Source organism: Flavobacterium reichenbachii (assembly GCF_002217435.1).
In the GTDB taxonomy this organism is placed as follows: Bacteria; Bacteroidota; Bacteroidia; order Flavobacteriales; family Flavobacteriaceae; genus Flavobacterium; species Flavobacterium reichenbachii.
Window position 1 is genome coordinate 57,672 of record NZ_MUHF01000024.1, and the last position, 57,671, is coordinate 115,342.

Annotated in this window: 50 protein-coding genes and 2 riboswitches (2 of these 52 cut by a window edge); of the genes, 36 read left to right on the top strand and 14 right to left on the bottom strand. The window is 33.4% G+C overall.

All coding sequences use genetic code 11. The annotated features are described in order from the left end of the window. Nucleotides 1–2,360: the 5' portion of a translocation and assembly module lipoprotein TamL gene (gene tamL, locus B0A68_RS20030; RefSeq protein ID WP_051892685.1), read on the bottom strand. Its footprint begins 199 nt before the window's first position; 2,360 of the gene's 2,559 nt are visible here — the first part of the coding sequence; it begins with the start codon at nt 2,358–2,360; the stop codon falls past the left edge of the window. 38 nt (nt 2,361–2,398) lie between these two features. On the opposite strand from tamL, the gene B0A68_RS20035 reads away from it, so the two are divergent. Continuing rightward, nucleotides 2,399–3,127, top strand: coding sequence for a TrmH family RNA methyltransferase (locus B0A68_RS20035; RefSeq protein ID WP_035688284.1), 729 nt, complete (start codon nt 2,399–2,401; stop codon nt 3,125–3,127). A 9-nt stretch (nt 3,128–3,136) separates the two neighbouring features. Here B0A68_RS20035 and porT read toward each other — a convergent pair whose 3' ends face one another. From porT to B0A68_RS20055, 4 genes are all read right to left on the bottom strand, one after another. Further along, complete coding sequence (gene porT / locus B0A68_RS20040; RefSeq protein WP_035686142.1) at nt 3,137–3,850, bottom strand: type IX secretion/gliding motility protein PorT/SprT; 714 nt, start codon at nt 3,848–3,850, stop codon at nt 3,137–3,139. Nucleotide 3,851: 1 nt separating this feature from the next. Further along, nucleotides 3,852–4,583: a bifunctional demethylmenaquinone methyltransferase/2-methoxy-6-polyprenyl-1,4-benzoquinol methylase UbiE gene (ubiE, locus tag B0A68_RS20045; RefSeq protein WP_035686139.1), complete on the bottom strand. Its 732-nt coding sequence runs from the start codon at nt 4,581–4,583 to the stop codon at nt 3,852–3,854. Nucleotides 4,584–5,168: 585 nt separating this feature from the next. Then, nucleotides 5,169–5,651 carry a dihydrofolate reductase gene (locus tag B0A68_RS20050; protein WP_035686136.1) on the bottom strand — a complete coding sequence of 161 codons (483 nt, stop codon included), beginning with the start codon at nt 5,649–5,651 and terminating at the stop codon, nt 5,169–5,171. A 12-nt stretch (nt 5,652–5,663) separates the two neighbouring features. Further along, nucleotides 5,664–6,008 (bottom strand): 2TM domain-containing protein, encoded by a 345-nt coding sequence (locus B0A68_RS20055; protein WP_035686134.1) that lies wholly within the window; start codon nt 6,006–6,008, stop codon nt 5,664–5,666. A gap of 236 nt (nt 6,009–6,244) precedes the next feature. Here B0A68_RS20055 and B0A68_RS20060 point away from each other — a divergent pair, with 236 nt between their 5' ends. After that, nucleotides 6,245–6,541, top strand: a complete 297-nt coding sequence (locus B0A68_RS20060; protein WP_035686131.1) for an isoamylase early set domain-containing protein — start codon at nt 6,245–6,247, stop codon at nt 6,539–6,541. A 35-nt stretch (nt 6,542–6,576) separates the two neighbouring features. Here B0A68_RS20060 and B0A68_RS20065 read toward each other — a convergent pair whose 3' ends face one another. The 4 genes from B0A68_RS20065 to B0A68_RS20080 all read right to left on the bottom strand — a co-directional run bounded on the left by B0A68_RS20065 (nt 6,577) and on the right by B0A68_RS20080 (nt 10,082). Continuing rightward, on the bottom strand, nt 6,577–7,428 hold the full coding sequence (locus B0A68_RS20065; protein ID WP_035686129.1) for a thymidylate synthase: 852 nt from the start codon (nt 7,426–7,428) through the stop codon (nt 6,577–6,579). Nucleotides 7,429–7,504: 76 nt separating this feature from the next. Then, nucleotides 7,505–8,128: a bifunctional nuclease family protein gene (locus tag B0A68_RS20070; protein ID WP_035686127.1), complete on the bottom strand. Its 624-nt coding sequence runs from the start codon at nt 8,126–8,128 to the stop codon at nt 7,505–7,507. Nucleotides 8,129–8,291: 163 nt separating this feature from the next. Then, nucleotides 8,292–9,260, bottom strand: coding sequence for an electron transfer flavoprotein subunit alpha/FixB family protein (locus B0A68_RS20075; RefSeq protein WP_035686124.1), 969 nt, complete (start codon nt 9,258–9,260; stop codon nt 8,292–8,294). Nucleotides 9,261–9,335: 75 nt separating this feature from the next. Then, nucleotides 9,336–10,082, bottom strand: coding sequence for an electron transfer flavoprotein subunit beta/FixA family protein (locus B0A68_RS20080; protein WP_035686122.1), 747 nt, complete (start codon nt 10,080–10,082; stop codon nt 9,336–9,338). A 491-nt stretch (nt 10,083–10,573) separates the two neighbouring features. On the opposite strand from B0A68_RS20080, the gene B0A68_RS20085 reads away from it, so the two are divergent. The 5 genes from B0A68_RS20085 (at nt 10,574) to B0A68_RS20105 (ending at nt 18,126) form a co-directional block, all read left to right on the top strand. Continuing rightward, nucleotides 10,574–11,551: a pyruvate dehydrogenase complex E1 component subunit beta gene (locus tag B0A68_RS20085; RefSeq protein ID WP_035686119.1), complete on the top strand. Its 978-nt coding sequence runs from the start codon at nt 10,574–10,576 to the stop codon at nt 11,549–11,551. A 66-nt stretch (nt 11,552–11,617) separates the two neighbouring features. Continuing rightward, complete coding sequence (locus B0A68_RS20090; RefSeq protein ID WP_035686116.1) at nt 11,618–14,119, top strand: DUF5686 and carboxypeptidase-like regulatory domain-containing protein; 2,502 nt, start codon at nt 11,618–11,620, stop codon at nt 14,117–14,119. Nucleotides 14,120–14,339: 220 nt separating this feature from the next. Then, on the top strand, nt 14,340–14,939 hold the full coding sequence (locus B0A68_RS20095; protein WP_035686112.1) for a DNA-3-methyladenine glycosylase family protein: 600 nt from the start codon (nt 14,340–14,342) through the stop codon (nt 14,937–14,939). 110 nt (nt 14,940–15,049) lie between these two features. Continuing rightward, nucleotides 15,050–15,580 (top strand): inorganic diphosphatase, encoded by a 531-nt coding sequence (locus B0A68_RS20100; protein WP_035686110.1) that lies wholly within the window; start codon nt 15,050–15,052, stop codon nt 15,578–15,580. A 113-nt stretch (nt 15,581–15,693) separates the two neighbouring features. Further along, complete coding sequence (locus tag B0A68_RS20105; RefSeq protein ID WP_035686107.1) at nt 15,694–18,126, top strand: sodium-translocating pyrophosphatase; 2,433 nt, start codon at nt 15,694–15,696, stop codon at nt 18,124–18,126. A 274-nt stretch (nt 18,127–18,400) separates the two neighbouring features. Here B0A68_RS20105 and B0A68_RS20110 read toward each other — a convergent pair whose 3' ends face one another. Then, on the bottom strand, nt 18,401–19,015 hold the full coding sequence (locus tag B0A68_RS20110; RefSeq protein ID WP_035686105.1) for a deoxynucleoside kinase: 615 nt from the start codon (nt 19,013–19,015) through the stop codon (nt 18,401–18,403). Continuing rightward, on the bottom strand, nt 19,015–19,830 hold the full coding sequence (locus B0A68_RS20115; RefSeq protein ID WP_035686103.1) for a hypothetical protein: 816 nt from the start codon (nt 19,828–19,830) through the stop codon (nt 19,015–19,017). Before B0A68_RS20115 ends, B0A68_RS20110 begins: the two co-directional genes overlap by 1 nt. A 235-nt stretch (nt 19,831–20,065) precedes the next feature. On the opposite strand from B0A68_RS20115, the gene B0A68_RS20120 reads away from it, so the two are divergent. The 3 genes from B0A68_RS20120 to B0A68_RS20130 all read left to right on the top strand — a co-directional run bounded on the left by B0A68_RS20120 (nt 20,066) and on the right by B0A68_RS20130 (nt 26,033). Next, nucleotides 20,066–20,977, top strand: coding sequence for a GLPGLI family protein (locus B0A68_RS20120; RefSeq protein WP_035686101.1), 912 nt, complete (start codon nt 20,066–20,068; stop codon nt 20,975–20,977). A gap of 25 nt (nt 20,978–21,002) precedes the next feature. Further along, nucleotides 21,003–23,690, top strand: coding sequence for a carboxypeptidase-like regulatory domain-containing protein (locus B0A68_RS20125; protein ID WP_035686099.1), 2,688 nt, complete (start codon nt 21,003–21,005; stop codon nt 23,688–23,690). 93 nt (nt 23,691–23,783) lie between these two features. Then, nucleotides 23,784–26,033: a hypothetical protein gene (locus tag B0A68_RS20130; RefSeq protein WP_035686096.1), complete on the top strand. Its 2,250-nt coding sequence runs from the start codon at nt 23,784–23,786 to the stop codon at nt 26,031–26,033. 60 nt (nt 26,034–26,093) lie between these two features. Here the strand turns inward: B0A68_RS20130 and B0A68_RS20135 are convergent, their stop codons facing one another. Further along, nucleotides 26,094–27,863: a DUF4153 domain-containing protein gene (locus B0A68_RS20135; RefSeq protein ID WP_035686094.1), complete on the bottom strand. Its 1,770-nt coding sequence runs from the start codon at nt 27,861–27,863 to the stop codon at nt 26,094–26,096. Between the two features lie 170 nt (nt 27,864–28,033). Between B0A68_RS20135 and B0A68_RS20140 the strand changes: the two genes are divergently transcribed. Next, nucleotides 28,034–29,500: a M28 family metallopeptidase gene (locus B0A68_RS20140; RefSeq protein WP_035686091.1), complete on the top strand. Its 1,467-nt coding sequence runs from the start codon at nt 28,034–28,036 to the stop codon at nt 29,498–29,500. A 332-nt stretch (nt 29,501–29,832) separates the two neighbouring features. Here B0A68_RS20140 and metK read toward each other — a convergent pair whose 3' ends face one another. Next, on the bottom strand, nt 29,833–31,083 hold the full coding sequence (gene metK, locus B0A68_RS20145; RefSeq protein ID WP_035686088.1) for a methionine adenosyltransferase: 1,251 nt from the start codon (nt 31,081–31,083) through the stop codon (nt 29,833–29,835). 897 nt (nt 31,084–31,980) lie between these two features. Between metK and B0A68_RS20150 the strand changes: the two genes are divergently transcribed. The 13 genes from B0A68_RS20150 (at nt 31,981) to B0A68_RS20210 (ending at nt 44,323) form a co-directional block, all read left to right on the top strand. Then, nucleotides 31,981–32,169 carry a hypothetical protein gene (locus B0A68_RS20150; RefSeq protein WP_035686085.1) on the top strand — a complete coding sequence of 63 codons (189 nt, stop codon included), beginning with the start codon at nt 31,981–31,983 and terminating at the stop codon, nt 32,167–32,169. An 80-nt stretch (nt 32,170–32,249) separates the two neighbouring features. Next, the gene (locus B0A68_RS20155; RefSeq protein ID WP_035688281.1) at nt 32,250–33,554 is read left to right on the top strand and encodes an O-acetylhomoserine aminocarboxypropyltransferase/cysteine synthase family protein; all 1,305 of its coding nucleotides are present in this window, start codon (nt 32,250–32,252) and stop codon (nt 33,552–33,554) included. A 217-nt stretch (nt 33,555–33,771) separates the two neighbouring features. Further along, nucleotides 33,772–34,860 (top strand): homoserine dehydrogenase family protein, encoded by a 1,089-nt coding sequence (locus B0A68_RS20160; protein WP_035686082.1) that lies wholly within the window; start codon nt 33,772–33,774, stop codon nt 34,858–34,860. Between the two features lie 604 nt (nt 34,861–35,464). After that, entirely contained in the window at nt 35,465–35,668 is a 204-nt protein-coding gene (locus B0A68_RS20165) for a hypothetical protein (protein WP_035686079.1), read from the top strand. A gap of 190 nt (nt 35,669–35,858) precedes the next feature. Further along, nucleotides 35,859–35,966, top strand: a riboswitch (SAM riboswitch). 80 nt (nt 35,967–36,046) lie between these two features. Beyond that, the gene (locus B0A68_RS20170) at nt 36,047–37,030 is read left to right on the top strand and encodes an alpha/beta fold hydrolase (RefSeq protein ID WP_035686076.1); all 984 of its coding nucleotides are present in this window, start codon (nt 36,047–36,049) and stop codon (nt 37,028–37,030) included. A 1-nt stretch (nt 37,031) separates the two neighbouring features. Further along, a complete protein-coding gene (thrA, locus tag B0A68_RS20175; RefSeq protein WP_035686072.1) occupies nt 37,032–39,446 on the top strand; it encodes a bifunctional aspartate kinase/homoserine dehydrogenase I in 2,415 nt (804 codons plus the stop codon). A 71-nt stretch (nt 39,447–39,517) separates the two neighbouring features. After that, nucleotides 39,518–40,075, top strand: coding sequence for a hypothetical protein (locus B0A68_RS20180; protein ID WP_035686069.1), 558 nt, complete (start codon nt 39,518–39,520; stop codon nt 40,073–40,075). Between the two features lie 127 nt (nt 40,076–40,202). Beyond that, complete coding sequence (locus B0A68_RS20185) at nt 40,203–40,718, top strand: DUF3592 domain-containing protein (protein WP_035686067.1); 516 nt, start codon at nt 40,203–40,205, stop codon at nt 40,716–40,718. 45 nt (nt 40,719–40,763) lie between these two features. After that, nucleotides 40,764–41,189 (top strand): OsmC family protein, encoded by a 426-nt coding sequence (locus B0A68_RS20190; protein WP_035686064.1) that lies wholly within the window; start codon nt 40,764–40,766, stop codon nt 41,187–41,189. 154 nt (nt 41,190–41,343) lie between these two features. Then, nucleotides 41,344–42,516, top strand: a complete 1,173-nt coding sequence (locus tag B0A68_RS20195) for a trans-sulfuration enzyme family protein (RefSeq protein WP_035686062.1) — start codon at nt 41,344–41,346, stop codon at nt 42,514–42,516. Nucleotides 42,517–42,584: 68 nt separating this feature from the next. Beyond that, on the top strand, nt 42,585–43,100 hold the full coding sequence (locus tag B0A68_RS20200) for an alpha/beta hydrolase (RefSeq protein ID WP_035686059.1): 516 nt from the start codon (nt 42,585–42,587) through the stop codon (nt 43,098–43,100). A gap of 92 nt (nt 43,101–43,192) precedes the next feature. Continuing rightward, the gene (locus B0A68_RS20205) at nt 43,193–43,699 is read left to right on the top strand and encodes an RDD family protein (protein ID WP_035686057.1); all 507 of its coding nucleotides are present in this window, start codon (nt 43,193–43,195) and stop codon (nt 43,697–43,699) included. Nucleotides 43,700–43,912: 213 nt separating this feature from the next. Further along, entirely contained in the window at nt 43,913–44,323 is a 411-nt protein-coding gene (locus tag B0A68_RS20210; protein WP_035686054.1) for an RrF2 family transcriptional regulator, read from the top strand. Nucleotides 44,324–44,401: 78 nt separating this feature from the next. Here the strand turns inward: B0A68_RS20210 and B0A68_RS20215 are convergent, their stop codons facing one another. After that, nucleotides 44,402–45,184, bottom strand: coding sequence for a sulfite exporter TauE/SafE family protein (locus tag B0A68_RS20215; protein ID WP_035686051.1), 783 nt, complete (start codon nt 45,182–45,184; stop codon nt 44,402–44,404). 314 nt (nt 45,185–45,498) lie between these two features. Between B0A68_RS20215 and B0A68_RS20220 the strand changes: the two genes are divergently transcribed. From B0A68_RS20220 to metH, 12 genes are all read left to right on the top strand, one after another. Next, complete coding sequence (locus B0A68_RS20220) at nt 45,499–46,386, top strand: sulfite exporter TauE/SafE family protein (protein ID WP_051892798.1); 888 nt, start codon at nt 45,499–45,501, stop codon at nt 46,384–46,386. A gap of 25 nt (nt 46,387–46,411) precedes the next feature. Then, nucleotides 46,412–47,122: a phosphoadenylyl-sulfate reductase gene (locus tag B0A68_RS20225; protein ID WP_035686049.1), complete on the top strand. Its 711-nt coding sequence runs from the start codon at nt 46,412–46,414 to the stop codon at nt 47,120–47,122. Between the two features lie 152 nt (nt 47,123–47,274). Then, nucleotides 47,275–48,174 (top strand): sulfate adenylyltransferase subunit CysD, encoded by a 900-nt coding sequence (cysD, locus tag B0A68_RS20230; protein WP_035686047.1) that lies wholly within the window; start codon nt 47,275–47,277, stop codon nt 48,172–48,174. Nucleotides 48,175–48,290: 116 nt separating this feature from the next. Next, nucleotides 48,291–49,535 carry a sulfate adenylyltransferase subunit 1 gene (locus B0A68_RS20235; RefSeq protein ID WP_035686045.1) on the top strand — a complete coding sequence of 415 codons (1,245 nt, stop codon included), beginning with the start codon at nt 48,291–48,293 and terminating at the stop codon, nt 49,533–49,535. Between the two features lie 164 nt (nt 49,536–49,699). Next, nucleotides 49,700–51,790, top strand: a complete 2,091-nt coding sequence (locus tag B0A68_RS20240; RefSeq protein ID WP_035686042.1) for a HEPN domain-containing protein — start codon at nt 49,700–49,702, stop codon at nt 51,788–51,790. Beyond that, the gene (gene cobA / locus B0A68_RS20245; RefSeq protein ID WP_035686040.1) at nt 51,783–52,556 is read left to right on the top strand and encodes a uroporphyrinogen-III C-methyltransferase; all 774 of its coding nucleotides are present in this window, start codon (nt 51,783–51,785) and stop codon (nt 52,554–52,556) included. Before B0A68_RS20240 ends, cobA begins: the two co-directional genes overlap by 8 nt. A 41-nt stretch (nt 52,557–52,597) precedes the next feature. Continuing rightward, nucleotides 52,598–53,182, top strand: coding sequence for a precorrin-2 dehydrogenase/sirohydrochlorin ferrochelatase family protein (locus B0A68_RS20250; RefSeq protein WP_035686038.1), 585 nt, complete (start codon nt 52,598–52,600; stop codon nt 53,180–53,182). 205 nt (nt 53,183–53,387) lie between these two features. Next, nucleotides 53,388–54,440, top strand: a complete 1,053-nt coding sequence (locus B0A68_RS20255) for an NAD(P)/FAD-dependent oxidoreductase (RefSeq protein ID WP_035686036.1) — start codon at nt 53,388–53,390, stop codon at nt 54,438–54,440. Between the two features lie 160 nt (nt 54,441–54,600). Continuing rightward, nucleotides 54,601–54,738, top strand: coding sequence for a hypothetical protein (locus B0A68_RS24550; protein WP_165571343.1), 138 nt, complete (start codon nt 54,601–54,603; stop codon nt 54,736–54,738). 146 nt (nt 54,739–54,884) lie between these two features. Next, nucleotides 54,885–54,999, top strand: a riboswitch (SAM riboswitch). Between the two features lie 334 nt (nt 55,000–55,333). Continuing rightward, the gene (locus tag B0A68_RS20260) at nt 55,334–56,338 is read left to right on the top strand and encodes a homocysteine S-methyltransferase family protein (RefSeq protein WP_035686035.1); all 1,005 of its coding nucleotides are present in this window, start codon (nt 55,334–55,336) and stop codon (nt 56,336–56,338) included. A gap of 15 nt (nt 56,339–56,353) precedes the next feature. After that, a complete protein-coding gene (locus B0A68_RS20265; protein WP_035686034.1) occupies nt 56,354–56,863 on the top strand; it encodes a hypothetical protein in 510 nt (169 codons plus the stop codon). Nucleotides 56,864–57,191: 328 nt separating this feature from the next. Then, nucleotides 57,192–57,671, top strand: partial view of a methionine synthase gene (gene metH / locus B0A68_RS20270; protein ID WP_084679080.1) — the 5' portion only. It continues 2,196 nt past the right edge of the window; only the first 480 of its 2,676 coding nucleotides appear in the window; the start codon lies at nt 57,192–57,194; its stop codon lies beyond the right edge, outside the window.

Sequence of the window (57,671 nt, forward strand, 5' to 3'; positions counted from 1 at the left end):
TTTGCTTTCGGATCAACAACATTATCGAGTACATTCCAGATATTTCCGGCGTCTGCGAAGATCGCTCCTTTAACATCGCCAAAGATTTTAAAACGAAATTCGGCACTTGCTGCAATTTTCATATTGGCCTCATTAAAGTCATTTACTGCATTGGTGCTTCCCGGTCCCAAAGCATACGGCTGCCAGGCGCGGTTGTCATTTGAACCTCCTGCATAGTAACTTCTTGAAAACGGAATATAGTCTGAATTGCCGAACGGAATTGCGATTCCGAAAAAGCTCCTTACGGCCAATACTTTTTCTTTTCCAAAATCCCAGTGCTTAATGTAATCAAATTCAGTCTTTATATATTCTGAATATTCTAAGTTGAATATTTCATAATTTCCTCTCGAGTTTTTAGATAAATTTCCGATAGCAGAAATACCGGATAATAAACTACCTGCAGATTCTATTTTTGTTCTAAATTGATAAAAAGTATTGTCTGCTAAATCCTTTTTTGTGGTCTTAGTAAAAGTATAACTTGTAGCTAGAATAAAATCGTTTTCAGTAAGACGAATTCTTCTTTCTTCAATGCTTTCTACATCTTTATATGCCGCATCGGCTGGTGTTAAAGCAGTTTTTCCGGTTAAAACATCATTGGTAAAACCCGTTGTTCCCGTTGGAACAATTAATTTGCCTGTTGCTTCGTCAATATTAGTATCAGTTGTATTGTAAGTTTGGGCAATATCATTCAAATCATCATAAGACGAAGTATAAACATTAAAGTAATTACCTGGATTTAGATTACGAACAAACTGTGCGTTTAATAAATCTAATTTGGCTGTATTGTGTCTTTTTGGAGACCAGTTATAAGAAATACCTCCTGTAAAGTTTTCTTTATCCAAACCTATGTTACGCTGCTTAGAAAAACCAGATGTTATCTGGGTAGAAGGAATCATACTTTTTGGAATGATTTTTTCCGTTCCAAAAGGCAGTAATATTCTCGGGAAATTCAATTTTAAATCGACTCCGTATTCTGATACATTAAAGAAATTATTATTGGGATTAGCCATGTCTCTTGATGAACCAATATTCAATCGGGTAGAAATTTCTAAAGTTTCGGCACGGTTAAACACATTTCGAATCGTTTCAGATAAGCTGGCACCAATACCAAAATCCTGAATATTGGAGTGTGTAAAATCTAAAGTTGCTCCAAAACTGTATTTCTTTCTCGGCGTCAGATAAACATTTGCAATTAAGGATTGAGCCGTAGAATCTCTTTTATCAACTTCATATTGAATCGACGGATAATTAAAAATTTTCAAATTGTTTAAATATCGAGAAGATAATGTTGTTCTAAAATCTGCAAAAGTGCTTCCTTTACTAATAAAAATTGCATCTGTTATGGCACGAGGCTTATATTTTAGTTTTTTGTAGCTGTATAAATTAAAATTGTTATAAGTCGTGCTGTCAGCAATTTTGTTCTTAGAGTTGGCGGGAGAATAATCAGTGTAGATATTTACATCGCTGATTTTGTATAGTTTAAAAGGTTCAGTTCTGCTGGAGTCTCTTTCCTGAATATTGTTATTGCCGATAATTAAAGTTACATTGGCTTTGTTTTTTTTTCCGATAGTATCAATATCAAAAGTAACATATGTAGGCTGGAAATAATAAGCACCGTGATTTCTAAAATAAGTTGTGATGCGGTTTTTTTCTTCTTCAAAGTCAGAAGTTTTATATTGGTTCCCAGATTTTAATAAAGAAGGCTCGTTGTTTGTTTTGTATAGCGAATCTAGTGCAGGCGTCATTATATTAGTTCTAATACTGTCTAAAGTATATGCCGGACCAGTTGTAATATTGTAATTAACCTGCGCTTTTTTTCTCGCAATACTATCAATTGTATAATCTGTAATTACATTAAAGTAACCGTTATTAAAATAATAATATTTTAGGCGAAGTAAAGATTTCTTAGTTTTTGCAGTATCAATAATTACGGGCGGTTCTCCAGTGTTTTTTAAAAATTCATGAATACCTTTATACAAAAAAGACTGTCCAAGACGATCTACTTGTTTTGCAGATAATATTTTTGACTGGCGCTCATATAAACCTGGATTGTTTTTAAATTTTGCCTGATAAGTAGAATCAGGATTTAGATTAGCCAGATTATACAAATTCAAGCGTAAACGATATCCAAGCAAAGTTCCGTTTGGTTTCTGGTACATTTGGTTAGAAGCAGTTTCATCATTTGTAGATTTGCCATTTACAAGAATATTGTTTTTTACGAGAAGATTTTTTCCATCAGGAACTCTTTTTACGGCATTACAAGCACAAATTAATGTTGCTATTAGAATAAATGCTGTTATTTTTGTGGAATTATTTTTCAAGTGTTTTTAAATATTTTAATTCAAAAGTACATTATTTTATGGTTAGTAAAAACCAAATCAAGCTTATATCAAGTTTACATCAAAAAAAGCAGCGTTCTGCCAATCAATTATTTTTTGCCGAAGGAGTAAAGGTAATTCAAGAATTACTGCAATCCAATTTTGAATTAGAGCATTTATATACCACATCGAATGATTTTGAATCAGTTCAGGCTTCAAAACGAACTGTTATTAACGAACAAGAACTTAAAAAAATAAGCGCTTTATCTACTCCAAATTCTTGTTTGGCAGTATTCAAAATTCCAGCCGATAACCCCGTAATTGAATCAGGTTTAATTCTGGCATTAGACGACATACGCGACCCTGGAAATTTAGGAACCATTATGCGTCTCTGCGATTGGTTTGGCATCAAGCAGATCATTTGTTCAAAAGAAACTGTTGATATTTATAATCCAAAAGTAGTTCAGGCAACAATGGGTTCAATTACCAGGGTAAATGTAAATTACATTGATCTGAAAGCTTTTTTGAATAAAACAAAACTGCCTGTTTTTGGAACTTTCATGGACGGCGAAAACATTTATAAATCCAATCTGCCTCAAGATGCAGTCATTATTATGGGTAATGAAGGCAGTGGAATTTCGGCAGAAATTGAAAAAATGATAACCGCTCGTTTGACAATTCCGAGATTTGGAGACTTACAAAAAACCGAAAGTTTAAATGTAGCTTCTGCAACAGCAATCGTTCTCAGTGAATTTAAACGAAATAGTTAAGTATTTGTTTTAATGAAAAGTAAAATTTATTAAAATCGCTCTTGATTTCATAGAATCGATATTATCTGTCCAAGGGCTGGAACCATTTGCAGGATTATCTCGTATTAATTCATCAGAAATTCCGAACATACCTCGTACAGAAGGAGAGAAAATAAAGTATTCTGTAAAAATATCGATTCCCAAACCTAATTCATAAGCCGAAGTCCATTGTTTTACCCTGAATTTCTGTTGAAAATTGTCATCCAGTGATTTTGCGTTGCTCGATAAATTTAAGGTTGTAGATAATCCTCCCACCAAATAAGGTCGAATGTTTCCAGTTCGTAAAGCCGAGAATTTTAATAATAATGGAAAATGAATGTAAGTACTGTTTACTTCTCTCACAGCATCATTAGTGTTGTCAAATTCTGGGAAATACAAATCTCTTTTGCTGTAATATAATCCAGGTTCAAAGCGAAGATTGATATATTCCTGTAATCTTAAATCACCCACAACACCCACATTAAAACCAGTTGTTTTTTTTACCTGAATGTCATTTTTTACAGGAGTTTTGTAATCAAATTTAAAGTCAAAACTATTAAAACCTAAATAATATCCAAAATAGACACGTTGTTTCTGCCAGTTTTCGAGATTAATAATAGGATCTTTGCTAAACATGTTTTTAGCAAACTGAGAATATCCATTTGTCGTTAAGACTAATAAAAATAAGATTACAGCTTTTTTCATACTATTTTTTAGATGCAGAATAAATGGTTGCTACGCCAAAAGTCTGAGGCATGGCGACAACATCTATAAACCCAGTTTTTCTTAAAATATTGTTTAAAGCTTCTCCATGAGGAAAAGCAGCAGCAGATTCTGATAAATAACCATAAGCCTCGTTGTCTTTAGAAAACAATTTTCCTATAATAGGAAGTATGTTTTTGGTATAAAAACGATAGCCTTGTTTATAAGGAGTTTTTTCTGGAACCGAAGTTTCTAAAATTACAAAAATACCGTTTGGCTTTAATACTCTTAAGATTTCAGTAAAACCTTTCTCTAAATTCTCAAAATTTCTAACTCCAAAACCAACAGTAATAGCGTCAAAAGAATTATCGTCAAAAGGCATTTGTTCAGAATCTCCCAATACCAATTCGATGATATGAGATAATTTTTTTTCTTCAACTTTCTTTTTCCCAACTTCAAGCATTCCTGCAGAGATATCCAATCCAGTAATTTTTTGCGCTTTAGTCTGAGCTAGTAAAATAGCCAGATCACCTGTTCCTGTGGCAATGTCAAGAATATAATTTGGTTTTTTGTCTGAAACGATTTTTAATACTTTTTTTCGCCATTTAATGTCAATTCCAAATGAAATTACACGATTTAAATTATCGTAATTCCCAGAAATTGTATCAAACATTTGGGTTACCTGCTCTTTTTTACCTAGAGAAGAATCTTTATACGGAGTTATTTTTTCAGACATTTTTTTTATTTAGGCAAATATAAACAATCTAGCTTAACTGTAATTAGTTTTTTAATTAGTCGATTAAATGTTTTAAAAAGCGGTTTTTAGTACTAAGGTCAAAATGGTTTTTTTGCATCACCAAAATTGGTGATTTTTTAAAAATCACTAAAAGTAGGTATTGTGTCGCCTCTTTTTTATGAGCAACTTTGCTAAAGTAAAAATGATAAGATTTTAATGATTGGTAGTTTATTAATGACTTAAATCAGATGGTTACTTTTTTTGCACTGGTAATTTCATTTGTTCTTGAAGTAGTTTTGAAAGTATTGTTCTTTGGGGGAATATACTATTTATAAAGTGCGAAATACGTTCTTAGGATTAAATTTGTTTTTGGAAATTTTAATTTTCTGTCTTTAATATCTTAGTGGTATTTGTTATTAAAGACGCGTTTGAGATTTAGGTCTCAATCTACATTAAATGTTATTCAGTTATTTCAAGTGTACTTAACATTTGTGATTTTTGCCAAAACTAATTCTAGAGTAAAGTCAGATTTAAAAGATCAATTGTTTAATAAAAAACATCCTCCAAAAGGGGATGTTTTTTTATTTATTTTCTAATGTAAGTTTCGTAAGTGTAATCATAAAGATGTTTTTCGTCTTTAAAATTTTCTTCAGATTCTACCAGCACCCATTCATTCTTGCTGAATTTCGGAAAAAAAGTATCCGCCTCAAAAGTGTGATGTACTTTTGTAAGTTCTATAATGTCTGTATACGGAAGTCCGAGCTCGTAAATTTCACCACCGCCAATAATATACGAATCTTCATTTTCCGGACATACTGCAATTGCTTTTTGTATGCTGTCCACTACGATGCATCCTTCTGGATTGTAATTAGTTTGGCGTGTTATTACAATATGAATTCTGTTTGGTAATGGTTTAGGAAAGCTTTCAAAAGTCTTTCTGCCCATGATAATATAATGGTCAGTTGTTAACGATTTAAATCTTTTAAAATCATTTGGCAAATGCCAGACTAATTCATTGTTTTTTCCAAGAGCATTGTTTTCGGCGACAGCCGCTATCATTATAATCATGGTATTATAAAACTAAATTTTATTTTCGGTATCCTCATTTATTCTGGATTCTAATTGACTAATTCTTTTTTGCTGTAATGCAACAAGTCTTTCAATTTGTTCTCTTTCCCATTTTTTATTCATAAAGCGGTCTGTTATATAAACCTTTATAAAGTGAAGAATAAATAAAAAAAGCCAAATCGTAATGCCCCAAATACACCAATTTTGATCGGTACCCGCACCAAATCCAAAAAATCTATTTGCGATAAATAGAAACAAGCTTCCTATAAGGAATAACACAAAATGAAAATATAAGACTTTTTTTTGTCTTAATCTTCTTCTTGCATACTCGTATTGTTCGTGTGCTTCTTTTTCCATAAGATAAAAATGAGATTATAAAGTTAGAGTTTATTTTCAAAACTCAGCAATTTGACTTTGTAATATTTGGAGAAAAATGTTGCAACAATTGGGAATTCAGGATTTAAGGGCATTAATTTTTCGATACAATGAAAAAAACATCCTGTTTTTGACATTATCATAAATCGATAACGGCAATATGTAAATTTGATTGAATTTGCTTAATTTTAGGCTATAAATCTAAAAACTAAATAGTTATGTCTTTAAAAAAACAATTTATAAAAACTAAACCAATATGTAAGGTTACTTTTTCGATTAGCGCTAAAGAAGCTGATAAAGTTGCAGTTGTAGGCGATTTTAACAATTGGAATGCTGCAGAAGGAGGGTTGAGCAAATTAAAAAACGGAACTTTTAAAGCAACTTACGACTTGCTTAAGGATACAATTTATGAGTTTAAATACATTATTGACGGGAAATATGTAAATGATCCAGAGGCAGATTCTTATCAATGGAATGATTATGCAGGCAGTGAAAATAGTATTTTGGTTGTATAAAAAATCCGCTTAATTTTAAGCGGATTTTTTTATAATTATACAGCGACAGTTCCTTTTATTGCAGGATGCGGGTTGTAATCTACAAGTGTAAAATCGTTAAAATCAAAATCAAAAATATCTTTAATCTCAGGATTTAAAATCATTTTTGGCAATGGTTTTGGTTCGCGGGTTAATTGCAATTCTAATTGTTCAAAATGATTGTTGTAAATGTGTGCGTCACCAAAAGTATGAATAAATTCACCCGGTTCTAAGTCACAAACCTGAGCAATCATCATTGTGAATAATGCGTAAGAAGCAATGTTAAAAGGAACTCCTAAAAAGATATCCGCACTTCTTTGGTATAATTGACAAGACAATTTTCCTTTAGTTTCTCCTTTTTCTAAATCTGGAGATGCAACATAAAACTGAAAAAATGCATGACAAGGAGGTAATGCAGCTTTGTTATTGGCTACATTTTCTTCAAAAGATTTTTTCGTATCAGGCAATACAGAAGGATTCCATGCAGAAACAAGCATTCTTCTGCTGTTTGGATTTGTTTTTAGCTCAGTAATTAATTCAGTAATCTGATCTATTTCTTCACTATTCCAATTTCTCCATTGGTGTCCGTAAACAGGCCCTAAGTCACCATTAGAATCGGCCCATTCGTCCCAGATTTTAACTCCGTTTTCTTGAAGGTATTTTATGTTAGTATCGCCTTTTAAAAACCAAAGCAATTCGTAAATAATTGATTTTAAATGTAATTTTTTGGTTGTTACCATTGGAAAACCTTCACTTAAATCAAAACGCATCTGATAACCAAAAACACTTTTTGTTCCGGTTCCTGTTCGGTCTCCTTTTTGACAGCCGTTTTCTAAAACGTGTTTTACCAGGTCTAAATATTGTTTCATTTTTTGTTTGTTCGGTTATTCGTTTAGTTGTTTAATCGATTTAACGAATGAACAAATTAACGATTAAACAATAGTTTTATCTTTTCGAGATTTCGTCTCTAATTTTTGCTGCTTTTTCATAATCTTCCTGAGAAACAGCTTGATCCAAAAGTTCGTTTAGTTCTTGTAATGTATGTTTTGCATAAACATCACCAGACTGATTGCTTTCTTCTTCGTGGCCAAAAGTTTCTGGGTTAGAAAGAACATCATCAATTTCCTGAGAACCCTGATCAGAATCTGCAGCGTTTGATTTTAAATAAATTCCGGCTTTATCCAGAATATTTTTATAAGTAAAAATCGGGGCGTTGAAACGTAAAGCTAAAGCGATTGCATCAGAAGTTCTGGCATCGATAATTTCTTCAATTTTGTCTCTCTCGCAAATTAAACTTGAATAGAAAACACCATCTACTAATTTGTGGATGATAACTTGTTTTACCACTATGTCAAATCTTTCTGCGAAATTTTTGAATAAATCGTGTGTTAATGGGCGAGGAGGTTTGATTTCTTTTTCTAAGGCAATAGCAATAGATTGAGCTTCAAAAGCTCCAATAACGATTGGTAATTTTCTTTCGCCGTCGACTTCATTCAAAATTAAGGCATAAGCCCCATTTTGAGTTTGACTGTATGATATTCCTTTTATGGATAGTTTTACTAGACTCATATATGTTGTTAAAAAGGGCAATTAATGCCTCATTTTTATGCTTTTTTTGATTGTAGAATAAAGGTGCAATTTTAATCAAAAAATATGAAACAAAAAAGCTGCCTAAAGCAAAGATACGATTATCTTGTTTTTAGGCAGCTATAAATTTATAGAGATTTTTAATTTATGAATGCTGTGCTTTAAAAGCCTTTAATTTCTCCGTTAATTGAGGTACAATTGTAAATGCGTCTCCAACAATACCATAATCAGCAACCTTGAAGAAAGGAGCTTCAGGATCACTGTTGATCACCACTTTTACTTTTGAAGAGTTGATACCAGCAATATGCTGAATCGCGCCAGAAATACCTACTGCAATATAAAGATTTGTTGCCACTGGCTTCCCAGTTTGTCCAACGTGTTCGCTGTGAGGTCTCCATCCTAAATCAGAAACGGGTTTAGAACAAGCAGTTGCAGCGCCTAAAACTGCTGCAAGATCTTCGATTAATCCCCAGTTTTCAGGACCTTTTAATCCGCGTCCGCCAGAAACTACAACATCTGCATCAGCGATAGAAACTTTTCCGGAAACTTTTTCTACAGATTCTACTTTTACACCAAAATCATTGTCTCCAATTGTCGGTGCAAAATCTTCTTCTGCTGCACTTCCAGCACTTTCAAAAATTCCATAAGAGTTTTTAGCTAAACCAAGTACTTTTACATCCGTATTGATTTCTGTAATATTGAAGGCTTTGTTTGAGAAAGCATTTCTTTTTACCTGAAAAGGAGAAGTGCTCACCGGAAGTCCAACAACATTTGAAGCAAAACCTGCTTCTAGCGCTACTGCAACTAATGATGAAAGATAAATACTATCTGTTGTAGAAGAAAGTAAAATTACTTTTGCTCCTTCTTTTTGAGCAGCTTGTTTGATTACATCGGCGTAAGCCTTAGCTGTAAAACCTGCTAATTTATCGTTGTTTACTTTTAGGACTTTGTCAACTCCGTATTTTGCTAACTCGCTTACATCGGCGATGTTTACTGTAACGGCTGTAACAGTTGTTCCTAAAGTTTCTGCTACTTTCTTTGCGTATGAAGCTAATTCAAAAGCAACTTTTTTAAATTTTCCTTCTGCAGATTCTGCGTATATTAATAATGACATAATTTTTTTGTTTAAAAGTTTAAAGTTTCAGGTTTCAGGTTTTGTAAACTGAAAACTACGACTGAAAACTGATTACTAGATTACTTTCGCTTCGTTGTGTAATAAATTTATTAACTCATCTAAATTGTCAGGAGAGATTAATTTTACTGCAGATTTAGGAGCTGGTTTTTCAAATTTTACTGCTTTTGTATTTACAGGAGCATCAACTGGCTCAAGAATAGTTAAAGCTTTTGTTCTTGCTGTCATGATTCCTCTCATGTTTGGAATACGAAGGTCTTTTTCTTCAACAAGACCTTTTTGACCACCAATAATTAATGGTAATGTAGTGCTTACAGTTTCTTTTCCACCATCAATTTCACGAACTGCTTTTACATTGTTTCCTTCAACAGTTACACTTGTGCAAGAGTTTAAGAAGTTAGAACCTAAAATTCCGGCAATCATTCCAGGAACCATTCCGCCATTATAATCCAAAGACTCTTTTCCTGCAATCACTAAATCGTATCCGCCGTTTTTAATTACTTCAGCAAGTTGTTTTGCAACAAAAAAACCATCAGTTGGGTTAGCGTTTACACGAATAGCTTCGTTTGCACCGATTGCCAAAGCTTTACGTAAAGTAGGCTCTGTATCAGGACCTCCAACATTAACAACAGTTACAGTTGCTCCTTGTTGTTCCTGAAACCATATAGCACGAGTAAGACCAAACTCATCATTAGGATTAATTACATATTGTACACCGTTGGTATCAAATTCTGAGTCGCCATTGGAGAAGTTAATTTTTGAAGTAGTATCAGGCACATGGCTGATGCAAACTAGTATTTTCATAAGTATATATTTTGAATTTATAATATGCTTTTACAAATTTAGAATTTAATTTGGAATAATTATACTATGCATGCATAATATTTTTTTAAAACTATTACGATTTCGCAAATTGTTTAGTATTTACTTCTTTTTATCATGAAACAGAATGGGATTTTTACTCATTTCTATTGATTTCTAACAATTTTGCATTTCCTACTCAAATAAACAACTGTTAAAGTTGGTAAGATTTGTACTATTTTTTAGATTGTGTTGCTGCTTTGGGTTAATTTCGCAGAATTAGAATAAAAACAAATAAGGTTGAATTGGTTAAAAAATTGATATTTAGAAATTAACGGCTTTAAAAAAGCGATTTCTAAATATCACAATAATCTCTAAAAAGTTAAAAGCAGTAAAGAGAACGAAGTTGATGTGATTTTAAATTCAATTTATGCCTCTAAGTTATTTAAAATATTTATTTTTGCTCTTCAGAAAATTCAACATACAATATAAATATGAGAACAATACAATTTAGAGAGGCCATTTGCGAAGCGATGAGCGAAGAAATGCGTCACGATGAATCCATATATTTAATGGGCGAAGAAGTTGCAGAATACAATGGAGCATACAAAGCTTCAAAAGGAATGCTTGCTGAGTTTGGAGAAAAAAGAGTAATCGATACTCCAATCGCTGAGCTTGGTTTTACAGGAATTGCAGTAGGTTCTGCTATGAACGGTAACCGACCAATTGTTGAGTATATGACTTTCAACTTCTGTTTAGTAGGTATTGATCAAATTATAAATAATGCTGCTAAAATGCGTCAAATGACTGGTGGGCAATTTAATGTGCCTATCGTTTTTCGCGGACCAACTGCTTCTGCAGGTCAATTAGGAGCAACTCACTCTCAAGCTTTAGAAAACTGGTTTGCAAATACTCCAGGTCTTAAAGTTGTTGTGCCTTCAACTCCTTACGATGCAAAAGGGCTTTTGAAATCTGCAATTCGCGATAACGATCCTGTAATTTTTATGGAATCTGAGCAAATGTATGGTGACAAAGGAGAAGTGCCAGACGGAGAATACACAATTCCATTGGGAGTTGCAGATATTAAACGTGAAGGAAAAGATGTAACTATCGTTTCTTTCGGAAAAATTATCAAAGAAGCTTTTATCGCTGCTGATGAATTGGCTAAAGAAGGAATCTCTTGTGAGATCATCGACTTAAGAACAGTTCGTCCTATGGATAAAGACGCAATTCTTACTTCGGTTAAAAAAACAAATCGTTTAGTAATTCTTGAAGAAGCCTGGCCGTTTGCAAGTATATCTTCAGAGATTACTTATATCGTTCAGGAACAAGCTTTCGATTTTCTTGATGCGCCAATTCAGCGTATCACTACGGCAGATACTCCTGCACCTTACTCTCCTGTTTTACTAAAAGATTGGCTGCCAAATGCAGCTGATGTGGTAAAAGCAGTAAAAAAAGTAATGTACAAATAGTAATAAAAACATACTTATAAAACTTCATCAGTCAGAATAATTGGTGAAGTTTTTTTTTGTCAGAATATGAAAAAAGTAATTTTACTCAGTCTATTTTTTGTCTTCGCATTCGCGAATATTAGTATCGCACAAACTAAGGTGAGTGGAATTGTTTTAGACAAATCTAATCAGCCGATACCTTTTGCTAATGTAGTTTTTAAAGGGTCAAATACAGGAATTGTTTCTAATGAAGATGGTCGTTTTTATCTGGAATCACCAAATACATATACCGCTTTATTAGTTACTTCAGCTGGTTTTTCGGATAAGGAAGTTCCCTTGGAAAAAGCGGTTAGTTACGATTTTAAAATTATTTTAGGCGAAGCCGAAGCACTTAATGAAGTAGTAATTTTTACTGGGAAAACGTCAAAGAAAAACAATCCCGCTTTAGATATTTTGAGGAAAATTTGGGAAAGAAAACGTAAAAACGGACTCTATCAATTCAATCAATATCAAATGCAGAAGTACGAAAAAGTCGAGTTTGATATGAACACGATCGATAGTGCTTTTATGAAAAATAAACTCTTTAAAGGTATGGAGTTTGTTTTTGATCATGTTGATACTTCAGATGTTACAGGAAAAACGTACCTTCCTATCTTTATAAATGAATCAGTTTACGATGTTTACGGAGATAATAAACTAAAGAAAACTAAAGAAAATATTACAGGAAATAAAATGTCTGGTTTTAACGGAAATCAGCAGATTTTATCTTTTGTAAAAGATCTTTATTCCGATTATAATATTTATGACAATCACCTGAAATTTTTTGATAAAAGTTTTACAAGTCCGCTTTCGCGAACAGGAATTGATGTTTATAATTATGTCTTAAAAGACAGTGCTTATATAGACAAAAAATGGTGTTATAATATTGTTTTCTATCCAAGACGTAAAAACGAATTAACCTTTAAAGGAGATTTTTGGGTTAACGATACTACTTTTGCGATCAAGAAAATTAATATGGGTGTTACTAAAAGCGCCAACATTAACTGGGTAAAAGATATTTATATTGAGCAGGAATTTGAGGTAGAAAATGATTCTGTTTTTCTATTAACACGCGATTATATGATGTCTGATTTTGCTTTAAACAAAAAAGAAAAATCAAAAGGAGTTTATGGAAAACGTACAACATTATACAGAAATCATAAATTTAATATTCAGAAACCAGAGAAGTTTTATAAAGAAGAAGTCAACTTTATAGACAATGCTGTTTATGAACGACCGCCTGAGTTTTGGGATGAAAATCGTTTCGAGAAATTGAACAAAGACGAAGCAGGAATTTATAAAATGCTCGATACGCTTCAAACGGTCAAACGATTTAAACAATTATATAGTCTTGTCTCGATTTTAGGAAGTGGTTATGTGGAGTTTAAAAACTTTGATTTTGGACCTATTTTCTCTACTTTCGGATACAATGAAGTGGAAGGTTTGAGGCTGAGAGTAGGAGGCAGAACTTATTTTGGGCCAAATGATCCTTGGCGTGTACAAGCTTATACAGCGTATGGTTTTGATGATAATAAATTCAAATACGGAGTTTCTGGAAAATGGATGGTTGATAAGAAAAACCGAATCATTATTTCTGGAGGAAACAGGCGCGATATTGAACAGATTGGTGCCAGTTTAACCACAACAAACGATATTTTAGGACGAAGTTTTGCGTCTTCTGCTTTATTTACAACAGGAAGCAATGGAAAATTAACAAATATTAATTTGACTAATGTTTCTGTAGAAATGGAGCCTAAAAAGAATTTTGTTGTTCAGGCAGGATTTTCGTACAGGACATTAGAATCTGCATCTAATATATTTAGTTTAGATTATTACACAACCTTACCATCAGTTGCAAATCCGTCTGGTGTTGTTGAAGGTTTGGTAAAACAAACAGAAGCTAATATTCAGTTTGAATACATGCCAAACCGTAAAACTATTGGTTACGGAGTTGAACGCGATCTGGTTGACAGTCCATTTAGTCATTTCTTTGTAAACTTTAGTTATGGTCTTAAAGGAGTTTTAGACAGTGATTTTGCTTACGAAAAAATACAAATTTTTTATAAACAGCCAATTATTATAGGTCCATTAGGAAGATCTAATATTATTTTGGAAACAGGGAAAACATTCGGAACAATTCCACTAGGATTAATGAGTGTTATACCTGGAAACCAGACTTATTTTACTATCGAAAATACATTTAGTAATTTGAACTTCTACGAATTTGTGACAGATCAATATACTACTTTGCAATGGAATCATGACTTTGGGGGAAGATTGTTTGCGAGAATTCCTTTTATGCGAAAATTGAATTGGAGAGAGTTTATTGGAGTTAGAGCAGTTCATGGTACTATTTCTGATGCCAATCGTGCAATCAATGCATCAGGTTTGCCGTATAATGCACCAGAAAAAGTATATTGGGAATACAACGCAGGAATTGGAAATATCTTTAAAGTTTTCCGTCTTGATTTTTCATGGAGAGGAAATTATTTAGACATGCCAGATGCTCATAAATTTGCTATAAAAGGATCTTTCGGATTCTATTTCTAATTATAAAGGTGCAAAGCATCAAAATACAAAGTCGCAAAGGTTTTAGATCTTTGCGACTTTTTTATGCTTAAATATTTTTACGCAGATTTTGAAGATCGCAGAGATTTAAATTTTATCAGCTTTATCAGCAAAATCTGCGGGAGAAAAATTTGCGGCTTTGTGAGTTTGCGAGAATTGGCTTCATTTTTTTTACTTTTGAATTAAAATCAAACCATAAACTATGCAGGAAGCCATTGATTTTCTAGCCAATAAAAATCCGATATTTCAGGAAATAATAGAAAAGTACGGATTGCCTCCAATTCCAAAACGTCCGCAGGGTTTTGAAACATTGGTATTGTTAATTCTCGAACAACAGGTTTCTATAGATTCGGCGAAAGCCACATTCTTAAAAATCAAATCTTACACTACTTGTAATCCTGAAACTATGGCGATTTTGTCAGACGAAGAATTTAGAAGTCTTGGTGTAAGTCGTCAGAAAACAAAATATATCAAAATATTAGCAGAAGCAGTTTTAAACAAAGAATTGGACATCGAAAGTTTAGCTTCAAAATCAGCAAAGCAAGTACGTGAAGAACTTATTAAAATGAAAGGAATAGGAAACTGGACTATTGATATCTATCTGATGTTTTGTCTCGGAGAACCAGATTTAATTCCGCTCGGTGACATTGCAGTCATAAATACAATAAAAGAATTGTTGGATATTCATGGCAAAGAAGAAATGGAAATTTACGTTGAGCAATGGAGTCCATACAGATCTTATGCGACATATTTGCTGTGGCATTATTACCTGACAAAGCGAAATCGGAAAATTACGTATTAATTGCTTGTTTTTTAAAGGTAATACAGATAATTTAACCTGTTTTTTTATTGTAAAAATAGATTCTTTGGTTACTTTTGCAACCGAAATTATAGATATAATAAAAAACGAAAATGACCGCAGACAAACTAACAACTTTCGATGTATTAATCGAAATACCAAGAGGAAGCAGAAATAAATATGAGTACGATTTTGAAATCAAAAGAATGCGTTTCGACAGAATGTTATTCTCTTCAATGATGTACCCTGCTGATTATGGATTTATTCCAGAAACTTTAGCTCTTGACGGTGATCCTCTAGATGTATTGGTTTTAGTAAACGAACCAACTTTTCCTGGATGTGTGATGGAAGTAAAACCAATTGGTGTTTTCCATATGGCAGATGATAAAGGACCAGACGAAAAAATTATTTGTGTACCAGTTTCAGATCCAATCTGGAATTCATTATCTGATTTATCAGACATGAACCCGCACTTAGTAAAAGAAATAGAGCACTTTTTTCAAGTTTACAAAGATCTTGAAAACAAAAAAGTTGATGTTGAAGGATGGGGAGACGTAAACGAAGCATTCGCAATTATTGCTGAGTGTACTAAGCGTTTTAATGACATTGAAAATAAACCGGAAGGATTATTTAGCATTAAATAATTTTTACCCTGTTATTTTATAAAAAAAGCAATACTCTGGTTAGGAGTATTGCTTTTTTGTTTAAATTCGTTTTAGTTAGATCGTTGACTATTAACCAAAACCATTACTAGATTATGAATGCATTTATGATTTACCTGCCAATTGTCATGGCAGTTTTAGGATTACTTTTCATGGGAATAAAAAGGAGTTGGGTTTTAAAGCAAGATGCCGGAGACGGTAAGATGAAAGAGATTTCAGATTACATTTACGAAGGTGCTCTGGCCTTTCTAAAAGCAGAATACAAACTATTAACCATATTCGTAATTATTGCTAGTATTGCATTAGCAGGAATTACATTTATTCCGGGAGTTAAAACACATTTATTAATCGTAGCTGCATTTATATTTGGTGCATTATTTTCGGCCTATGCAGGAAACATCGGAATGAAAATAGCAACCAAAACAAACGTAAGAACTACACAAGCGGCACGTACTAGTTTACCGCAGGCATTAAAAGTCTCCTTTGGCGGCGGAACCGTAATGGGATTAGGCGTGGCAGGTTTAGCGGTGTTAGGCTTAACTGGTTTCTTTATTATTTTCTTTAATTTATTATCGGGAGGCGTTTGGAAAGACACTGAAACGATGACTGTGGTATTGGAAACACTCGCAGGTTTTTCTCTTGGTGCAGAATCCATAGCTTTGTTTGCCAGAGTTGGAGGAGGTATTTATACAAAAGCAGCAGATGTAGGAGCAGATTTAGTAGGTAAAGTCGAAGCTGGAATTCCAGAAGATGATCCGCGTAATCCGGCAACAATTGCAGATAATGTTGGAGATAATGTTGGAGACGTTGCAGGTATGGGGGCAGATTTATTTGGGTCGTATGTAGCAACAGTTTTGGCAGCAATGGTTCTTGGAAATTATGTGATAAAAGATATGGGCGGAAGCATCAGTGATGCTTTTGGCGGAATTGGTCCAATTTTGCTTCCAATGTCAATTGCCGGTTTTGGAATTATATTTTCGATTATAGGAACGCTATTAGTAAAAATTACAGATGACAATGCAAAAGAAGCACAAGTTCAGAAAGCATTAAATATAGGAAACTGGGTTTCGATTGCTTTAACCGCTGTGGCTTGTTTCTTTTTAGTGCAGCATATGCTTCCGGAAACTATGCAGATGAGCTTTTTTGGCGAAGGTTCTAAGGATATTTCATCAATGCGTGTTTTCTATGCTACTTTAGTAGGTTTAATTGTTGGCGGAGCTATTTCATCAGTAACTGAATATTATACAGGATTAGGTACAAAACCGGTTATGGCAATTGTACAAAAATCTTCAACAGGAGCGGGAACAAACGTTATTGCAGGTTTGGCAACAGGGATGATTTCGACTTTTCCAACTGTATTGTTATTCGCAGCAGCGATCTGGATTTCGTATGCTTTGGCAGGATTTTACGGAGTTGCTTTGGCGGCTTCGGCAATGATGGCAACTACAGCAATGCAATTAGCGATTGATGCGTTCGGTCCAATTTCGGACAATGCTGGAGGAATCGCAGAAATGAGTGAATTACCAAAAGAAGTAAGAACAAGAACCGATATTTTGGATTCAGTAGGAAATACAACTGCAGCAACCGGAAAAGGATTTGCAATTGCATCTGCAGCTTTAACATCTTTGGCTTTATTTGCAGCATACGTAACTTTTACAGGAATCGACGGAATCAATATTTTTAAAGCGCCGGTTTTAGCGATGTTATTTGTGGGCGGTATGATTCCGGTAGTTTTCTCAGCTTTAGCGATGAATTCAGTAGGGAAAGCCGCAATGTATATGGTTTATGAAGTGCGTCGTCAGTTTAAAGAAATTCCTGGAATTATGGAAGGAACCGGAAAACCAGAATACGGAAAATGTGTCGAAATTTCTACAAAAGCCGCTTTACGCGAAATGATGCTTCCGGGAATTTTAACTATTGGTTTTCCAATTGCAATCGTATTATTAGGGAAATTAGTTTACTCAGATAACAATCAGTTGATTGCTGAAATGTTAGGTGGATATATGGCTGGAGTTACCGTTTCTGGTGTTCTTTGGGCTGTTTTTCAAAATAACGCAGGAGGTGCCTGGGATAATGCTAAGAAATCTTTTGAAGCTGGAGTTATGATCAACGGTGAAATGACTTATAAAGGTTCTGATGCGCATAAAGCAGCCGTAACCGGAGACACAGTTGGAGATCCGTTTAAAGATACTTCCGGACCGTCTATGAACATCTTAATTAAATTAACGTGTTTGATTGGGTTGGTCATTGCACCAATTTTGGGCGAAGGACATTCGGCTTCAGGTCTGGCAGAAAAAGTTTCTTGCTGTGCGAAAACTGAAATGCATGCAAGTGGTGAGGGAAAATACAAAAAAACAGATTGTTTTGATACAAGCAAATACGAGAAAAAATCAACTCGTATAGAACTGAGAAATGAAAATGGTAAAACTATTGGATCTGTAACAAAAACCGAAAATGGTAAAACAACAACAGAAGTTTTTGAAGGAACAGAAGAAGAAGTAAAAGCAAAAATAGAAACTGCAAAATAAATTAATTTGATTAACCTAACAGGTTTCTAAAACCAGTTAGGTATCTAATTGAACGTTTTACGGATTAGAGTAAATAAAAAAACATACCTAACAGGTTTTGGAAACCTGTTAGGATATTAAATAAAAAATGCCTCTAGGTGTCTAATGAAAGTTTTACGGATTAGAGTAAATAAAAAAAACATACCTAACAGGTTTTGGAAACCTGTTAGGATATAAAATAAAAATGCCTCTAAAAAAGTTTTAGAGGCATTTTTATTTTATGTAAATCTGTGTTTTAAAACAACCCATTCAATTCAGCATCAATTCTATTAATGATATTTCCCAAATCTTCTGGATTATCAACAAAATTGATGTTATCAACGTCTATAATTAAAAGTTTTCCTTTAGCGTAAGTCTGGATCCAAGCTTCGTATCTTTCGTTCAAACGGCTTAAATAATCGATAGAAATCGAGTTTTCGTACTCGCGTCCGCGTTTATGTATTTGGCCTACTAAATTTGGTATAGAACTTCTTAGATAAATTAATAAATCCGGAGCTTTTACCAAAGTTTCCATTAATTCAAATAATGACGTATAATTTTCAAAATCACGACTTGTCATCAATCCCATCGAATACAGGTTGGGCGCAAAGATGTGAGCATCTTCATAAATTGTTCTGTCCTGAACTATTTTTTTTCCGCTTTCACGAATTTGCTGCACCTGACGAAAACGGCTGTTGAGGAAATAAATCTGAAGGTTAAACGACCAGCGCTCCATCTGGTGGTAGAAATCATCTAAATAAGGATTGTCAACTACATCTTCATAATGGGGTTCCCATTTAAAATGTTTGGCCAATAACTTCGTTAATGTTGTTTTTCCTGCTCCTATATTTCCTGCTATTGCTATGTGCATTACGGTGTTACGATTTTATAATTTAAAATTTCTTTAGCTGTAAAAATAGATAAAATTTGGTCTTTGTAATAAAATTTATCAAACGTTTTTTCTAAATTTTCAATTCCTAAAACTGCAGTCGAATTTGTGCGGCTATTATCTGTAAAATACAGCATATCAGATTTGCTGAAAATATATTGATGATCGTTTATGAACTCGATTTTGTCAAAATCAGCAATTTTTCCTAATGTTGTGATTTTTCCAAAGATATTACAGGAAAACCAATTGTTTTTTTGATCAATCCAGTAAAAAGTATTAAAATCTGTCTGGTAATATTTTATGTTATCTATTAAGGGAGTTGAGACGGTCTTATACTCGTTTTTTAGATAATCAAAAAGGCTTATCTGCTGATTTAAAGTATTATAAATCCAGAGCTGGTTTTGTGCTGACATGCCAATTGCTGCAACGGTAATCGGAATTGGATTTTGGGAGAAATTAATTTCTGTTATTTTATTTAGTTGATTATCAAGTAAGATTACACTATTGAAATCTTCATAAAACAAAACAATTTTGAGCGGATTTTGTAAATCAACTTTTGTGATATTTCCTAAAGAAACATTTTTATATTCCCAGGTTTCAGTGCCTTTAGTTTTACGAAAAACATTATTTTTAATCAGATAAGAATATCCAAAAGAATCATATCCTAAAAATTCATCGGCATCAATAAAATTTTGAGAAACAGAGACGGCACTTATTTTTTGATTTTGAGAATAAACAGCTGCACACGAACAAAAAATAATAAATAAAAGGAAAAATCTCCAAGCTGTTTTGTTCATTTTGAATTTAAATTTCTAAAAAGCCAATTTACGAAAAAACTCCTCATTAAATGACTTAAATTGTAAGTATATAATAATTTAAGATGTTTAAACCTTTTAAAATTCTAATGGTCTAATTAATCAGCACTTTTGTCGATTTACTGCTAGTATTAATATATTTAAGTTTTAATATTTTAAAATTAGTTATAAATTTGAGAGTAAGTTCATCAGATTTACTTAACTATAAAATCAACCAATGAAAAAATTATCATATTATTTGTTTTTAATGCTGGCTTTTAGTCAGGCACAAGCTCAAAAAGATTTTCAGGGCATGGCGGTTTACGAGTCAAAAACTCAAGCACCAAAACTGGAAGGAATGCGTAACGGAAACCGTGATATTACGCCAGAAATGCAGAAAACAATGGAAGATAGAATGAAGCAGATGCTGGAAAAGACTTTTATTCTAAATTTTGATAAAACAGCTTCCATTTACAAAGAAGAAGAAAAACTAGATGCGCCGGGACAACAAAATGGCGGAATGCGAATCATGATGAATTCTTTTATGGGAGGCGGAGGCACTTTCTATAAAGATGTAAAAGCCAAGTCTTATACCGTTGATAAAGAATTTATGGGTAAAGAATTTCTGGTTGTAGACTCTCTCCCAAAATTAAATTGGAAATTAGAAACAGAAACCAAGCTAATCGGCGGTTATAACTGTTACAAAGCGACTGCAGTTAAAGAAGCCAGTAAAAGTGATTTTAGAAATTTCAGACCAAAAAACAACGACGATAAAAAAGACGACAAAAAAGACGATCCTAAAAAGACGTCTGGAGAAACCAAAACCAATTTTGAGGATAATTTTGAAATCCCAAAAGAAATTGTCATTACAGCGTGGTATACTCCAGAGATTCCTGTAAATCAAGGACCAGAAAATTATTGGGGTCTGCCTGGTTTAATTTTAGAAGTAAACGATGGCAAAACTGTAATTTTATGCTCAAAAATTGTTTTGAACGCCAAAGAAAAAGCAGTAATAAAAGCACCTTCAAAAGGAAAAGTAATTTCGCAGAAAGATTATGACGAAACGGTAATAAAAAAAATGGAAGAATTTAGAGAAATGAATCGCGGCAGAAATGGCGGCGGTCCAGGTCCAGTTATGATCAGACGATAATTTTTACCTCCCTAGAACCTTTTTAATGAAACAAATACTGTTTTTCTTCGCCTTTTTATTTACTGCTATTTCCTTTTCGCAAAGCGTTCGTTTTGATGGATATATTCAGGATACGCAAAAAAATCCTTTAGAGATGGCCAATATAATGGCAATAAATACAGCCACAAAAGCCATGGATTCTTATGGAATTACAAACGATAAAGGAAAGTTTCAGCTTACACTGAAACCCAATACAGCTTATAGCATAAAAATCAGTTTTCTGGGAATGAAATCTAAAGAAATAGCAATTTCGACCAAAACAGAAAACATTACTCAAACTATTGTTCTCGATGATGCGGGAATAGAATTAGAAGGAGTAGAGATTGTACGCGAAATGCCTGTTTCTATAAAAGGCGATACGATAGTTTATAATGCAGATTCCTTTAAAACAGGCACAGAAAGAAAATTGGAAGATGTTCTTAAAAAATTGCCGGGAGTTGAGGTAAATGCCGACGGAGAAATAGAAGTAGAAGGAAAAAAAGTTTCTAAATTGATGGTAGAAGGAAAGGATTTTTTTGATGGTGATACCAAATTAGGAGTCAAAAATATTCCGGCAGACGCGATTGATAAAATTCAGGTTTTAAGAAATTATAATGAAATAAGCGCACTAAAAGGTCTTGAAAATGATCAGGATAATGTAGCGATGAACATAAAACTGAAAGACGGAAAAAAGAATTTTTGGTTTGGTGATGTCACAGCAGGAATTGGTGTCGGAGAATTAGACAGCCGGTATATTATTAACCCCAAATTATTCTATTATAGTCCAAAATACAGCGTTAACTTAATTACCAATTTTAATAATATTGGAGAATTGCCGCTTACAGCTCAGGATTATTTTAAGTTTACCGGCGGTTTTAAAAATATGATGAAAAAAGGAGGAAGTAATTTTAATGTTTCTTCTAATGATTTGGGAATTTCGATTTTAAGAAATAATCGTGCGAAAGAAATTGAAACCAAATTTGGAGCAACAAACTTTTCGTATTCACCGACAAAAAAATGGACTCTGAGCGGGTTTGGAATTTTATCTTCTTCAAAAACTGATTTAGAAACAAAATCTAAAACAACGATTTTAGATTCAGGCGATCAGCAGAACAGAGACGAGCTGACGCACCAAAAGAACAATTTAGGATTGTTTAAACTGAGTTCTACTTACAAACCAAACGCTAAACTTCAGTTTGATTATGATATTTTAACCAAATTATCAAAACAAGAAGAAGACTCAGATTTACTTCGTGAGCAAGTTGTAAATAATACTTCTCTTTCTGAGACTATTTTTACAACTAAGAAACAAGATCCGACGTCTATAAACCAGAATTTGAGTTTATATTATACACAAAGTGATAAAAATATTTTTGCTTTTGAAATGCAGCATTTATATCAGGACGAAAATCCTTTTTACAATGCCAACTTAAGAACACTGCCTTTTCTTTTATCAGGCTACACCATGTTTCAGGAAAGAAATGACCTGAATCAGGATCGATTTGTAAAAACAAACAAAGTAGATGCAAAACTGGATTATTATTATATGGTAACGCCAAAAAGTAATATCAATATCACGTTGGGTAATACGTATTCATATCAGGATTTTAATTCGCATATTTTTCAGATTTTGGATAATGGAGACCAAAACGATTTGGATAATCCAGAGAATAACAATAAAGTAAAATACAATTTTAACGATGTGTTTCTAGGATTTCATTATAAAATACTAACAGGCAAATTTACTCTCACGCCTGGTTTCAGTGTGCATTCTTACACAATGAAAAACACGCAGTCGGCAACAGATTATTCGCAGAATTTCACAAAAATACTACCTGATTTTTTTGCCTTATATCAAATAAAAAAATCAGAAACGCTGACGTATAATTTCTCTTTGACAAATGATTTTACAGATATTAATCAGCTCGCTTCAGGTTATGTCTTATCAGATTACAGCAGTTTGTTTCGTGGCAATCGTTACTTAGAAAACGCCACTTCGCAGGTGCATGTACTTCGATATTTTAAGTATAATATGTTCAATTTTGAAAATATTTTTGCTAATGCAACTTACACCAGAAAAGTAGACGCCATTAAAACAGAAGCTAAATTTACCGGAATTAATCAGGAATCAAATCCATATAATTCTAATTTAGCCGATGAAACTTTCTTAGGAATGGGAAATTACGGACGTTCGTTTTTAAAGAATTATAAAGCTTCGGCTAATGCAACTTTTAATTGGTCAAAATTTAATAACATTCAAAATGGAGAGTTAACAACCACAGAGAGTTTTACTCAAAGTTATACTGTAAAAGCTTCTACAAATTATAAAAACATGCCCAATATAGAATTTGGTTATAATGCCTTAATCAATAAATACAGCGGTTCTACTTATTATACAGATAAACCATTTGCACGCTTAGACTATTATTTTCTGGATAGTTTCTCCTTTGTGTCAGAATATGAGTTTTATCATTATTATAATAGCAGTAAAGAGGTTAATAACGAATATGATTTTTTAAGCGCAAGTTTAATTTATCAAAAAAAGGATAGTAAATGGGAGTACAAAGTTGCAGCAACCAATTTACTAAATACACGATATCTTAATGATGACAGCTTTTCGCAGTTTTCTACCCGAGTTTCACAATATACCGTTCAGCCGAGATATATCATTTTTTCTATGAAATACAATTTATAGTATTTTGATTACAGAATATGTCTTTTTTCTGATTTATTTCAATTAGAATAAAATATCTTTGTTCATTAATAGTTATAATCAAAAAAAATAAACATGCGCAATTTTACATGGAGCTTTTTGACCATTTTTTGTTTAGTATTCAATTCTTTTTCACAGACCAATGGTATAGAAAAAGGATCTTATATGTCGACAAACAAAGGACAGCAGATCAAATTAAATTTATTAGATAATAATAAATACGAACTCGTTTTTAGTTCTGGAAATTATGAAATAAAAGGAGATTCGCTTTTGTTTATAAATGACAAAAAAGAGTCCAGTGTTTTTGAGCTTGATTTTAAAAGACAAAAAAACGCTAAGAAAATCAAGATTAAATTCTTAGACAGTTCATCATTATATTCCTTGTATTTAGGAACGCAAAATGGTTCTAATGCAGTAAATTACCAAAGAATTTCAGATATTCAATACAAGATAAATCCCGATTATGATAAAAAAGATTTGGAGTTTGAGATTGATCGCGCAGATTATTTGTATTTGGTAAATGAAGGCTATTATGATGCTCAGACCCAAATCTCAAAATACGAACTGCCAAAAGATGTAGCAGAAATCACTATAAATTATAAGCCAAATCTTTTATCTAATTTGAACATTCAAGGTTATTTAGATAAAAAAACCAATGAATTGCGTATTTCTGAAAAGGCAGGATTAAATCCGTTAGTTTTTATAAATGAAAAAGAAGTAACACCGGCTAAGAAAGCTGTTGTAACAGCACTCGAAAATAAAACGGTTTCTAATTGGACTTATCCAGGAAAAGAGCCTTTGATAGCCGATGATTTTGGAACCACTATAGATACCGCAGCAGTTACTGTAGATTCTGCATACAGTTATAGTAACTATAATTTTAAATTTAAAATCGAAAGCAGTTTAAAAAATGCTATTACTTCTACTAAAACTGCAAAAAATAAATTTCTTGTAGTTTATTCAGACAGTAAAAATCCTTCGGCCAAAGCAGATTTTGACGCTTTTATTACAGGCAAGCAGACAGATATAAGCTATTATATGTACAATGGTTACGAAGCACAATATGATACTTTTAATTATTATCTGGCTGGAGCCGAAGATAAAAAATGGCTGAAATCAAATAAAACTACAGATGTTCCGAGTATTATTATTTTGAACGGCGAAGGAGATGTTTTGGCGACAGCCAAATCTACTTTGAACGACGAAAATTCTAAACTGACTTATTTTGATGAGTTATATAAAGACCTCCAAAGAACCGACGCTTTGTATGCGTTTAGTAAAACGGTAAAAAATAAGAAGGCAGCAGATGCTGACTTAATTTTGGCTCTTGATAAAGCAGCAGCACTCGAACTTCCTTACACGTATGACACAGCTTATACAGTAGATAATGTAGAGAATCCGTCAGATTTTAAATTTGTAAAAACAGCAGTAGATAAAAAAGAAGTTTCTCAAATCTGGAAGAAATTAATTGAGGCACACCAAAAAGACAAACAGCCCAATATGCTTTTGGTGAGCGTTATTTTGAAAGAAATTAAAAATCAAGGTTTTTACAAGCAATTTTTTAAAGAAGACCGAGTACTTAATTATACCGATTTTCTGGCTGTAGATTATTTGATTAAACATTATGATGCAATTGAAAAAGCCAATGCAGCAGCTGTAAATGAAACTTCAGAAGACGCTGTTTCTCCTGCAATTGCCATTAATCTAAGCTCAGAAATTTCAAGTGCTTTAGAGCAAAATAGTTATGTACCCCAAGAAAAAACAGGAAGTTCCAATTCGAACAAAATCATTGCAACTTATAAAAAATTGATTGCAATAGGAAAAGGTGATTTTGATTGTTATAAAAACTACTTAGCATATTTGAGTCAGGAAGCAGAGAAAACGAGTGATTATATTACTTATTTAAGAGAATTCAATACTTATTTTAATACCTATTTATCAGACAAAGGAAATGCTATAGTAAAACTAGACGAAATGTTTACAGCATTAAACAGTAGTTCTGAATATTACTATGACGGATGGAGTGCTTTTAAAGAATATCATTCTAATATATGCAATTCTGCAGCTTGGTCTGTTGTAGAAAAACCTGCAAATTCTAGTTTTTTAAAATCTGCAATTGAGTGGTCTGAGTACAGCTTAATTGTAAATAAAAACAATCCTTATTATTTAGACACTTTAGCGCAGTTGTATTATAAAGACGGACAAAAGCAAAAAGGAATTGAAACACAAGCTCTGGCAGTAAAGTTTTTAAGCAATGTAGTGGAAGAAGAGACAGCATCAGAAATTCGTGAAACCTTAAACAAGATGCAAAACGGAACTTATTAAATAAGTTTCTATAATAAAAAGTAAACCTGGAAGAATTTATATTTTTCCGGGTTTTGTTTTTTATTTTATTCCGATCATTACCTTAATCTGATAATTGTCTACGATAGGTTTTGTGTCTTTATATCCTACAGTTACAACTATGTAAGTAATGAGAATATTATATTTTGGAGTTGTTATAGTTTGAGTAACTTTTTCATCTGAAGGACGATTGTGTTTGAAATTTTTATAAATAAAAGGTTTAATTTCTAAAGGAACAAGATCATCGTTAATTTGTAAATCGACACCATAATCTTTTGTATAAGATTTAATAGAATATGATTTGTTGTCTATTTTAGTACAGTTTGTACATTTGAATTCATTTGGGCTGGACAACATTAGAGAAATATCATAATCATGAATATTTTCTATCGATCCAGATTCATTTTCGTAATAGTTATAATATAAAGTATTGTTTTCTTCTTTCTTCTCATAATAATACCTGTATTCATACCCTAATGCTTCCATGATTTCGTAATCACTAGGTCTTTTATCTCTTTTAAGAAGTGCTTCTAACTTAGTTTTTGCATAAGGAACCATACTTTCTGTTCCGTAATTATCTTTAAGAAAAGTAACAATACTGCTTAAATCTTTTTCTTCTTCAAAAGTTAGATTTTTCTTTTCCGATGATTGTTGCATAAAACTTTCAAAACGTGATAATTGACTGCGTTTCGAAACAGAATCGGCACTTTGTGGGCCAATTATAGAAAATAATCCTGCAAGGCACATACTTATAGGGATAAATTTAATTTTCGGATGTTTTATAACTAAGAAATATCCAACAACAACTGCCAGCCAAACACACAGCAATAAGACATAATAACGCTCGTGTGTAAAACCATACAAATTGATGCGGTAAAAAATAGCCCAGAATAATAGAATTAATAACGGAATTAATAGAAAATAGAACCAGCGGTTAAAAGTTTTCATCCAAAGATTGCTGCTTTGGCTGGCAATTGGATGAACAAGTAAAAAAGATAAAATTCCGAAAAAAGCAAATATTAAAACCAAATACGAAACCCAGCCTACAGGTAAAGACTGCGTTACCAGAATCTTGGCTTCGTAGCAAATCAGGATTACTAAATACAAACTTATAAGAGGAAGCAACACAAACTGAGTAAAGTTTTTAAGTCCTTTTGGGTAATTGAGCTGTAAAGGTTTTTCTGTATTGGTCGTTTCAGGAACACCGCTTAAAAAGAAAAGAGTATTAAAGATTCCTGCAATAGTAAAGAAAATGTAAAAATAAATATGATCGTAAAATTCAACTTTAAATAGCTTTTCAACTGCTAACACAGCCAATGCTAATCCGCAGTAAAGAACAACCGTATATAAGCCACTGGTTAAGATTCTAATAAAAAGTTGCTTATTGAATTCCCAGAATTCTTCTTGTTTGTACTTTATTGGTAAAAATCCGGCAAACGAAACCAAAAGATGGAGCACAATACTAAGCGCAAAATATTGCTGTATTTCTGCACTTGTAATGTTTTCTTTAAAGCTGAAAACAAATCCTGTGACTAAACTTCCTAAAACAATACTTGTCAAAAAACGAATTACATTACCTTTTCTCGATGCCTGAAAATATAAACTGATAGAAAGAAACAACATTAGGCATAAAGAACAGCTCAGTAAACCTTTTGTGTAAAATTCCCTTGACGCATCATAATCATATGGCAAGTCATTGTATATAATGGCAAAAATAGTTCCGAGAACTGCAACGAAGGTTTCCAGAGGAAATTTTGAAATGGTCTTTATCGTACTATTTAATACAGTTTGCAACGAAGGAAGTCTGCTCATCTTTTAATAAGTTATTTTGTACTAAGAAATGCAAAATGTAATACATTACCAAATAAAAAGAAAAAAGGTTAAAAAAGACATTACTTTGATTTAGAATTTAGATATCTGGATGACACAAATGCTTTTTTTTGTTCTGAAATGATTAAGTTTGGGTTATAAAATTAAAACGTATGAAAAACAAAATGATCCTTGTTTTAATTGCCTACAGCGGAGTAGTTTTTTCGCAGGCAGTTAAGAAACCTTTAGTAACGGCAATTACTGATAAAGATCTTAGAACAGACATGTATGAGATGGCCGGTGACCACTTTAATGGTCGCGAAGCAGGAACTTTAGACGAATTAAAAGTGTCGATGTGGCTGGCTGATAAAGCAAAAGCAGCCGGAATGTCACCAGCTGGTGATGATGGAACTTTTTTCCAGTTTTTTGATATGTACAGGCATCAGGTTACCTCTAATACAAAATTTAAAATTGGCCAAAAAGAATATAAATTGTGGAGTGAAGTTTTGGTAGCAGAAACAACAAACACAAAAGTTGATGCACCAATAGTTTACTTAGGAGCAGCAACAAAACAAGAAATCGAAAAAGCAGATATAAAAGGAAAAGCAGTTGTTATATTGGCTTCAAAAGAAGGAATTGCAGATGATATTTCGCTTTTTGACAGACGTTATCCTACTCTTGTACGAGCTAAATATTATGAACTTTTAACCAAAAAAGGTGCTGCAGCTATGATTATTGTTGCAGACAAATTAGGAGAAGAAAGCTGGTCTCAGGTAGAACCGCAAATGACTCGTGGTCTTTACGGAATTGACGGTTTCCGAGATAAAATTGGTACAACAATGCCTGTTTTTTGGGTTCATGGTGATCAATTAGAATACTTAAAAACCACCAAAGATCTTTTGTCTACACAAGTTGTTTCTGAAACCTATAAGTATCCATCTGTAAATATTGTGGGAACAATAGCAGGTACAGATCCTAAATTGAAAAATGAATACGTTCTTTTTAGCGGACACCAAGATCACGACGGTGTAAGACAAAAATACGGCAAAGACTCTATTTATAATGGAGCAGATGATAATGCAAGTACTTGTGTAGCAATGCTGGCAATTGCAAGAGCATACAAAAAACAACCAGGAAAAAGAACAGCATTATTTGTTTTCCACGGTTCTGAAGAGCGTGGTTTACTAGGGTCAAGATGGTATTCTGCACATACTACAGTGCCGGAAAAAGATATTGTAGCAGTTTTAAACGGAGATATGATTGGTAGAAATGATGTAAATCAAGCTGCTTTATTAGGCTCAAGTTCACCTCACGAAAACTCTTCAGATTTGGTTGCCATAGCTAAAAGAGCAAACGATGAAGGACCAAAATTTGATTTGGATAAACTTTGGGACAGACCAGAACATCCGGAATATTTTTACTTCCGCTCAGATCATTTGCCTTATGCAAAAAGAGGAATTCCATCTGTATTTTATACAAGCGTTCTTCATAGCCAATACCACACGCCAATGGATGAATCAGAAAATATAGATTACGTAAAACTGCGCAAAATGACAGAATGGATGTATCGTACAGGCTGGATTTTATCTAATGATGCAGGTCGTCCTAAAACATTACCAAATGTAAAATTAGAAAGATAAATTCTAAAGATTGGATGGTTTTATTTGTATTGAAATTAAGACGCAGATAAAACGGATTTACTTCGTAAAGACGCGGATAAAAACGGATTTTATTTTTATATTCTGCTCAAAGTAGAAAATGAATAAGAAATAATCCGTTTTCATCCGCGTTTTCGCAATAGCGAATTCGTTTCATTCGCGTTCAAACAACACACAGATTAAACATTACAAATTCACTAAAAATAAAAGAGGCTGTCTAAATAAATAGACAGCCTCTTTTTTATGTTTAAGATTAACTAGTTGTCAAGAAATCTAACAACCTAATCCCGAAACTTCGGGACAATAATCTCATTTTACAATCCAAATGCAGTTTTTACCTGATCAACAAAATCAAGTTTTTCCCATGTAAACAATTCAACCGTAACTGTTTTTTCATTTCCTCCTGGAGCAGAAAAAGTTTTAGTTACCGTTTCTGGTTTACGTCCCATATGTCCGTAAGCAGCAGTTTCGCTGTAAATAGGATTTCTTAATTTCAAACGTTGTTCGATAAAGTAAGGACGCATATCAAAGATAGCTTCAACTTTTTTAGCGATTTCACCGTTAGTTAAGTTTACTTTAGAAGTTCCGTAAGTTTCAATGAAAATTCCCATTGGCTGTGCAACTCCAATAGCATAAGAAACCTGAACTAAGATTTCGTCAGCAACACCTGCAGCCACTAAGTTTTTAGCGATATGACGTGTAGCATAAGCAGCACTTCTATCTACTTTACTTGGATCTTTTCCAGAGAATGCACCACCACCGTGAGCACCTTTTCCACCGTAAGTATCCACAATAATTTTTCTTCCTGTTAAACCAGTATCTCCGTGAGGTCCTCCAATAACGAATTTTCCTGTTGGGTTAATATGATAGTTGATTTTATCATTGAATAAATGAGCGTGAGCTGGATTTTTATCAATGATTCTTGGAATAAGGATTTCGATGATATCTTTTTTGATTTTAGCCAGCATTTTCGCTTCTTCATCAAAATCGTCATGTTGTGTAGAGATTACAATTGCATCAATACGAGTTGGTTTGTTGTCATCGCTGTATTCTAAAGTTACCTGCGATTTTGCATCCGGACGTAAATAAGTAATTTCTTTGTTTTCACGTCTTAGAGCAGCTAACTCTTGTAATAATTTATGAGATAAATCAAGTGCCAATGGCATATAATTTTCAGTTTCATTAGTTGCGTAACCAAACATCATACCTTGGTCACCAGCACCTTGCTCTTCTGGCTTAGCTCTGTCTACACCCTGATTGATATCTGCAGACTGCTCGTGAATAGCCGAAAGAATTCCGCAGGAATTTGCTTCAAACATATATTCACTTTTAGTATAACCAATTTTACGGATTACCTCACGTGCAATATGCTGTACGTCCAGATACGTATTCGATTTTACTTCACCAGCCAAAATTACCTGACCTGTTGTAACTAAAGTTTCACATGCTACTTTCGAGTCAGCATCAAATGCCAGAAAGTTGTCAATTAATGCATCCGAAATTTGATCTGCAACTTTGTCTGGATGTCCTTCACTAACAGATTCTGACGTAAATAAATAAGCCATAATAATATATTAAATTAGTATAATTTTAATTAAGCAAGGAAAAAATAATTGCAAAAAAAGGCTAAAGGAGAGTTCCTGCTTTAGCATTTTTTAATACCGAAACTAAATTTTCAGTACTCATAATGAATGATATCATTATGAAGAGGTTGCAATCAGTTCAAATTTTTCCTCTGTATTTGTGTGCAAATGTATGAAACCATTTTGATTTGCAAATTAAACTTCACATTTTTTTGTTTTTATGTGTAGAAATTTAACATATCATACTACGTTGATAGGATAATAGAAATATATTTTGTATTTTGTTTGGCTGATTGAAAAATACTTTGCAACTTTGCCTCATCAAAATAAAAACACAATGAAAATAACAATTTGCAATATGTCTTGTAATATGCCGGAGATTTCCGCAGAGACACTATTGTAAATTTTTTTTCACAAATTATATATAGAACCTCTGCAGACCGCAGAGGTTTTTTTTATTCTAAAATTATTCAGCTAAGTTAGAATAATGGAGAAGTCAAAAAAACAATAAAAAAAATGTCTTTTGATAAATCTTTCTTAAGTCCTTATTTTAAAGGGAGTTAAAAAAAATAAAAAAGATTTTAACACAATGATTTATTTTTTAATAATAAAAATTTGAATTTATTTTTGGTGGTTTAAAAATAGTTACTATATTTACTCTATCAAATTAGTCGAATTAAGAAAAACAATCTAATTAATACATTTAATAATATGAAAACTGTAACAGACAAAATGATGATATGTTGTATGATGCGCAAATGCGCCCCGCTCTGTTGCTGCTAAAAGTGAAAGATAAAATCTTTGTTATAGTTAAACTATAAACCCTTTTGGTAAGCCAGCCAAAAGGGTTTTTTATTTCAACATTTTAAATTTTAAATCATGAATACATTAGATATAAATACAATCGCATTTCAGTACTTATTGAGAACAGATTCTCAAAAAAATAAGAATAAATCTGAAGAACCAATAAGTGAAGCTTTAAAGTATGATCCTGAACACTATATAAAAGGTCAAAAATCTTTATTGTCTCAAATGTATACTCTCGAAGAAGAAGATCTTTATGTTTAGAAACTTCCAAATTGCAAAATCAATTGAATCTGACATTCAATAAAAAATATACTATCAACAACATTAAAAAACACAAAATCATGAGCACACAAAAATTTTCAACAAACGCATTACACGCAGGACACGATGTAACAAAAAATTCAGGAACCAGAGCAGTGCCAATTTATCAGACATCATCATATGTTTTTAATAATTCAGACCATGCTGCCAATCTATTTGGTCTTGTAGAAGCTGGGTTTATTTATACCCGATTAAATAACCCTACAAATGATGTTTTAGAACAGCGTCTTGCTGCGCTCGAAGGCGGTATTGCAGCAGTGGTTACAGCTTCTGGAGCATCAGCAATTTCTACTGCTTTGTTAACCCTGCTAAGAACTGGAGATCATATTGTGGCTTCAAATAGTTTATATGGAGGGACTTATAATTTATTAAAAGTCACTTTGCCAAGATTAGGAATTACAACAACTTTTGTTGATCCTTCAAAACCAGAAAATTTCACAAAAGCAGCAAAAGAAAATACAAGAGCATTTTTTGTAGAATCTTTAGGAAATCCAAAATTAGATGTTTTGGATTTAAAAAGAATTTCGGCAGAAGCCAAAGCTTTTAAAGTACCCTTTATAGTAGACAATACAGTTGCGACACCTTATTTATTAAATCCAATAAAATATGGTGCCGATATTGTAATTCACTCATTGACAAAATATATTTCCGGAAACGGAACTTCTTTAGGCGGTGTTATTATCGACGCGGGAAATTTTGACTGGTCTAACGGAAAATTCCCTGAATTTACAGAACCTGCTGCAGGATATCACGGGTTGGTTTATCACGAAGCGCTGGGAAATGCCGCCTTTATCGCAAAAGCACGAATAGAAGGTTTACGTGATTTTGGCGCGGCTTTGAGTCCGTTTAATGCTTTTCAGATCATTCAGGGATTAGAAACGCTGCCTATTCGAATCAAGAAACACAGCGAAAATGCTTTGGCTCTGGCCGAATGGTTAGAGAAGCAGGAAGAAGTAGTTTGGGTAAATTATCCAGGTTTAAAATCAAATAAATATTTTGATTTAGCCAAAGAATATCTTCCTGAAGGACAAAGTGGAGTTATCACTTTTGGCCTAAAAGGAGGTTTTGATGCAGCGAAAAAAGTGGTAGACGAAACAAAATTGTTCTCTCTTTTGGCCAATATCGGCGATACTAAATCACTTATTATTCACCCTGCGAGTACAACACATCAGCAATTGACAGATGCAGAGCAAATTGAAACAGGAGTTTCTAAAGATTTGGTTCGTCTTTCTGTCGGAATTGAAGATATCGAAGATTTAATAGCAGATCTTCAGACTGTTTTTGCAAGTGTGACACAATCGCAGTACAGTATCAATAAAAATTAGGTTTTTTTGTTTTTTGTTTGAAAAATTGCCTTTAGCATCGCGATCTGCTAGAGGTGATTTTTTATAATAAAAGCATCCAGTATAAAGGTTTTGAACCATATAAGTAATATAAGTTCATTTTGTAGAGGCGTACTGCAGTGCGTATTAAAATTGTAAACATTGAGAAATTAAGTGAATTTATGTCACTTATATGGTTTAATAAATTAAAATAGAAATTATGTCAAAGCTTAAAATAAATATAATTCTTTTCGGAATTGGCAATATCGGCAGTACTTTGATTAATCAGATAATAGAAAGTCAGGAGTTTTTTCTGCAGAGTAAAAATATTGATTTTCATTTTCCAATAATAACCAATTCTACGGTAGCTTTTTTTGAAAAAGAAGGCATTGGATATTCCTGGGAAACTAATTTTCTCGAGATGGCTGTTCCTTTTAAAGTTCAGGATATTATTGGATTTGCCAAAGAAAACGAATTTGAAAATCTGATTGCAGTAGATGCTACGGCCAGCGACGAATTGATTGGACATTACAATACATTAATTCAAAACGGATTTAATATCGTAGCGGTAAACAAAAAAGCCAATACACTGCCAATTGATTTGTATAAAGAAATACGCGAAAACTTAAAAAGATACGACAAAGAGTTTTTGTATGAAACCTCGGTAGATACTGGATTTCCGGTTTTACAAACCTTGAGAGATTTATATTATTCGGGAGAAAAAATCACAAAAATACGAGGCGTGTTTTCAGACAATCTCAGTTATGTATTCAATAGATTTTCTGCCGAAGAAGATTCTTTTTCTTCAGTACTAAAAGATGCCAGTCTGCTTGGTTTAATGCGCTCTACTTTTAAAGAAGATTTGTCGGGAAATGATTCTGCCAGAAAATTATTGATTCTTACCAGAGAAATTGGGAAAGACTTTGATCTTGCAGACGTTCATATTAAACCTTTTATTACAGAAGAACATTTGCAGAAAAACGGCGTATTAAATAAAGAAGCGCTGGATCGATCGTTTAAAATCACTAAAATAACCCAGTCTGAGAATCATGTTTTAAGGTATGTTGGAGAATTTGATGTCGAAAAAAACACGCTCGAAGTCAAGTTAGTTTCAGAACCCGTTTCATCGGCTATTGGCCAGCTCAAAGGATCGGATACAATTTTTGAAATTTATACTAAGTCTTATGCCAATGTACCTATTGTGATCAAAAGTGCTTCGGCATGCAAACAGGCAATTTCTCGCGGTATCATAAGCGATATATTAAAAGTGGCTGAAAAAATTAAAAATAAAGAAGCGGTCCTGCTTTAAAATTAAAAATAAAGTTCTTTGATAAATTGATTTGTGGAAAATTAGAAGTGCTAAATTATCAAAAAGTAGGTTTTAACTTATTTTTTAGTCAACAAAATTTTTGTAAGATGTTTTTTGTTGTGATTATTTAGGATTTTATCGTTTTTTGTAATTAAATTCTTGATTATTATTTGTCTATTAAAAAAAAATATTGCATATTTGTTATACCCAAAAACTACTAATCAAAATGAATTTAAATGCCTGCAAAATGTTTTGTGTCATTTCGGTTTTAACCGTTGGGATGTGTGTTGCTTAAAAGTTGAAAAACAAAAAATATAGCAAAGCCTCCCAATTATTTTGAGAGGCTTTTTAAATTATACCTAATGAAAGAATTAAAAAATAGTAATAAATCACAGATGAATGCATCCTTCCAGATGAAGCAGATGTTTAACGTCGCACTTATTCGTGTGCGCGTCTGTTGATACTAAAAGAATATATAGTTTTTAAAAAACTTAAACCCTTTTGGTATTGTGATCCAAAAGGGTTTTTTTATTTCAATTACTAAGCATAACAATAAACAAATTATAAAAATTACAAAACGATAATAAACTTAAACTTAAATATCATGAGCAAATTGAACTACTTAACAAAAACAGTTTCTAGTCTTAAAAACTTAAGAACAAAAAGAAACAATCCGCCCCCGACAACAAATGAATTGGCACATCCAAGATTTGGTATTGCAGAGGCAGATAAAGGCGCAGAGAAAAAAGCACCCAATTCTTTATTGTTCTTAATGTATTCAAAAGAGAATGAAACACTTTTTATTTAATTCAAAAGAAGTATATAAAATAGGATAAAATCCGCATAATTTTACTGGGCAGTTTGTTCGGTAATTTTCTGCGTACAATAGTTTCAGTTTTGTAAGATGTTTAAAGAAATACGGAATCACTTCCGATAAAATTTGTTTGTTTAAGAAATTAGTAGTTAATTTGCATCTTTAAGTTCAAAAACGTATTGAAATGTTATAAAGAAAGGACGAGGGATTAGACCCGATGAATCCTTAGCAACCCTTCGTTAATTCGAAGAAGGTGCTGCATTCTACCACGCTCAACGTGGAAAGATAACAACAAGAATTTTTCTAGTTATACTCTAGACTTTCTTTCTAATATTTCCAGATACAAATCAAGATAATACACAGATTTGAAAATTGGAAAATATACCAAACACTATCAACATACATAATTTCACCACAGAAAATGGTGCAATTTATCATACATTACCCTTAAGTTTTACTACTGCTGGTTTGCCTCTGCATAGTGCGCCTATTGTTTTGGTAAATCATGCCCTAACAGGAAACGCAGAAGTTACGGGCGAAAATGGCTGGTGGAATGACCTAATTGGACATGGTAAAACTATTGATACTTCTGTTTATACCATTTTAGCTTTTGATATTCCCGGAAACGGAAGCAGCTCTTTCTTAATCGAAAATTACCTTGACTTTACTGCCAGAGATGCTGCCCGAATTTTTATTGAAGGAATAAAAGCTTTAAATATTGAAAAACTTTTTGCCATTATCGGAGGTTCTGTTGGCGGCGGAATTGCCTGGGAAATATTGGCTTTAGAACCAAACATTACAGAAAATCTTATTCCGATTGCAAGCGACTGGAAGTCTACAGACTGGCTCATTGCCAACTGTTATCTACAGGAAAAAATTCTAAATAATTCTTCAAAACCAATAGAAGATGCTAGAATTCACGCCATGCTGTGTTATCGATCTCCAGAATCATTCAAAGAAAAATTTCAGCGTACGGTCAATCAGGATCTTTTGATTTTTAATATCGAAAGCTGGCTGGCACATCACGGAAAAAAACTGCAAAAAAGATATCAGCTTTCTTCTTATAAATTAATGAATCAATTGCTTAAAACAATTGACATTACCAGAAACAGCGAAAGTTTTGAAAACTTATTGGCGCAGACTAACGCATCCATTCACATTATCGGCATTAATTCGGATTTGTTTTTTACAGCAAAAGAAAACGTAGAAACCTATGAAGAATTGAAGAAATTTAAAGATAATGTTTTTTACAGCGAAATAGATTCGGTTCACGGACATGACGCTTTTTTAATCGAGTACAAACAATTAGATCATTTACTTGCCGATATCTTTAAGGCAGAAACAATAAAGAAATAAAATGAAAGTATTAAAATTTGGAGGTAAATCATTATCAAACGGAGAAGGACTTAACAAAGTTGTCTCGATTATTACAGATAAAGTAAATCAAGGTGAAAAAATTGCCGTTGTTGTTTCTGCACGCGGAAATGCTACAGATGAGCTGGAGTTTATTTTAAGCATTGCTGCAAAAAACGGCAGTTATAAAGAATTATTAGAAAATTTTAAAAAATACCAGATTTCAGATTATCCGCAAGTTGATTTATCAGAAGAATTTAATGTTTTAGACAAGCTTTTTGAAGGAGTAAGCCTGATTGGCGATTACAGCAATAAAATTAAAGATCAGATTTTGGCCAAAGGTGAATTACTTTCGGCTAAATTATTGACCGCTATTTTGATCGAAAAAGGAATTCCTGCCAATTTTGTGGATACTAGAAATTTATTAAAAACAGATTCTAAATTTGGCGACGCACAGCCTTTAGAACAGCTTTCTAAGAAAAATGTTGTCAATTATTTTAAAGAACATAACGGAGAAACGGTTAATATAGTTACAGGCTTCATTGGCTCTAACAACAACAACGACACAACTACTTTGGGTAGAAATGGCAGTAACTATACCGCTTCGTTAATCGCTAATTATTTGAATGCCGAAGAGCTTCAGAATTTTACACACGTTGACGGAATTTATACTGCAAATCCGGATTTGGTGGCAGATGCAAAAAAAATAGAATATTTGTCTTTTAATGAAGCAAATGAGCTGGCAAACTTTGGAGCAACAATTCTGCATGCCAAAACGATAATTCCGTTGTTGGAAAAAAATATTCCGCTGCGAATTTTAAATACATTCAACCACGAAAATAGAGGTACATTAATCACCTCAGATTCTACAAAAGAGGGAATTAAAACACTTTCTGTCTTAGAAAATGTTTCTCTTGTAAATCTTGAAGGACGCGGATTACTTGGAAAAGCGGGTGTAGATGCCCGAATTTTTAAAGTAATGGGCGATCATAATATCAGCGTGAGTATTATTTCGCAAGGATCTTCAGAAAGAGGAATTGGATTGGTTGTAGCAACTGAAAAAGCGACAACAGCAATGGTTGAATTAGAAAAAGAGTTCGAAAATGACTTTTATTCTAAAGATGTAAATCAGATTACGGTTACGGATAATGTATCAGTAATCTCTATTATCGGCCAGGATTTGAGCACCTTCCATAAACCTTATACTGCTTTAATCAAAAATAAAATTGTTCCGATTTTGTTCAATAACACTGTTACGGGTAAAAACGTGAGTTTGGTTGTTAAGAAATCAGAGCTTAATAAAGCATTAAATGTAATTCATGGTGAGATTTTTGGAGTTTCTAAAAAAATCAATATTGCCATTATCGGACACGGATTAGTGGGCGGAACGTTGATTAATCAGATTTTAGAATCGGCTTCAGCTATTGAAAAGCGTAAAGATATTAAACTGAATGTTTTTGCTATTGCCAATTCTAAAAAGGTTCTCTTAAACAAATACGGTGTTACCAAAAATTGGAAAAACGAGATTGAAACCAAAGGTGAAGAGTATACAATTAAGGACATTATTGCTTATGCGAATGAACATCATTTAGAAAACTTAATTGCCGTAGATAATACTGCAAGTGCATCTTTCGTAGAAAATTATATTCCGCTTGTAGAAAGCAGTTTTGATTTGATTTCTTCTAATAAAGTGGCCAATACATTAAGTTATGGTTTCTACAAAGACTTGAGAAACGCATTACTGGAAAATCAAAAAAATTATTTGTACGAAACCAATGTTGGCGCAGGTCTTCCATTAATTGACACCATAAAATTATTGCACCTTTCTGGAGAAAATATCACCAAAATAAAAGGAGTTTTCTCTGGAACATTAAGTTATTTATTTAATAATTTCTCTGCAAAAGATGCGCCGTTCAGTCAGATTTTGCAGGAAGCAATTGATAACGGATATACAGAACCAGACCCGCGTGAGGATTTATGCGGTAATGACGTTGGAAGAAAATTGCTGATTTTGGCAAGAGAATTAGATCTGCAGAATGAGTTTGAAGAAATCTCAATTCAGAATTTAATTCCGGAACACTTACGTGAAGGAAGTGCTGGCGATTTCTTGACGAAATTAAAAGAATTTGACCCGATTTATGCTAAAATAAAAGCCGATCAACAGCCAAATCATGTTTTGAGATATATTGGTGAATTGTCTGGTGATTTGCAGAATGACAAAGGAAATCTTGAAGTAAAATTAGTTTCAGTGCCATCAGATACTGCTTTGGGTGGTTTAAAAGGTTCTGATTCTTTCTTCGAAATTTATACAGAATCGTACGGCGATCGTCCAATCGTTATTCAGGGAGCCGGAGCCGGTTCTGCAGTAACAGCAAGAGGCGTTTTTGGAGATATTTTAAGATTGTCCGATAAAGGATAAAAGTGGTTTTGATAGTAAAATGTGCAGAAAGAAAAATCTTAACTTTACATTTTAATAATTAAATATAAAGTATGAAAAAGATTTTCATTTTGTTCTTGTTTACAAATATTTTGACAGCTCAGATTTCTAATGTCGTTAGAAATAAAGACAGCTATACACAGGAAGTTTTTCCTTATAAAGGAGTAAGGGCAATTCAAATAGATGAAGTAAGCTCAGTTGGAAATGAAGATAATGTTTTTATTTTTTCTAAAATTGAAAAAAATGCCATTCCAGATAAAATGTATTTTCAAAGATTTACAAAAACCAATGGTAAATGGGTGGTAAAATCTATTTTAGAAGTAAATCATAACGGAATTATTTCGGCTTGGGGAAGCAGAAAAGCTTTTTGGGATTGCAATAAGGACAAAAGTATTGATGGTCTTTTTATTTACGGACTTTATGATGCAGATTTTAAACAACAGTCAGTTCATTTGATTTTTTCGCAAAAAGATCAATTTTACACCATAGAATCCAGTCTTTCAGATGATTTTAAAACAGATAAATTCTCTGATAATTTTAAATCTTTGGATGCGGAATCTAAAAAACAGGTTTTAGAGTATTGGAATAAATTAGACAAAAAAGACAAGTAAATAAATACTTCTGTTGTAGAGGGTAATATTAAAATTTAATACGATTAATAATTTTTTAAAAAGAGGATGTGTAGGTTTATTCCTGCTACCATTTTTGCTAATTGGTTTAGGAATACTATCTTATAGCTTGTGTAATCTCTATAAAACAGAGCAAGCTAACAGTTGGATACAGATTCCTGCTTACGTAGAAAAAATAGATCTTGATATACATACAAATGACGAAACAACCACGTATGAAGTTCTTGTTACCTATTCGTATAAAATAAAGGGGAAAAAGTATTTAGGAAATAGAATTTTCTTTGGATATAGCGGCAGTAATATCGAAAATCATGAAGCGCTTTATGCTAAATTAAAAAACAGCAGAAAAATCATGATTTATGTAAATCCAAATAAAAATCAGGAAGCCGTTATAGTTCCGGGTATAAACTATCCGATTATTTGGTTGTTGATTTTTGCTGTGTTTTGGATTTCTTTTTTTGGAATATTCAGCCTTCCTCTTTTTATAAAGGATGTTCATAATAATCCAAGATTTTCATATAAAAAAACAGCTTTAGTATTAGGATTTATTTGTGTGGTTAGTTTTATTGTTTTATTGAGCGGCTGGCTGCATTTCGGTATAGAAAATAAAATCAATGTTTTATAATTAAAAAAAACATTGATTCAAACAGAATAAAAAAAGAAAAATAACATGAAAGTAACTTTAAACAGAGTAAACGACGCTTTTCATTTTAAGGTAAAAAATGAACGCGGCCATATAGTTGACGTTGACAGCAGAGCCGAATTTGGCGGCAGCGACTTAGGTGCAAGTCCGATGGAATTAGTATTAATGGGAGTTGCCGGGTGCAGTGCAATTGATATGATTTCTATTTTGAAAAAGCAGCGTCAGGAAATTACATCTTTTAATGCTGAGGTTGAAGGTACCCGCGTGCAGATTGAAGAAGCCAAACCTTTTAAGGAAATTGATGTGGTTTTTTATTTAGAAGGGGATATTAATCCAGAAAAAGCACAGCGTGCCGCACAGCTTTCTTTTGAGAAATACTGTTCAGTAGCAAAAACGGTAGAACCAACAGCAACAATCAAATACAAAGTTGTTTTAAACAACGAAGCTTTATAAATTAGATAATTAGTCAATTAGATAATTAGAAAATGCTCAGATTGAGTGAAAGATTATACTCGTTTTAGTTTTAGATTTTAGTTTTATTTTTTTCTTATGGCAAAACTTGAAACTTTGAACCTGAAACTTTAAACCAAAAAAAAATAACAACACAATGAATACAGAAGAATTTGGTTTTGAAACACAAGCCATTAGAACACAATTAGAAAGATCGCAATATTTAGAACATTCGGTGCCTTTGTACCTGTCATCAAGCTTTGTATTTGAAGATGCCGAAGACATGAGAGCTTCTTTTACAGAAGAAAAAGAAAGAAACATTTACAGCCGTTTCAGCAATCCAAATACAACAGAATTTGTAGATAAAATCTGCAAAATGGAAGGTGCAGAATCAGGTTATGCTTTTGCAACAGGAATGGCCGCAGTATATTCTACTTTTGCTGCGTTATTAAATTCGGGAGATCACATTGTATCTGCGAGCAGTGTTTTTGGTTCTACTCACGCTTTGTTTATGACATATTTTCCAAAATGGAACATCGAAACTTCCTATTTTGAGATTAATAAGCCGGAAACAATCGAAAGTTTTATCAAACCAAACACTAAAATATTATATGCAGAATCTCCAACAAATCCGGGTGTAGATGTAATTGATCTGCAATTATTGGGAGATATTGCAAAAAAACACAACTTAATATTAGTAATCGATAACTGTTTTGCAACACCTTATTTACAGCAGCCAATTAAATTTGGAGCACATTTGGTGATACATTCTGCAACCAAACTAATCGACGGACAAGGTCGTGTTTTAGGCGGAGTTACTGTTGGAAATGAAGATTTAATAAGACAGATTTATTTATTTTCTAGAAATACAGGTCCGGCTTTGTCACCATTTAATGCTTGGGTTTTGTCTAAAAGTTTAGAAACATTAGCAGTCCGTGTAGACAGACACTGCGAAAATGCTCTAAAAGTAGCTGAATTCTTAGAAAGTCATCCAAACGTAAACAGTGTAAAATATCCGTTCTTAAAATCGCACCCGCAATATGAGATTGCTAAAAAGCAAATGAAAGCTGGCGGTAATATTATTGCATTTGAAATTAAAGGCGGTATTGAAGCGGGTAGAAAATTTCTGGACGCAATACAGCTTTGTTCATTATCAGCAAATATTGGAGATACAAGAACAATCGTAACACACCCGGCATCTACAACACATAGTAAATTATCTGAAGAGGATCAATTGGCAGTTGGAATCACGCAAGGTTTGGTTCGTGTTTCTGTAGGTTTAGAAACAGTAGAAGATGTAATTGCAGATTTGAAGCAGGCACTGGATTAATCTATCATAATAAAAATTTTAAAGGGCTATTTGTTAATAGCCCTTTTTGTATTTTAAAACCTTAATTTATGCCAAAGCCAAGATTACTTATTTTGTCAGATTTATTTGGAGGTGAAAATCCAGAATGGATACAGCCTTACAAAGACATATTAAAGTCAAATTTTGATATTCAATATTACGACGTCATTCAATTAGCAGGTATTTTACCTGATTCTGATGAAACAAGTATTCATAATCAATTTTTAAATGGCGGAATGGCTAAAGCGGTAGAAAATCTGCTTCAATTAGAAACTAATGAAGTGATTATTTTAGGCTTTAGTATTGGAGGAACAATTGCCTGGAAAGCTTCACTAAAAGGCTTAAATGTGTCCCAATTAATTGCCGTTTCGTCAACAAGATTACGTTTTGAAAATGAAGTTCCAAATTGCAAAATCAAATTGTACTTTGGAGAAAAAGATTTAAATAAACCAGACTCAAAATGGTTTTCAGACTTAAAAATATTAAGTGAAATTTTAGAAAATGAAAGTCATCAGCTGTACTTACAGCAAAAGAATGCTTTTGAAATTTGTAATAATTTAAAGTAGAATTTTCTTCTTTTTTGTAATTCTTTTACCAAAAAGTATATTTTTGTTACACAGCAGTTAGAAATAGTTGTAACTATAAAAAAAATATGCACATGAGTAACTCTACTTATATTCTTGACGAAACTTTGCTGGCTTCAAACGGGCAAAGATTTCTTAATTACATTTTAGATACCATCATTATTATTGCATTAGTATTTTTATTAAGTATCCTTTTGGCTCTGGCAGCAATTCTTTTAGGATTTAAAGGTGTATTAATCTGGATGGGAAATGTTGGCAATTTAGAAGAAAGATTAATTTTTGTTGTTATTGCAATATTTTATTATGCATTTGCCGAAGGTTTATTTAGCAGATCTTTAGGCAAACTAATTACAGGTACAATCGTAGTAGATGAAAATGGCAAAAAACCTTCTTTTGGTACTATTTTTAAAAGAAGTTTGTGCAGAGCAATTCCTTTTGATGCACTTTCTTTTTTAGGAAGCTCAGGAATAGGCTGGCATGATTCTATTTCGGATACCTATGTTGTAAATAAAAAGGCTTTGGATGAAGAAGTAAAAAACTTTTATGAATTTAACCTAATTGGGGTTCAGGAAACAGAATAATACTAAACATTTCGATCTTTATTTCCTTGTAAATGTGCATTAATGATCCAAATTAATTTAAACTATACTAATTTAGTAGAATATAAGTTTGAATCTGTTATATTCTCATTTAAAAAGATTATTTTTGTTGCAGAAAATATGCTTGTTGTTAGTTTTAGTTTCTCTTGAAAATTATCAAAACTAGAATTTACAATTACAATCTAAAATATAAAAATGCTTTCAAAGAAAACAAAATACGGAATTAAAGCTCTTACATATTTAGCCAGGAGAGATAATAACGAACCTGTACAAATTGCAGAAATTGCCAAAAGCGAACATATTTCTATTAAGTTTTTAGAAAGTATTTTATTGCTGCTGAGAAATTCAGGATTTCTTGGAGCCAAAAAAGGAAAAGGCGGAGGTTATTACCTTATAAAAGATCCAAAAGACATTAGTATGGCCAAAGTTTACAGGATTTTAGAAGGTCCGATCGCTTTGCTTCCTTGTGCAAGTCATAATTTCTACGAAAGATGCGATGACTGCGATGATGAATCTACCTGCGCTGCAAGACGCTTAATGACAGAAGTTAGAGATAATACACTTAAAATATTAGAAAGCAATTCTTTGGCAGATATTGCGTTTTAGTAATTTAATTTAAATTTATAAAAAAAGACCATTTCTCAAGAATTTGAAATGGTCTTTTTTTATTATGTTTTAGTGTGATTAAAATATCAATTTAAATCCAGCCAGAAAAAGCATAACAGCGATTGCAATTCTCAGAAATTGATCAGGAATTTTTCCGCTTAGCATACTTCCTATAAAAATTCCCGGCAGCGATCCTAATAACAATTGTCCTAATAGAACTAAATCTAAGTTTCCCATAGAAGCGTGCCCAATTCCTGCAACAAGTGTTAATGGAACCGCGTGTGCAATTTCTGTTCCAACTAAACGGGGCGTTGGCAAAAGCGGATAAAGGAAAAACAAAGTAACAGTTCCTAATGCTCCAGCTCCTATAGAAGTTAAAGTTACAGTTGCACCAAGTAAAACTCCAATTCCAATAGTAAGCATGTTTTGAGTAGTGCTTTCGGTATGAAATTTATCACCTGCATGTTTTTGCGAGAATTTTAAAATTTTATTTTTAAATATAATAGCAATTGAAGTAAATAGCAATGCCCAGCCCAAACTGTACTTTATTACATGATTTATAGTCTCAATATCAGTTTTGATGCTGTTAAGAATCCATAATGTGAATAAAGCTGCGGGAACACTGCCTAAGGTTAACCAACCCGTGATTTTCCAGTTTATATTGCCTTTTTTATGATGTACAAAAACGCCGCCCATTTTGGTAAATGCCGCATATAATAAATCTGTTCCTACTGCTGTAGTTGGAGAAATTCCAAAATATAATAAAATGGGAGTCATTAAGGAGCCTCCGCCAACACCTGTCAGTCCAACCACAAATCCTACTACTAAACCTGCGATTACAAGACCTATCTGAAAATCCATATAAAAAATTTGAGTAAAAATACAACAATTTTATAATTATCCTATAGATATGGTAGAGATTAAAATATTTAGTAAAAATGCAATAATTTTTGATTTGATGATTTAAAAAATGAATATATAACAATAAAACCTTCTGTACGCCTCTATAAATTAATTTGATTACAGTCAAAGAAAATTTAGGCGTTTAATTGATAGATAACTAGACGCTTAAAAAATAAAAATAATGTTTTGATTTGTAGAAATAAGTAGTATTTTTGCAAAGTAATCTATTAGTCCGATAGGGTAATAGGTTTTAAATGAATAAAATTTTAAATATGGAAAAAGAACTGAAAATAAATACTGCTGATTCTTTGAAAGAAAAGCTTTGGATCGGGATTCCGGTTGTTTTACTAATAGGTTTATTATCTGTATTAATATATAATCATCACGCTGAATTTTCGTGGAATGGATTTGTAGAAGGATTTAATGAAGAATTTTTAGTGTTTTTTGCCATTGGAGTTTTTGCTCAATTGGTCGATGGAACATTAGGAATGGGGTATGGCGCAACTTCTACTTCATTTTTATTGGCTTACGGAGTTCCGCCCGTTGTAAGCAGTACGGCAGTACACGTTTCAGAAATGTTTACGACAGGAGCATCGGCGCTTTCGCATCATCGATTTGGGAATATCAATAAAAAACTGGTAAAACATCTCTTGATTCCGGGAGTTTTAGGTTCTATTACAGGAGCTTATTTATTGTCAGATGTTATAAATGGAGATATAATTAAGCCTTTTATTGCGGTTTACATGATTATTTTGGCAGTTATTATTATCAGAAAAGCACTGAAAAAAAGCATCGTTAAAAAGAAAACTAAAAAACTAGGTGTTTTAGCTGTTTTTGGAGGTTTTATGGATTCTGTCGGAGGCGGCGGATGGGGACCAATTGTAACTTCAACATTATTAGGAAGAGGAAGAAATCCAAGATATACAATCGGTTCTGTAAATGCTGCAGAATTTGCTATTTCATTTGCAAGCGGTATAACATTTATGCTTTTTGGAGGAATCCACGGCTGGCAAGTAATCATCGGATTGATTTTAGGAGGAGTAATCGCAGCGCCGTTAGGAGCTTATTTAGTAAATAAAATCAAAAGAAAACCAATGATGGTTGCGGTTGGAATTCTAATTATATTATTGAGTTTAAAAACATTATCTAAATTATTATAATTTTTTAGATAGGGAGAAAGAGAATATGAGTGCAACAATTATTGAATCATTATTAGAAAAGACAAATGATTTTTCGTTAGAAGAGACTTTAGTTTTTTTATCAGAAAGATATCCAAATCAGGTTGTTTTTTCAACTTCATTTGGCCAGGAAGATCAGGTAATTACAGATTTTATCGCAAAAAGTAATACTGATATTACCGTTTTTACATTAGATACAGGAAGATTATTTCAGGAAACATATGATGTTTTTCACAAAACATTAAAAAAGTATAAAAGACCTATTGAAGTTTATTTTCCAGAAGCAGCTGCAGTGGAAAATTTACTGAAAGAAAAAGGACCAAACAGCTTTTACGATTCGGTTGAAAATAGAAAAGAATGCTGTTTTATTCGAAAAGTGGTTCCGTTACGAAAAGCTTTATCAGGAAACGCAGTTTGGATTACGGGTTTAAGAGCAGAACAATCAGAAAACAGACACGATTTGAATTTATTTGAATATGATGCAAATTTCGAAATCATAAAATTCAATCCATTATTAAAATGGTCTTTAGAAGAAGTTGAATTGTATTTGCAGGAAAACAATGTACCGCAGAATGCCTTACACAAACAAGGTTTCGTAAGCATAGGATGCGCACCATGTACAAGAGCAATTTTCCCCGGAGAAGATATAAGAGCCGGAAGATGGTGGTGGGAATCAAGCCATAAAGAATGTGGTTTGCATGGAGCTAAGAAAGAGTAAGTCTCGACTTGTAGAAGCAAGAAGCTAGAGACAAGAATATAGAATAAAGAGAATAGAATAAATTGTTGAGAGTGTCAGATCGGGCGAAAAACTTGAAACTTTAAACCTGAAACTAAAGCTTTCCACAAACAAAAATATCAAACAAAAAAACAATGAGTTCAGTATTAAAAACAAACGCTTTAGAGAGTGAAGCAATATACATTTTCAGAGAAGTAATTTCACAGTTTGACAAACCGGTTTTACTTTTTTCTGGGGGAAAAGATTCTATAACATTAGTGCGTTTGGCGCAAAAAGCATTTTTTCCTGCTAAGATTCCGTTTCCTCTTTTGCACGTTGATACGGGACATAATTTTCCTGAAACAATTGCTTTTAGAGACAAATTAGTAGAAGAATTAGGTTTGGAATTAATCGTTAGAAATGTTCAGGATGCTATTGATGAAGGAAAAGTAGTTGAAGAAACCGGAAAATATTCTAGTAGAAACAGCTTGCAGACAACAACACTTTTAGACGCAATTGAAGAATTTAAGTTTGATGCTTGTATTGGTGGTGCGCGTCGTGATGAAGAAAAAGCAAGAGCTAAAGAACGTATTTTCTCAGTTCGTGATGATTTCGGACAATGGGACGAGAAAAATCAAAGACCTGAATTATTTGATATTTTAAATGGAAAAATTGAAAATGGACAAAACGTGCGTGTTTTCCCAATTTCAAACTGGACAGAATTAGATGTTTGGAGTTATATCGAAAAAGAACACATCGAAATTCCGTCAATTTATTTTTCACATAAAAGAAAAGTTTTTTTGAGAGACGGTTTAATCTGGTCGCATTCTCCTTATGTATACCAGGAAGAAGACGAACAAATCGAAGAAAGAATTGTTCGCTTCAGAACCGTTGGAGATATGAGTTGTACAGCAGCAGTTGAATCGTACGCAGCAACAATCGAAGAAGTTGTAGGCGAAATCAGGGAATCAACTATTTCTGAAAGAGGCGCCAGAATAGACGACAAACGTTCTGAAGCTGCAATGGAGAAAAGAAAACAACAGGGTTATTTTTAATTGATAATTAATAATTAACAATTGATAAATAAAAAGTAGAATCAAAAAAACATACAGATTTATAAGTTTCGAGAGAACATGAAACCTGAAACTTTAAACCTGAAACAAATATTAAGATGGAAGTTTTAAAAATAGCAACAGCAGGAAGTGTAGATGACGGAAAAAGTACTTTGATCGGGAGATTATTGTATGATACAAAATCATTGACGACTGACAAAATAGAAGCAATCGAAAAAAGCAGTAAACAAAAAGGATATGATTATCTTGATTTTTCTTTGGCAACTGACGGTTTAGTGGCAGAAAGAGAGCAAGGAATCACGATTGATGTTGCGCATATTTATTTTTCGACTGCAAAGAAAAGTTACATTATTGCCGATACTCCAGGTCACGTAGAATATACCAGAAACATGGTTACGGGAGCTTCGACTTCTCAGGTTTCTATTATTTTAATTGATGCCAGAAAAGGAGTTATCGAACAAACGTACCGTCACTTTTTTATCAATAATTTGTTGAGAGTAAAAGAGGTAATTGTAGCGATTAACAAAATGGATTTAGTGGATTATTCTGAAGAAGTTTTCAATAAAATCAAAGCCGATTTTCAGGCGTTGAATGCAAAAAGTACTTTCAAAGAGCAAAACGTAAGTTACATTCCGTTAAGTGCAATCAATGGCGGAAATGTTGTTGATCAGTCAAAAGATATGCCTTGGTATGATGGCCAAACGGTTTTAGAACATTTAGAAGGATTGCATTCTCATGATGTTTTTGAAGCAGGAAAAGCACGTTTTCCGGTTCAAACCGTGATTCGTCCAAAAACTGAAGAATACCACGATTTTAGAGGTTACGCAGGAAAATTATACGGAAATTCTATTAAAGTTGGAGATGCTGTTACGGTTCTTCCTTCTTTAACCGAATCAAAAGTATCAAAAATTCACTTTTTCGATAAAACATTTGACGAAGCCGTTGCGGGTTCTTCGATCACAATCGAATTAGAAAATGACATCAATGTTACGAGAGGCGATATGATTGTAAAATCATCGGAACTTCCAAAAATTGAAAAAGAAATCACGACAACGGTTTGCTGGATGGACAGTAAAAAGCTGGTTGCAGGAACAAAATATATCGTTCAGCACAATACAAATTCGGTTTTAGCGAAAGTAGAAAGTATCAAAAATACCATCTCAACAGATTATTCCGGAACCAAAGAAGCGTCGCAATTAGCGATCAACGAAATTGGAGAAGTAAGCATCAAATTAAGCAAGCCGTTATATTTTGACGCCTACAACGACAACAAATCAAACGGAGCTTTTATCTTAATTGATACCGCAACAAACACAACAGCAGGAGTAGGATTTATTAGGTAGTTTCACTGCTGTAAGCAATAAGCTTTAGGCTGTAAGCTTTTAGCAAAAAACGAATAAAAAGGCATGCAAGAAAGCTTACAGCTTATTGCCTAAAGCCTAAAGCAAGAAAACACAAAGTTTAAAAAGCTTATAGCCTAAAGCTTAAAGCCTAAAGCGAAAGAAAAATGGAAAGTTTTAGAACAGAAATAGAAAATCCGATAGTTCAAAGAGAGATTATCGAATTAGAAAAAAAGATTCATTTATTCCGTGGAGGAAAAATTGATGATGAGCGTTTTCGTAGTCTTCGTTTAGCGCGTGGAATTTACGGTCAGCGTCAGGAAGGCGTGCAAATGATTCGTATCAAATTGCCTTATGGTAAAGTTACGAGCGAGCAATTAGTGCGTATTACTAAGGTTTCTGACGAATATTCTACTGGGCGTTTGCACATTACAACGCGTCAGGATATTCAGATTCACTACGTAAGTCTGGACAGAACTCCGGAACTTTGGGCAGATTTGGCTAAAGACGATATTACATTGCGCGAAGCTTGTGGAAACACCGTTCGTAATATTACAGGAAGCGAATTAGCCGGAGTTGATGTAAACGAACCATTTGATGTTTCGCCTTATGCGCACGGACTTTTTCAATACTTATTAAGAAACCCAATCTGTCAGGAAATGGGACGTAAATTCAAAATTTCGTTCTCTTCTTCAGACGAAGATACTGCTTTGAGTTATTTACACGATTTAGGATTTATTCCGAAAATTAAAGACGGACAAAAAGGTTTCAAAATCATGTTTGGTGGAGGTTTAGGATCTCAGCCAGCACACGCTGAATTGCTTTCAGAATTTGTTCCGGTAAACGAAATCATTCCAACAGCAGAAGGAATCATCCGTATTTTTGACCGTTATGGCGAACGTGCCAAAAGAATGAAAGCGCGTATGAAATTTTTAATCAAAGAAATGGGAAGAGATGTTTTCCTTGATTTGGTTGAAAAAGAGAAAAAAGCGATTGCTTTTGAAACATACGAAATTGATACAACCGCTTTTGAGGAGCCAATTCCGGAGCCTTTATTAGCAGTTCCACAAGTTACAATCGAAGATACAAAAGCGTATGAAACTTGGAAAAATTCGAATGTAATTAAACAAAAACAAGACGGTTATTACGCCATCGGAATTAAAGTTTTATTAGGAGATTTTTATACCGATAAAGCCAGATTATTAGCCGATTTAATTAAAAATTACGGAGCCAATGAATTGCGTTTTTCATTGCGTCAAAATATTGTAATACGTCACATAAAAGAAGAAAATTTACCTTTCTTTTATCAGGAATTAGCCAAATTAGACTTTGTTCATTTAGGATATAATTCTACGGCAGATATTACCGCATGTCCCGGTACGGATACTTGTAATTTGGGGATTGCAAGCAGTACCGGAATTGCGGAAGAACTTGAAAAAGTGCTGAATGCAGAATATCCGCAATATTTGAACAATCAGGAAATTGAAATCAAAATTTCGGGTTGTATGAACGCTTGCGGGCAACATAATATGTCGGCAATTGGTTTTCAGGGAATGTCTATTAATTCAGGAAAATTAGTAGCTCCGGCTTTGCAGGTTTTACTTGGCGGAGGGAAATTAGGAAACGGCGCTGGTCGTTTTGCTGATAAAGTAATTAAAATTCCGAGTAGAAGAGGACCGGATGCTTTGCGTACCATTTTAAATGATTTTGATGCGAATGCAAACGGAGAAAAATTCCTAAACTATTACGATCTGAAAGGAGAGAAATATTTCTATGAAATTTTAAAACCTTTCGCAGACGTAACCAATTTAACCGAAGCTGATTTCATCGATTGGGGAAATGCAGACAACTACGTAAAAGCAGTTGGAGTTGGAGAATGTGCCGGAGTTGTAATTGATTTGGTTGCTACTTTATTGTTAGAAGCCAAAGATAAATTGACTTTTGCTCAGGAATCTTTCGACGAAGGAAAATGGTCAGATGCCATTTACCACGCTTACGCCGGATTTGTAAATGGTGCAAAAGCATTGTTGCTTTCAGAAAACGAAAAAACAAACAATCACGCTGGAATTGTAGATTTGTTTGATACCGTTTTTATCGCAACAGGTAAAATTGGATTGCCAACAACTTTCAGAGAATTGGTATATCAAATCAATCAAAATGAGCCTTCAGAAGATTTTGCAAAACAATACATTCAGGAAGGAATTGCATTTTTTGCAGTAATAGAAAAATACAGAGCTCAAGAATTAGCAAATGCTTAATATAAAACCCAAAATAACTTTAGTTGGTGCAGGTCCGGGCGATCCAGATTTGATTACGCTCAAAGCTGTAAAAGCATTGGGGGAAGCAAATGTAGTTTTGTACGACGCCTTGGCCAATGAAGAAATTCTGGATTATGCACCAAAAACTGCGATTCGAATTTTTGTTGGAAAAAGACTTGGAAATCATGCTTACACGCAAGATCAAATCAATCAATTAATAGTTGATAATGCTTTGACTTACGGACATGTAGTGCGGTTAAAAGGCGGAGATCCGTTTATTTTTGGAAGAGGAAGCGAAGAAATAGAATTTGCAGAAAGTTTCGGAATTGAGACAACCGTAATTCCAGGAATTTCATCAGTAGTTGCCGTTCCTGCAAGTCAGGGAATTTCTATTACAAAAAGAGGCGTTTCAGAGAGTTTTTGGGCGATTACCGGAACAACTTCTGATAGAAAATTATCTTCAGATATTGCTTTATCGGCTAAATCTTCGGCAACCGTTGTAATTTTAATGGGAATGCACAAACTGCCACAAATCATCGATTTGTTTCAAAAAGAAAATAAAGGAAATTTACCCGTGGCGATCATTCAAAACGGAACAACTTCCGAAGAAAAAGTAGGAGTTGGAACAGTAGATTCGATTCTAAATATTGTAAAAGAAAAAGAATTGGGTTCGCCAGCCATTATCGTTTTAGGCGAGGTTGTCCGCGAAAGCAATAAATTAAAAGGTTTTTACGAAGAATTTCTATCAAAAGAAATCGTTCGATAAAATATAAATCATCTAATTTTGATTGGATAAAATTAAATGAAATGGAACAAAACGAATTATATCCAATATTCTTAAAACTTCATAATCTGAATGTTTTAATTGTGGGCGGAGGAAATGTAGGATTAGAAAAACTTTCTTTTTTGTTGAAATCGAGTCCAAATGCAAATGTTGAGGTCGTTGCGCCGGACTTTCATTTAGAAATTAAAGTTTTAGCCGAAAATCATCCTTCAATAAAACTGACGGAAGCCAAGTTTAAAAAGAAAATGCTCAAAAAGCGTCACATGGTAATTGCTTGTACAGACGATTTAAAAGTAAATAAAAGAGTTTACGAATTGTCGAGAAAACGCTATTTGATATGCAATATTGCCGATACGCCCGATTTATGTGACTATTATTTAGGCGGAATAGTAACAAAAGGAAATGTGAAAATCGCCATTTCGACCAACGGAAAATCGCCAACAACGGCAAAAAGGTTGAGAGAATTTTTCGAAGAAGTAATTCCGGAAGACATCAATCAAATGGTCGAAAATCTGAACGAATACAGAAAAACCTTAAAAGGTGATTTTGAAGAAAAGGTAAAAAGAATGAATGAAATAACCAACTCATTAAAAAATAAAGAATTGTAAAAGAGTTCCATAGGAACGAAACATATTGTAGCGTCGTCCCGAAGCTTCGGGATTAACCCGATGGAGGAGGAACGGTTCATATTGTAGCGTCGGGTTTCAACCCGATGAAAATTTCAAAAAGAAACGAAATGATAAAAATCATTGATTAAAGAATAAATTATTCGTTTCTTTGTATTATTAAGAATGATTATAAACAACAACCATAATGATTAAAACAGATATACTTATAATTGGAGCAGGCCCAACAGGTTTATTTGCCGTTTTTGAGGCAGGATTATTGAAATTAAAATGTCATATTTTAGATGCTTTGCCACAAGCAGGAGGGCAGCTTTCAGAATTGTATCCAAAAAAACCTATTTATGATATTCCTGGTTTCCCAGAAGTTTTAGCAGGAGATTTAATTGATAACTTACAAGAACAAATTAAGCAGTTTGAGCCAGGTTATACATTAGGAGAAAGAGCTGAAACAATCGAAAAACAAGAAGACGGAAGTTTCATTGTAACCTCAAATAAAGGAACTAAATTTCACGCGCCAGTTATTGCTATCGCTGGAGGTTTAGGAAGTTTTGAGCCTCGCAAACCACTTATCGAAGATATCGAGTTTTATGAAGATAAAGGAGTAAAATACTTCATCAAAAATCCGGAGAAATTCAGAGACAAAAGAGTTGTTATTGCCGGAGGAGGAGATTCAGCATTAGACTGGAGTATTTTCTTGTCTAATGTAGCTTCAGAAGTAACTTTAATTCACAGAAGAAACGAATTTAGAGGCGCTTTAGATTCAGTAGAAAAAGTACAGGAATTAAAAACTGCCGGAAAAATCAAATTGATCACACCTGCAGAAGTAATCGGAATCAACGGTGCTGAACATGTTGAATCATTAGATATCGAAGAAAACGGCGCACACCGCAAAATCGAAACCGATTTCTTTATTCCACTTTTCGGATTAACGCCAAAATTAGGTCCAATTGGAGACTGGGGATTGGATATCGAGAAAAATGCCATCAAAGTAAACAACGCCTTAGATTACCAAACAAATATTCCGGGAATCTTCGCCATTGGAGACGTAAACACGTATCCAGGAAAATTAAAGTTAATCCTTTGTGGTTTCCACGAAGCAACTTTAATGTGCCAGGCTGCATATGCAATCATCAATCCGGGTAAAAAATACGTATTAAAATATACAACAGTTTCCGGTGTAGACGGTTTCGACGGAACCCGTAAAGAAGCACCAAAAGCAGTTGTGAAGGCGATTGTTTAATTTTAAGTTGCTAAGGTTCTGAGGGACTTAGGTGCTAAGATTTTTATATAGAAAGCTCAAACTAGTTTGAGCTTTTTTTATTGAAAAAAAATCACTTTTTATAGTAGAGAAATTAAGATAATGTACTAACTTTAAGAATGTATTAAATAAATGATCTATTATGAGCAATTGGAATGAAGAATTATCGAAAGTAGAAAAGGCAAAGATTGAAACTGAAATTAATCAGACAGATAGTATTGAGTTTATAAATCATGAAGAAATAATAGACATGTTTTTAAATTGGGAAAGAAGTTTTTAAGACAATTTTTGAATCTAAAAACAGTAAGCCAATTATCTAAACTTTACCTTTAACATCTTACCTCAAAACTAATTAAAAAATATCGTGCTAATACTTGCAAGTATTAGTGCTATGTGTTTACTTTGCACTGTTCTTAAAATTACTGAAAGTTATCACGAAAGGCGGAGGGATAGACCCGATGAAACCTTAGCAACCCTTTATCATAAAGAAGGTGCTAAATTCTACTTTATACTAATTCATAGTATTTAAGATAGATAACACAAATACATCAAGTATTTCTCCAACATTTCCTGACAACTTACAATATAATTTTACTGATTCAGCATCATGAGCGAATCATTGGCGCATTTTTGCAGTCAACGTTCCCGCTTTCGCCTATATCTCTCCATTTCATTTCGAGGATACCGGCTTAATCGGGGCTAATTAGCCGGCATAGTGATTTTTTGGAATCAATGTGAATCAAAACATCGAGCAATAAACCCGACAGGTTTTCAATCCCGAGGCTTCGGGACTGTCGGGTTTAAACGGAATTATAATTAAATAAAAAACTTAGCATCTTAGCGCCTCAGCGTCTTAGCATCTAAAAGAAAAAGATATGTCAATTACAATACAAGAAGCAATAAAAAAAAACATCCTAATCCTTGACGGAGCAATGGGAACTATGCTCCAACGCTATAATTTCTCCGAAGAAGATTTTCGCGGAGAGCGTTTCAAAGATTTTCCGCACCCGTTAAAAGGAAACAACGATTTACTATCCATAACACAACCACAAGCAATCCGCGATGTTCACGCCGCTTATTACGAAGCCGGCGCAGACATTGTAGAAACCAATACCTTTTCAGGAACGACAATCGGTATGGCCGATTATTTCCTGGAAGATTTGGTTTACGAATTAAATTACGAATCGGCAAAACTGGCAAGAGAAGTAGCTGATGAATTTACAGCCAAAAATCCAGACAAACCACGTTTTGTAGCCGGTTCAATCGGACCAACAAACAGAACGGCCAGTATGTCGCCAGACGTAAACGATCCGGGTTACAGAGCCGTAACGTTTGATGATTTAAGAATTGCCTACAAACAACAAGTTGAAGCGTTGATGGATGGAGGCTGCGATTTACTTTTAGTAGAAACCATCTTTGATACTTTAAACGCAAAAGCAGCACTTTTTGCGATCGAAGAAGTAAAAGACGACCGTAATATCGATATTCCAATCATGGTTTCAGGGACAATCACAGATGCGTCTGGAAGAACACTTTCTGGGCAGACTGTTGAAGCGTTTTTGATTTCAGTTTCACATATTCCGTTATTGAGTGTAGGATTCAATTGTGCTCTTGGAGCAGATTTGTTGAAACCGTATTTAAAAACACTAGCACAACATACGAGTTTTAATGTTTCGGCACATCCAAATGCAGGATTACCAAATGCTTTTGGACAGTACGATGAAACACCAGAACAAACTCAGGCTTTCATCAAAGAATATTTAGACGATAATTTAATTAATATAATTGGCGGCTGCTGCGGTACAACTCCGGATCATATCAGATTAATTGCTGAAGTGGCGAAAGATTATAAACCACGTGTGGCACCGGTTTTGGCTTAATAAATTTCCATAGAGATGAAGCAATTCAAAATAATCATAGTTGTATTTGTGCTTTTCGGCTTATTTGGTTTCAGTGGAGAAGCTTTGGCAAAAGTTAGAGAAGAAGTACCAGCTGATTTTTATTTTGTGATTGAAGACGGGGGAAATGATTATTATAATTCTCAGAATAATAATTTTCATAGAAAATATGTCAAGGAAGAAAGAGTAATAAAAGTAAAACTAACCAAGGACGAAAAAGAAAAAATCTATTCGCTCATTTTGAAAAGCAAATTTTTTGAAATGCCAACAAAATTTGAACCAACGGATAAGAAAAATATTGTAATCACAAGTCCGAGTTTTTTGCAAAGCATATTAATTAAGGCAAATGGAAAAAATAAGCTTGTGAGTTATAACACAGGTTTTACTAGTAACAAGAATGATGAAAAGGCAAAACGTTTTTTAGAGTTATATAATATGATTTGGGGAATTTTATATAAGAAAGAGGGAATAAAAAAAATGCCGAAGTCAGACTATTTTTATGAATAATTTCTAAAAATTTCAGTAGGAACGAAATACAATAGGTTAAGAATTGAGAAATTTATTTAAAAACGATAATTGAAATCGTGAAATATAAAAATTTCTTATGAAACCGAGTGCGCGTGAGGGATAGAAGCGGCTAGCCCACAGCCTGACGAAGGAAGTGCGAGGACTAATAGCGGATAGCCCGGCCCGTAGGGACACGCCCAAATTAAGAATAATTGAAAACGAATATACCTACAAGGTTTTAAAAACCTTGCAGGAAATAAGATAGAATAAAAAAACTTAGAACCTTAGTCCCGAGGCTTCGGAATAGGAACTCAGTAACTTAGAAAAAATGACAGAAAACAGAAGAGACCTTGTATTAGCAGGATTAGAACCGTTGATTATTACGCCAACCAGTGTTTTTGTAAACATTGGCGAGCGTACTAATGTAACAGGTTCAAGAAAATTCCTTCGCTTAATCAAGGAAGAGAAATATGACGAGGCACTTGATATTGCAAGACAACAGGTAGAAGGAGGGGCGCAGATCATCGATATTAATATGGATGAAGGAATGCTTGACGGTGTTCAGGCAATGACGAAATTTTTGAATTTAATTGCATCTGAACCCGATATTTCGAGAGTGCCGATTATGATCGACAGCTCGAAATGGGAAATCATTGAAGCAGGTCTAAAAGTAGTACAAGGAAAAAGTGTTGTAAACTCGATTTCGTTGAAGGAAGGCGAAGAAGCCTTTATTCATCACGCCAAATTAATCAAACGATACGGAGCTGCAGCTATTATTATGGCTTTTGACGAAGTTGGTCAGGCCGAT

Excerpts from the sequence above, each read along its gene's own strand:
- B0A68_RS20035 (WP_035688284.1), top strand. The coding sequence starts at position 2,399 with ATGGTTAGTAAAAACCAAATCAAGCTTATATCAAGTTTACATCAAAAA.
- porT (WP_035686142.1), bottom strand. The coding sequence starts at position 3,850 with ATGAAAAAAGCTGTAATCTTATTTTTATTAGTCTTAACGACAAATGGA.
- ubiE (WP_035686139.1), bottom strand. The coding sequence starts at position 4,583 with ATGTCTGAAAAAATAACTCCGTATAAAGATTCTTCTCTAGGTAAAAAA.
- B0A68_RS20050 (WP_035686136.1), bottom strand. The coding sequence starts at position 5,651 with ATGATTATAATGATAGCGGCTGTCGCCGAAAACAATGCTCTTGGAAAA.
- B0A68_RS20055 (WP_035686134.1), bottom strand. The coding sequence starts at position 6,008 with ATGGAAAAAGAAGCACACGAACAATACGAGTATGCAAGAAGAAGATTA.
- B0A68_RS20060 (WP_035686131.1), top strand. The coding sequence starts at position 6,245 with ATGTCTTTAAAAAAACAATTTATAAAAACTAAACCAATATGTAAGGTT.
- B0A68_RS20065 (WP_035686129.1), bottom strand. The coding sequence starts at position 7,428 with ATGAAACAATATTTAGACCTGGTAAAACACGTTTTAGAAAACGGCTGT.
- B0A68_RS20070 (WP_035686127.1), bottom strand. The coding sequence starts at position 8,128 with ATGAGTCTAGTAAAACTATCCATAAAAGGAATATCATACAGTCAAACT.
- B0A68_RS20075 (WP_035686124.1), bottom strand. The coding sequence starts at position 9,260 with ATGTCATTATTAATATACGCAGAATCTGCAGAAGGAAAATTTAAAAAA.
- B0A68_RS20080 (WP_035686122.1), bottom strand. The coding sequence starts at position 10,082 with ATGAAAATACTAGTTTGCATCAGCCATGTGCCTGATACTACTTCAAAA.
- B0A68_RS20085 (WP_035686119.1), top strand. The coding sequence starts at position 10,574 with ATGAGAACAATACAATTTAGAGAGGCCATTTGCGAAGCGATGAGCGAA.
- B0A68_RS20090 (WP_035686116.1), top strand. The coding sequence starts at position 11,618 with ATGAAAAAAGTAATTTTACTCAGTCTATTTTTTGTCTTCGCATTCGCG.
- B0A68_RS20095 (WP_035686112.1), top strand. The coding sequence starts at position 14,340 with ATGCAGGAAGCCATTGATTTTCTAGCCAATAAAAATCCGATATTTCAG.
- B0A68_RS20100 (WP_035686110.1), top strand. The coding sequence starts at position 15,050 with ATGACCGCAGACAAACTAACAACTTTCGATGTATTAATCGAAATACCA.
- B0A68_RS20105 (WP_035686107.1), top strand. The coding sequence starts at position 15,694 with ATGAATGCATTTATGATTTACCTGCCAATTGTCATGGCAGTTTTAGGA.
- B0A68_RS20110 (WP_035686105.1), bottom strand. The coding sequence starts at position 19,015 with ATGCACATAGCAATAGCAGGAAATATAGGAGCAGGAAAAACAACATTA.
- B0A68_RS20115 (WP_035686103.1), bottom strand. The coding sequence starts at position 19,830 with ATGAACAAAACAGCTTGGAGATTTTTCCTTTTATTTATTATTTTTTGT.
- B0A68_RS20120 (WP_035686101.1), top strand. The coding sequence starts at position 20,066 with ATGAAAAAATTATCATATTATTTGTTTTTAATGCTGGCTTTTAGTCAG.
- B0A68_RS20125 (WP_035686099.1), top strand. The coding sequence starts at position 21,003 with ATGAAACAAATACTGTTTTTCTTCGCCTTTTTATTTACTGCTATTTCC.
- B0A68_RS20130 (WP_035686096.1), top strand. The coding sequence starts at position 23,784 with ATGCGCAATTTTACATGGAGCTTTTTGACCATTTTTTGTTTAGTATTC.
- B0A68_RS20135 (WP_035686094.1), bottom strand. The coding sequence starts at position 27,863 with ATGAGCAGACTTCCTTCGTTGCAAACTGTATTAAATAGTACGATAAAG.
- B0A68_RS20140 (WP_035686091.1), top strand. The coding sequence starts at position 28,034 with ATGAAAAACAAAATGATCCTTGTTTTAATTGCCTACAGCGGAGTAGTT.
- metK (WP_035686088.1), bottom strand. The coding sequence starts at position 31,083 with ATGGCTTATTTATTTACGTCAGAATCTGTTAGTGAAGGACATCCAGAC.
- B0A68_RS20150 (WP_035686085.1), top strand. The coding sequence starts at position 31,981 with ATGAATACATTAGATATAAATACAATCGCATTTCAGTACTTATTGAGA.
- B0A68_RS20155 (WP_035688281.1), top strand. The coding sequence starts at position 32,250 with ATGAGCACACAAAAATTTTCAACAAACGCATTACACGCAGGACACGAT.
- B0A68_RS20160 (WP_035686082.1), top strand. The coding sequence starts at position 33,772 with ATGTCAAAGCTTAAAATAAATATAATTCTTTTCGGAATTGGCAATATC.
- B0A68_RS20165 (WP_035686079.1), top strand. The coding sequence starts at position 35,465 with ATGAGCAAATTGAACTACTTAACAAAAACAGTTTCTAGTCTTAAAAAC.
- thrA (WP_035686072.1), top strand. The coding sequence starts at position 37,032 with ATGAAAGTATTAAAATTTGGAGGTAAATCATTATCAAACGGAGAAGGA.
- B0A68_RS20180 (WP_035686069.1), top strand. The coding sequence starts at position 39,518 with ATGAAAAAGATTTTCATTTTGTTCTTGTTTACAAATATTTTGACAGCT.
- B0A68_RS20190 (WP_035686064.1), top strand. The coding sequence starts at position 40,764 with ATGAAAGTAACTTTAAACAGAGTAAACGACGCTTTTCATTTTAAGGTA.
- B0A68_RS20195 (WP_035686062.1), top strand. The coding sequence starts at position 41,344 with ATGAATACAGAAGAATTTGGTTTTGAAACACAAGCCATTAGAACACAA.
- B0A68_RS20200 (WP_035686059.1), top strand. The coding sequence starts at position 42,585 with ATGCCAAAGCCAAGATTACTTATTTTGTCAGATTTATTTGGAGGTGAA.
- B0A68_RS20205 (WP_035686057.1), top strand. The coding sequence starts at position 43,193 with ATGAGTAACTCTACTTATATTCTTGACGAAACTTTGCTGGCTTCAAAC.
- B0A68_RS20210 (WP_035686054.1), top strand. The coding sequence starts at position 43,913 with ATGCTTTCAAAGAAAACAAAATACGGAATTAAAGCTCTTACATATTTA.
- B0A68_RS20215 (WP_035686051.1), bottom strand. The coding sequence starts at position 45,184 with ATGGATTTTCAGATAGGTCTTGTAATCGCAGGTTTAGTAGTAGGATTT.
- B0A68_RS20220 (WP_051892798.1), top strand. The coding sequence starts at position 45,499 with ATGGAAAAAGAACTGAAAATAAATACTGCTGATTCTTTGAAAGAAAAG.
- B0A68_RS20225 (WP_035686049.1), top strand. The coding sequence starts at position 46,412 with ATGAGTGCAACAATTATTGAATCATTATTAGAAAAGACAAATGATTTT.
- cysD (WP_035686047.1), top strand. The coding sequence starts at position 47,275 with ATGAGTTCAGTATTAAAAACAAACGCTTTAGAGAGTGAAGCAATATAC.
- B0A68_RS20235 (WP_035686045.1), top strand. The coding sequence starts at position 48,291 with ATGGAAGTTTTAAAAATAGCAACAGCAGGAAGTGTAGATGACGGAAAA.
- B0A68_RS20240 (WP_035686042.1), top strand. The coding sequence starts at position 49,700 with ATGGAAAGTTTTAGAACAGAAATAGAAAATCCGATAGTTCAAAGAGAG.
- cobA (WP_035686040.1), top strand. The coding sequence starts at position 51,783 with ATGCTTAATATAAAACCCAAAATAACTTTAGTTGGTGCAGGTCCGGGC.
- B0A68_RS20250 (WP_035686038.1), top strand. The coding sequence starts at position 52,598 with ATGGAACAAAACGAATTATATCCAATATTCTTAAAACTTCATAATCTG.
- B0A68_RS20255 (WP_035686036.1), top strand. The coding sequence starts at position 53,388 with ATGATTAAAACAGATATACTTATAATTGGAGCAGGCCCAACAGGTTTA.
- B0A68_RS24550 (WP_165571343.1), top strand. The coding sequence starts at position 54,601 with ATGAGCAATTGGAATGAAGAATTATCGAAAGTAGAAAAGGCAAAGATT.
- B0A68_RS20260 (WP_035686035.1), top strand. The coding sequence starts at position 55,334 with ATGTCAATTACAATACAAGAAGCAATAAAAAAAAACATCCTAATCCTT.
- B0A68_RS20265 (WP_035686034.1), top strand. The coding sequence starts at position 56,354 with ATGAAGCAATTCAAAATAATCATAGTTGTATTTGTGCTTTTCGGCTTA.